Source organism: Herpetosiphonaceae bacterium, from assembly GCA_036374795.1.
Lineage (GTDB): Bacteria > Chloroflexota > Chloroflexia > Chloroflexales > Kallotenuaceae > LB3-1.
This window is the reverse complement of record DASUTC010000210.1, coordinates 1-57,671: the sequence shown is the minus strand read 5'-3', so window position 1 is coordinate 57,671 and position 57,671 is coordinate 1. Positions and strand designations below refer to the sequence as shown.

Here is a 57,671-nt window from a genome sequence, read left to right as displayed (position 1 = left end):
ATGTACTGGCGCTGCTTCTCGCTGGCGGGAGCGTCAGGCTCGCGGATCTGGACCGGCAGCGGCTGTGCGACGACATGCTCGCGCAGATCGCGGACCTGCGCCTCGACCGCCGCGCGCTGTGCCTCGTACATGCGCAGCCCCGTGGCGACCGCCTGGGCAATCTGCTCGTCGCTGGCCGTCGGCGGCAGCGTGATCGTCTCTTCGAGCGTGTAGTAATCGTCTCCGACTTTGACTGCCGCCCGCAGCGTGCGTGTCACGCTGGCCTGGACTGTTTCTTCGTGCTTAGGCATTGGGTTTCCTCCGTTTTAGATAACACACTCCGGCTCATGTTATGTGAAGCTATAGTATAGCACACGTGTTCGACAAGCGCAAGTCCAGCCGATTGGTATGCGTTAGCTCCATCTCACCTTCGCCTGATGAAGCCAGTATAACCACCCGTTGTGACAGGTACGGTCACAACGTTTGCGGAAATTACTCAATTTTGAGGCAAAGCTTGGGCGGTTGGGCGGAGGGAAGGAGGGACGCGCAGAGCGGCAGCGCGTCCCAGAGGCGGTGTTATCCGTTGGCCTCGCGCGTGAGATGCGTGCAATCGTTGACGCTGATCACGGCGGGACCGGCCTGGAACTCGACGATCGAGATCGCGCAGTTATCAGGCGCGTACTCGCGCCACGCGCCGCCGTGGCCGCGCTTCCAGATCGACAGGGCTGTGCTGATCACGCCGCCGTGGCTGACCACGGCAACGGTGCCGCCGGTGTGCGCGATGGCAATGCCGTAGAGCGTGCCCATGATGCGCTCGACGAACTCACGCAGCGACTCGCCGCCGGGGTAGCTCTCGTCGAGCGAGCGCGGCATGGCAGCAAAGAGCGTCGCCGCCGACTCGCCATCGAGGTCGCCAAGATGCATCTCTTGCAGCCCATCGCGCAGCCGGGGCGTCAGGCCCAGCTCCGCGCCGATCGCGTCGGCGGTGAGACATGCCCGCAGCAGCGAGCTGGTGTAGAGCGCCTCGATCGGATGGCCCTCGCGCTTGAGCCTGGCCGCAACCGCGTGTACCTGCCGCTGGCCGAGCGGGGTCAGCGGATCGTTGCTGCGGCCCTGCATGCGCCCGGCAACATTGGCTTCCGTCTCGCCATGACGGACCAGAATCAAGCGTGTGCTTGGAGACTCCATGGATCGTCCTTTATACTCACGCGGCGACACGCTACAGGCCGCCGCTCGGTTGACGCGTGTAGAGCGCCTTGACCTCGTCGGGCTCGGCTGGCCGCGACGCCTGCCCATCGCGAATGTAGGGCCGGTTCGAGAAATAATAGACCGGCTCGTGACCGCGCGGAATGCGGATCGCCAGCACCAGCGAGCCGTTCGCCTCGATAAAATCGGGCGCAACCACAATCGCCGGTTTGACCATCCGGCTGGCCGCGTAGATCGCCTTCCGCCAGCGGTCGCGGCCCTCGACATTGTCCGCGCCGTTGATGCCGGAGATCGTGCCGTCGTTGCGCACGCCGATCAGCAGCACGCCGCCGCCGCTGGTGCCGAACGCCGCAATATGCCGCGCCAGGTCGCGCTGAAGATCGGGGCTGTCCACGCTGCCATAATCCTTGAAGTCGACGGCCTGGCCCTCGCCGTCGTGAATCAGCGCGGCAATATCGATGCGCCGCTCGCCCAGCACGGTTGGCACGGGTGCCCACGCCTGGAGATCGCTATCGCAGGCCGGACATTGATACTTGACATCGTCGCCGCTGCCGATCTCGCGCGGCCAGCTCAGCGGATCGCCAGCCCACTGAGCCATCACATAGCCGCACGCAGTACAGATCAGCGCATCGCGCGGTAATCCGTCGGCTGTTTCGAGATTGGGAATCGGCTCTTTGAATGCCATGGCCTCCCTCGCGCGTTGAGCTTGCGCTACTCCTCCTGCGGCACGGACTGGCGTAGCCGCTCGTTATCCCGCGCCACCGCCGCCCGAAACGAATCGGGCACCGGCTGCGAGCGCTGCGTCTGATAGTTGTACCAGACCTGCACCGTGCGACCACGGGCGATCAGCTCGCCGTCCGACTGGCGCTGGATACTGTAGTCCATCACAAAGCTTTTGGTGCCGATCTCGCCGACGCGCACGCCGATCTCCAGCACATCGCCGAAAAACACGGGACGCAGATAGGATACTGTCGCTTCGGCCAGCACAAAATGCAGATCGTCGACGCCGCTGCCGCCGACAAGCTGAAGCCCGTAGCCGATGCGCGCCTGCTCGAAATAGGTCAGATAGACCGCGTTGTTGACATGTCCGAGCGCGTCGATGTCGCGAAACGAAACGTTGACCGACACGGTATAGGGATAGTTCACGGATAGCTCCACAGATAATGCTGGCGATCGACTCAGTAGGGATCGTAGCATATTTTCGGGCTGCCGGGCGGTACAATCATTGCAGCAGATCGGCCATCGAGCCGATCGCAGGGGAGGAGCCGATGCAGCTAGAGATCTACGGCGAGCCAGCCGACGTGTACAGCCGCCACGGCTGAGCGCCGCGCGTGCCTTCGTCGGAGGCAGCCGCAGCGCTCACAGCGTCGCTGAACCGGATCTACGGCGCGGCGGTTGAGGTCGCCTACTACGACCTCGGCGATCCTCAAGCCCAGGCGCGGATCGACGAGACGATTGCTCTGCCTGGCGCGGATCGGCTGCCGCTGCCTATCGTGCTGCTGGACGGCGCGATCGTCGCCGCCGGGTCGCTCGATCTGCTGCGGATCGTCGCCGCCGTCGCCCAGGCATTCCAGCGCCACACTCAGGGCTGATCGGGCAACTGGCGCTGCCGCCGATACTCGTCGGTGGTACAGATGCTCAACAGATCAGGCTCGCGATCCAGCCAGACAAAGCCATCCAGATGATCCAGCTCGTGTTGCAGCAGCCGGGCAAGCGGACCCACGGCATCGTAGCGCTGCTCCTGCCCGTGCTCGTCCAGCGCCGTGACGACAACCCGCGTCGGGCGGCAGACCGCGCCCCAGATCGAGCTGAAGGTGACACACGACTCGTAGGCGACCTCCTGCTCGCGGCTCCAGCGCTCGAAGCGCGGATTGATCAGCACAAAGCGATCACCCTCCCAGTCTACCACGATCACCCGCAGCGGAACGCCGATCACCGGCGCGGCGAGCGCATGGCCCCAGCCGTGCTGGCCGCGAAAATCGTACAGGGTATCCCACAGATCGGCGATGAGCGACTGAGTAGCTTCGCTCTGCACATCGTCGACGGGCTGCGCGGGCTGGCGCAGCAGTGGATTACCGAGCTGAAGCATGGATCGGACTGTCATACGTCCTCATCGCTTACTTTCAAGTTTCAAGTTTCAAGTTGCGTGTTCGTCGAACTTTGAACTTGGAACTTGGGACGAGCGTCCCCTCGAGCTAGCGGTGGGCCTCCGTTAGATCGACCACCACACGCGGCTCCTCGACTGGCTCGTCCATCTCCGGCGTCATCCAGACATACGTGCGGCCCGGCACCGTGGTCATGCCAATGGGGCGTCCATCATGGTTGATCGCGACCAGGCTCATGATCGCATGAGCGGGATCGTCGGTAGCAGAGGCCAGATCGTACATCGCCTGACGGCAGGCCTGCTCCAGGCCAAAGCCGAGCCGCTGGTACAGCACAACCGAGCGCGCCGTGCCGCAGCGCAGCGCCAGCTCACCCCAGCCGGTGCAGGCACACGCGCCGCTCCGGTTGTCGGCGTAGTTGCCCGCGCCAATCACCGGCGAGTCGCCCAGCCGACCGGGATACTTCCAGGCCCAGCCGCTGGTGCTGACCGCGCAGGCGATATTGCCCGCGCTATCCTGGGCGATAAAGTTGACCGTTCCCGCGGCGTGCTCCGGGTCGGCAGTAATACGCGCCAGACGCGCCAGGTTGCCCTCGATGCCGCCGGTCAGCCAATCGCGCTTATCTTCTGGCAGCGCGCCGCTGATTCCCTGACGATACACCTCGGCGGCCTCCTCGGTCAGCAGATTCTCGGCCTCGAAGCCCATCTCGGCGGCAAAGCGCGCCGCGCCCTCGCCGACCAGCAGCACATGCGGCAGCTCTTCCATCACCTTGCGCGCGACGGAGATCGGATGCCGGTAGCCTTTGAGCCCGCCGACCGCCCCGGCGTGCAGGGTGCGCCCGTCCATAATCGAGGCGTCAAGCTCAACCTCGCCCACGAGATTGGGATAGCCGCCGTAGCCGACCGTATGATCGTCGGGATTGGCCTCCACCAGCCGCGTCGCCGCCTCGACCGCATCGAGCGCGCTGCCGCCCCGGCGTAAGATCCCGATCGCTTCCTGAATGCCGACGATACCATTTGCACTTGTGACGACGATCATGCTCCACCTTTTTCTGAAATTCCGCAGATTATAGCAAGTTTCACCGTGATATGTTCGGCAGGCTCAAAAGAGCCGCTCCTGCTGGATCGTCGAGGTGCCGTCGGGATGAACGCCCAGCGCGATCGACAGGGCACGGACGCCGCTCTTGCCTGGGCGGAGGCGGCGCATGGCGGGCGGCAGCGGCGTGCGAGTGGTCGCGCCCAGGCCAAACATCGGCAGGCCCACGGCGCGGGCCGTGGTGAGCAGATCGTCGGCTTCTGCGGGCAGCGGCAGCAGCGCCACGAGCGCATCCGATAGCGCCGCGAGCGCCCGATAGGTGGCGTGGGCCAGCGCGGGATCGGGCTGCGCCGTGGGCGGGCAGATCGAAAGCAGCGTGCAGCTACGCGCCGTCACCTGCTTCCAGAGATCCTGCGGCAAGCGCTGCCGCGCCAGCATCAGGCCGTGGTGGACGCCAAGCAGCGCTGGCCTGGTCTGAGCGGCGGCTGCGGTCGCCAGTGCGGCGAAGCCTGCGTGTACGCGAAGCGTGGCCGAGATCTGCTCCCAGCCTGTCGCGACGCGCGGATCGATCTCGTCGGGCTGAACGATCAGCGCGAGCGGCTGCGCGAGCGGCCACGGTCCCTGGACGTAGACCACCAGCGGCGGCTCCGACAGGCGCTGGAGTCGCTCAGGGTAGCTCGGCGCGGCGAACGGCAGCGGCACGATGCCCAGACGCTGCAAGCCCTTCAGACCAGCCGCGACATGCGGGATCTGGCGCGGCCCGGCGACAAGCTGCGCCACCAGCGCGGGCGCGACGCCCAGCCTGCGCAGCGCGCTGGAGGACGCGCGCAGCACCGCGTCGGCAGAGCCGAAGGCGGCCAGCAGCTCGCGCAGCAGGGCGGCGGTCATTCCCGGCAGTTGGCAGAGCCAGAGCGCGGTCGGATCGGGCACATGTTCGGCATTCACAGTTGTTTTGGTTCCAAGTTTCGAGTTCCAAGTTTCGAGTTGCAAGTTCCAAGTTCCAAGTTTCGAGTTGCAAGTTCAACGTCCAGGGATCAGGGGTCGGGAACAACTTCAACGCTTTCCGTTGGTTCTTGGTTCTTCCTCGCTATTGTAGCAAACGCAGGCGCGCAGGGGCCTATGGTATAATGCGACAGATGTGAGGCTGGATCTCACAAGGAGCACGCATATGTTTGGTTCATTAGGCTTGCCAGAGCTATTGCTTATTCTCGTGATCGTTATAGCGGTCTTTGGTGCCGGGAAGCTGGCAGGCGTCGGCGGCGCGCTGGGCGGCAGCATCCGCGAGTTCCGCAAGGCCGTCCGCGACGACGAGACGAAGAAAGCTGCGGATCACAGCGACGAGCCGCGCGACACCACGCGGGTCTAACGACGACCAGGCAGAGCTACCGACCGAGGGCGCGCAGTGTCGCGCCCTCCAGAGTCATGAAGATACATTAGCAGAGAAGCCCGCAGCGTGTGCTGCGGGGTATGGGTTGTTGCATGGCAGAAATGATCGATCAGGCCACAATTTTTGTGAAGGCAGGGGATGGCGGAGACGGCCTGGCGACCTTTCGGCGCGAGAAATTTGTGCCACGCGGCGGGCCGAACGGCGGCGACGGCGGGCGCGGCGGCAGCGTCTATCTCGAAGTCGATCCGCAGCTCAACACGCTACTCAAGTTCCAGTACGAGCGAAAATTTGTCGCCGAGCGGGGGCATAATGGCGGCTCCGGTCGCAAGACCGGGCGCAGCGGCAAAGATCTGGTGATCACCGTACCGCCGGGCACGGTCGCGCGGACGACGATCGACGGCGAGCCGTACGAGATCGATCTGGTCGCGCCGGGGCAGCGGCTGCGGGCGGCGCGCGGCGGCAAAGGCGGCCTGGGCAATACCCACTTCGCCACATCCACCAATCAAGCGCCGCGCATTGCCGAGCTGGGACAGCCCGGCGAAGAGTACGAGATCGAGCTGGAGCTGAAGCTGATCGCCGACGTGGGGCTGGTGGGCTATCCCAACGCCGGAAAATCCACGCTGCTCTCGGCGATCAGCGCGGCGCGGCCAAAGATCGCGGCGTATCCTTTTACCACGCTGGTGCCGAACCTGGGCGTGGTCGAGATTGGCACGCAGACCTTTGTGGTAGCCGACATTCCGGGGCTGATCGAGGGCGCGCACGCCGGGATTGGCCTGGGCCACGATTTTCTACGGCATGTCGAGCGCACGCGGCTGCTGATCCACGTCGTCGACGCCGCTGGCACCGAAGGCCGCGATCCGCTCGACGACTTCGCGCAGATCAACGAGGAGCTGCGCCTCTACCAGCCGCAGCTTGCCGAGCGTCCGCAGGTGGTGGCGCTGAACAAGCTCGATCTGCCTGAAGGCCAGGAGCACTACGAGCGGCTGCGCAAGGCACTGCCGGTGGCGAAAGACACTCTTTTCGGCATCTCGGCGGCAACCGGCGAGGGCGTGCAACCGCTGCTGCGGCGAGTGGCCGAGTACCTGCGCGAGATGCCAAGCCCGCTGGCGCTGCTGCCGCGCTCGAACGAGATGCTGGAGTGGCCGGTGCCGGAAGTCGATCCCGACGAGTTTACGATTTCCCGTGAGCGCGGCGGCTATCGCGTGCGCGGGCAGAAGATCGAGCGGCTGGTTTCGATGCTCAACTTCGCGCAGCCCGAATCGATCGATCGGCTGCAACGGGTGCTTGAGGCCAGCGGCATCGCCGAGGCGCTGCGCGAAGCGGGCGTTCAAGAGGGCGATACCGTCTTGATTGAAAAAGCGGAGCTGGAATGGAGCGAGGAACTGGGAGCGTGAGCGAGCTCCAGCTACCGGGCATGCGCTCGACCGCCCTGCCGGTGCATGTGCGGCGGGCGCGACGGCAGCGGATCGAGGCGAGCGCCACGTTCGCGCTCGATCTTATGCTGATCGTCGCGGGCTTTATGCTGGCCTACTGGGTGCGCTACATTCTGCGGATCGACTTTGGCCGCGAGATCTTTTTCTTCAAGCCGCTGCCTGCCTTTACGCTGACCAGCCTGACGATGCTGGCGACGACGCTGTGCCTGCTCTGGCTGAAGGGCAGCTACCACCAGCCGCGCAACACTACCTGGCTGAGCCAGCTTGGTACCCTCGCCAGCAGCGTGCTGACCGCCGCCGGGCTGACGATCATCTTCCTCTTTCTGTACGATCCGTTCAGCTTCTTCTCGCGGCTGATCTTTATCTACGCCGCGCTGTTCATCTTTATGCTGCTGGCGCTCGGAAGATTGATGATCCAGACGGTGCGGCGCTGGCGCTGGCAGCACGGCCACGACCTGGAGCGCGTGCTGGTAGTCGGCGGCACCGGGCTGAGCCGCGAGGTGATGGCTAGTCTGGCCGATACCTCGGCGACAGGCTATGAGCTGGTGGGCTACGTGGCCGATCCGCCTGAGGAGGACGCGCCCAGGCCGCGCTTTACCGACAGAGTGGCAGCGCCGCATCTGGGGCCGCTCGAATCGCTGCCGATCAAGGTCGCGCAGCACAACATCGACCATATCATCGTCGCGCTGCCCTTCTGGCAGCACCGCTCGCTGCCGAACGTGGTGCAGATGTGTACCCAGCTTGGCATCGACTTCCAGGTCGTTCCCGATTTCTACGAGCTTTCCTTCGACCGCGTGACGATTCAGGAGCTACGTGGCACGCCGCTGATCGGGCTGCGCGAAAACCGGATCAAGGGCGCAAACTACCTGATCAAGCGGGTGATCGACGTGGCGCTGGTGCTGGCCGCGCTGCCGCTCTGGGGCTCGATCGCGCTGATCGTCGCGCTGCTGATCAAGCTGACCTCGCGCGGCCCTGTGGTGTACCGGCAGACGCGCATCGGGCGGCACGGCGTGCCCTTTGAGTTCCTCAAGTTCCGCACGATGGTGGTCAACGCCGACGAGCTGAAGGCCGAGCTGATGGATCAGAACGAGGGCGACGGGCCCCTCTTCAAGATGAAGAACGATCCGCGCGTCACGCCGATCGGTCGCATCCTGCGTAAGTACAGCCTGGACGAGATCCCGAATCTCTGGAACGTGCTGCGCGGCGAGATGAGCCTGGTCGGGCCGCGTCCGGCAATCCCCGAAGAGGTCTTCCAGTACGAGAGCTGGCATCGGCGCCGCCTGGAAGTCACGCCGGGCGTCACCGGGCTGTGGCAGGCGACCGGACGCTCCGACAGCAGCTTCGACGAGTATGTCAGGCTGGACATCTACTATGCCGAGCACTGGTCGGTGTGGCTGGACCTGCGGATTCTGCTGGCGACCATTCCCTCGGTGATCAAAGGGCGCGGCGCATATTGATGATGGGTATAGGGGGCGTATGCTATACGCCCCAGGGCACGGCACGCTGTGCCCCTACGATCCGATCCCGACGATGGTGGAACGTTCAGCGTAACTTCATGGCGCGGCGGCGCGTTTCTCTTGCTGATACACCCGACTACACGTAAAGGATTGGTATGCGTGTTCTGATAACAGGCGGAGCCGGTTTCATCGGCTCGCACCTCTGCGAGCGCTTCCTGGCCGAGGGCCACGAGGTGCTGGCAATGGATAATCTGCTGACGGGCAGCACCGACAACATCGCGCATCTGAACGGCAACGAGCGCTTCCGCTTCGTCAAGCACGATGTGTCCAACTATATCTACGTGGCGGGGCCGCTCGACGCGATCCTACACTTTGCCTCGCCCGCCAGCCCGATCGATTACCTTGATCTGCCGATCCAGACGCTCAAAGTCGGCGCGCTCGGCACGCACAACGCGCTGGGCCTGGCGATGGCGAAAGGCGCGCGCTTTCTGCTGGCCTCGACCTCCGAGGTCTATGGCGATCCGCTGGTCCACCCGCAGCCGGAGACGTACTGGGGCAACGTCAACCCCGTGGGGCCGCGCGGCGTGTACGACGAGGCCAAGCGCTTTGCCGAGGCGATCACGATGGCCTATCACCGCTACCACGGCCTTGAAACGCGCATCGTGCGGATCTTCAACACCTACGGGCCGCGCATGCGCCTCAACGATGGACGAGTCGTGCCCAACTTTATCCAGCAGGCGCTCCGCCAGGAGCCGCTGACGGTCTACGGCGACGGCCAGCAGACGCGCTCGTTCCAGTACGTCAGCGATCTGGTCGAGGGTATCTATCGCCTGCTGCAATCGGACGAGGCCGAGCCGGTCAACATTGGCAATCCGAACGAGTTCACAATCCGCGAGTTTGCCGAGCTGGTCAATCGACTCACGGACAATCCCGCCGGGATCGTCGTCAAGCCGGAGCTGCGCATTCAGGACGATCCGCAGACGCGACAGCCCGACATCGCCAAGGCGCGCCGCATCCTCGACTGGGAGCCGAAGGTCGAACTGGCCGAGGGCATTCGGCTGACCGTGCCGTACTTCCGCGACGAGCTGCACAAGCTGGGGCAGTTGCCCGCCGTTGCCGGCGAGGCGAAAGCGCATGGTTAGGCGCGAATGACGACGCTCAGCGGCTCACGAGTAGGGCATGGCTGGTCCAGATCGCTCCTGCTGACGATCCCGATCGCGCTGCTGGTCGTCGCGCTGGCGGTGCTGCCGCTGTGGATCGCGGCGGCGCTCGTCGGCGGGCTGCTCGTGGTGACGCTGACGATCGTCGAGCCTGCGTTTGGCCTGTACGCCGCGATCCTCTCGGTTCCGGTGCAGGAGGTAGTGCATCTTCCGGCGGGGCTGACAGTCACGCAGGCGGTGGTGCTGCTGGCCTTCAGCACGTGGATGCTGCGGGTGCTGGCGCATCCTGAGCGGCGGCTTGGCCTGCGGCTGCTCGCGCCGTGGCTGATCTTCCTGGGCGTGCAGCTCGCCTCGATCGCGTTCACGCCCTACTCGCGCCTCGATGGCGTGCTCCAGTTCGCGCGCTGGGTGGCGTCGTTCCTGGCATTCGTGCTGACGCTCGGCACCATCACCGACCGGCGACGGGCCTGGGGTCTGCTGATCGTGCTGCTGCTGGGGCCGACGATCGCGGCGCTGATCGGGCTGTACCAGTTCGTCACGGCCTCCGCGCCCGCCAGCTTTTTGATCCTGGGCGGTCGCTTCGCCCGCGCCTACGCCACCTTCGGCAAGCCCAACCCGTTCGCAGGCTACCTCAACATGGGCTGGCCGCTGGCGGTTGCGCTGGCGGGATTTTTTATCGGCAAGCGGCGATCCGAGTTCCACGTTCCAGGTTCCACGTTCCAGGTTTCGAGTTCTCGGTTCTCGGTTCTCGGCTCCTGGTTCCTGGTTCCGGTCTTTGCCGGTTTCGCGTTCCTGCTGCTGGCCGGTCTATTCGCGTCGTACTCGCGCGGCGGCTGGATCGGCGCGATAGTCGGCGTGGGCGTGCTGGCGCTGGTAGCCGGACGGCGCACGGCTGGCATGGCCGGGCTGGTGGTGATCGTCGGGCTGCTGGTAGGGCTGCTGGGCGCGTTCAGCGCGCTGCCGGTCGCGCTCACCGATCGGCTGCAAACGATCACGAACAACCTGCGGATCTTCGACGCGGGCCAGGTCAGCGTCACGCCCGAAAACTTCGCGATCGTCGAGCGCATGGCGCACTGGCAGGCAGGCTGGCGCATGTATCGAGCCTATCCGCTCTTCGGCGTCGGCGTGGGCAACTACAACGTCGCCTACCCTGACTTCTTCGTCGCGCCCTGGTCGATCTCGCAAGGCCACGCGCACAACTACTACATCCACACGCTGGCCGAGAGCGGGATCTTCGGGCTGCTGAGCTACCTGCTGCTGATCGGCGCGATGACGCGCGAGGCGCTGCGGGCGCGCTGGCGGCTGCCTGGCACCGCCTGGGGAGCCGCCGCGGTCGGCGTTTGTGGTATCATAGCCGCCGTTGCTGGTCATAACGTCTTTGAAAACCTGCATGTGCTCAACATGGGTATCCAACTGAGCGGCGTGTGGGCGCTCGCGATCATCGCGCAGCGGTGGGCGGACGATACAGAGCGCGCGACATAGCTCGTGCAGAAGCTAAGGAGCGCTGTTGGGGAGTTCGAGTTCAAAGTTTCAAAGTTTCAAGTTCCGAGTTTCCTGTTCTTTGTTCTTTGTTCTTTATTCTTTCGTTTGGTTGTTTGTTCTTCTGGTTGAGGGTAGATGAGCACATCGAAAGTGTACACAGGTGAAAACGAAGAGCCGGTCGTGCCGGAGGAGCCGACCGACGAGGTTGCCGAGCGTGGTTTTTCGCTCAAAGAGCGGATGCTCAATCCGCGCTCGCTGATCAGCATCGCGATTGCGGTCGCGATCATTATCTTCGTTTTCCGTGGATTCGATATTAACCTGGCGGAGACATGGCAGCAGATGCGCAAGGTCAATCCGGCGCTCTACCTGTTGGCCTTCGCGACGTTCTATCTGACGTTTCCGATCCGCGCGCTGCGCTGGCGCATCCTGCTACGCAACGCCAACTTTCCGGTCGACGAGGGCCGCCACTCGTGGGCCTCGCTGCCAGCGCTGACGGAGTATATCGGGCTGTCGTGGTTTGCCAACTGCGTGGTGCCCGCCAAGCTGGGCGACGCCTATCGCGGCTACCTGCTCAAGCACAACGGAGATGTCTCGTTCTCGCGCTCGTTCGGCACGATCTTCGCGGAGCGGCTGCTCGACATGATCGTGCTCTTCGCGCTGCTGGTCGCGTCGGGCTGGAGCGTCTTCGGCACGCGGCTGCCGTCGAGCGCGCGGTATGTCTTCATCTTCGGCCTGTTCCTGGTGATCGTGATCGTCACCGGGCTGGCGGCGATGCGCTTTCTCAGCCCGCTGATCCGGCGGATCATCCCGTCGCGATTGGAGCGCGTCTACGGCTCGTTCGAGGCGGGCACGCTCGGCTCGCTCAAAGCACGCAGCCTGCCGCTGCTCTTCTTTCTGACCTCGCTGGTGTGGATGGGCGAGTCGCTGCGGCTCTTTCTGGTGATCGAGGCGATGGGCGGGCTGCACCTCAATCTGCTGTCGGTGATCTTCGTGGCGCTGATGGGCTCGCTGCTGACGACCGTGCCCGCGACGCCGGGCGGCCTGGGATTGGTCGAAGGCGGGATCATCGGCGTGCTCAGCTCGCCGCTGTTTGGCGTGCCGATAGCGATTGCCAGCGCGGTCGCGGTGCTCGACCGGGTGATCAACTACTGGAGCATCGTGATCTTCGGCTTCGTGCTGTATCTCTTCTCGAAGCGGAAGTAGCGCGCCGCGATGCGGATCGCACTCGACTACAACGCGGCGCTGCGACAACCTGCGGGCATCGGACGCTACACACGCGATCTGGTGCGCGCGTTTTTGCGACTCCAGACGGGCGATGAGCTGGCGCTGTTCTATGCCGCCCGCGATCTGCCGCCCGATCACTGGGGCATGCGCGGGCTGCGCGAGCTACAGGCGGAGTTTCCCCAGGTGCGCGCCGCGCCTATTCCGCTGCCTGAGCGCTGGCTGACGATCGTCTGGCAGCGCGCGCGGCTGCCGATTGCGGTCGAGCGCTGGACCGGCCCGGTCGATCTGGTTCACGCGCCCGATTTTGTGCTGCCGCCCATCAGGCGCGCGCCGTCGCTGCTGACGGTCCACGACCTGACGTTTCGGGTGCATCCCGAAACGGCCTTTGCCAGTCTGCGGCGCTACCTTGAGCAGGCAGTGCCGCGCTCGCTCCAGCGCGCCGGTCACGTCCTCGCCGACTCCGAGAGCACCAGGCGCGATCTCCAACGCCTGATGCAGGTTCCGGCCTCGAAGATCACCGTGCTCTATCCCGGCGTCGCAGCGCACTTCAAGCGCGCGACCGACCCGGCGCGGCTGCAAGCGGTGCAGGATCGGTACGAGCTGCCGGAGCGCTTTCTCTTCTTCATCGGGACGCTGGAGCCGCGCAAGAATTTGGAGCACCTGATCGAGGCGTATCAGCAGGTGCTCCACGCCACCAGCACCGCGCCCGATGCGCTTCAGCTTGCGCTTGGCGGCAAGCCCGGCTGGCTCTCGGATACGATCGTGGCGCGGGCGGAGCACACACCCGGCGTGCGAATGCTCGGCCCAATCGACGACGCCGATCTGCCGGTGCTCTATACGCTGGCGACGGCGACGGTCTATCCGTCGCTGTACGAGGGCTTTGGCTTTCCCGTGCTGGAGTCGCTGGCGTGCGGCACGCCCGTGCTGACCTCCGACACATCGAGCCTGCCCGAAGTCGCGGGCGATCTGGGCGTGCTCGTGCAGCCTGCCAGCGTCGAGAGCATCGCGGCGGGCATTCGGCGGCTGCTCGACGATCCGGCGCTGACGGAGGCCGCCCGGCGGCGCGGACCCGATCAGGCGGCGCGATTCTCGTGGGATACGGCGGCGGCGCAGTTGCACGCGGTGTATCGCGCGATAGCACAGCGCCAGTAGCACCTCTCGGCACTACGGCTTGCTCCTCCCGCGATCTTTCCTCCTCGATTATTCCCGCCCCGATCGACTTGCCAGGCGTTCTATCATAAGAGCGGCGGCATGATCCTGAGGCGCCGATCGCATTCGGCAGCACGATCGGCAGGCGTCGACATGCGACGATCGAGCCGCGCAACCAGCGGGAGCAGCCATGCGTCGAACGATGTGCATGTGTGGACGGGAGCGCTGATCGTGTGGTGGCTGGCTGGCTGCCAGCAGGCTCCATCTGCGGCGGACTCCCTCAGGAGGATCTATGCAGACGATGACGGTGACAAGCGCGGCGTTTAGCGCCCATGCCGCGATCCCCAGCCAGTACACCTGCGATGGCACGAATATCTCGCCGCCCCTGGCGTGGTCAGGCGCGCCCAGCGGAACGCAGAGCTTCGCGCTGATCGCGGACGATCCTGACGCGCCGCGCGGCACCTGGGTGCATTGGGTGCTCTACAATCTACCGGCGTCCGTCACGCAACTGCCCGAAAACATCCCGGCGCTGCGCAGCCTCGACAATGGCGCGCGACACGGCACCAATGATTTTAGGAAGCTCGGCTACGGCGGTCCGTGCCCGCCCAGCGGCAGCCATCGCTACTTCTTCAAGCTCTACGCCCTCGACACGCAGCTTAGCCTCGAAGGCGGCGCGACCAAGCAGCAATTGCTGCAAGCGATGGAGGGCCATATCCTGGCACAGGGCGAGCTGATCGGAACCTACCAACGCCGGTAGCGGGCCAGGCACACCCCTGGCCGCCAGCGACAGCGTGCGAGCAGCAGGTGCTTTTGCCGCAGCCTGGGCGCGCCCCGACATCGGCAGGCAGCCGACAGGAGCTTATGCTGTATAATGCCTGAGCCGTTCATCTCCAGGCCGGTGACGAGCGCGGCCGACGCGCGCCAGCGCGGCAGACTGAGTGGCGCAACGCTTGCTGTACACGTATCGGCCTATAGATCATGGAGCGTCATGATTTGGATTTAGCGTGCGTACGCTCGCGCGTACGTCGATGGAGCAGATAGATGCCAGCGATCGATCAGTTCGGCAATCCCGTCGCGCAGGATACCTCCTACCGCATCGGGCGGTGGCTGTCACAGATATTCCATCCGATCACCAACGGGATCGCCTCTTTTTTGATTGTGGGCGCGTTCGCCGACGATTTTGCGGCAGGGCGGCTGCGCGGCCTGGGCTGGGCGCTGATCGCCATCACCCTGCTGATCTTGCCGCCGACGATCTACTTTTACTTCCGGCTGTTTCGCGGCCACTTCTCCGACGACGACATCTCGCAGCGCAATCAGCGCCACGGCCTCTACTATTTCTCGCTGGGCACCGTCGTGCTTGCCAGCCTGGCGCTGTACGCGCTCAGCGTCCCGACGATCTTTTTACGGATGATCGGCGCGTCGATCGGCACGATGGTGGTATGTATGCTGATCAACTTCGTCTGGAAGGTCAGCGTTCACTCGGCGTCGATCGCTACGCTGGCGACTCTCAGCACCAAGTTCTTGCCGTCGCCGATCTGGGTAACGCTCTGGCTGATCGCGCTGGCGCTTGGCTGGGCGCGTATTCGCACCGGCAATCATACGATCGGGCAGGTGATCGCGGGCTGGGCGATCGCGTCCATCTCGGTGCTGCTGGCGTTGCAGTAGCAGAGTTCCAAGTTCCAAGTTTCGAGTTCCAAGTTTCGAGTTTCCGGCTCCTGGTTCTTGGTGCGCCGGGCGCCCATGCCGGGCGCCCTCTGGGCATGGCACCCGCCTGGCACCCGGTTCTTAGTTCTTGGTTCCTGGTTCTCGCACTCTACCTCTCCGTCAGCCGCACCCGCACGGCCTCGATCACGGCATCATCGGGGCCAAGGCTGATCACCTGAAGCTGCGTGCCGGCGGGATTATTCGGCAGGACGGCGTCGAAGGCGCAGGGCAGGCCCGGCTGATACCACGCAAGCAATGCCTCGGTCGTCTCGACCACCTGATCGTTCTCGTCCAGCAGCCGGGCCAGAATCTTGGCGGGCGGGCCGGGCGCGGCTCCGCGCACGACAAGCTGGGGAGCATCGCCGCGCTCGTAGGGCCGTGGCCCCTCGATGATCAGCCGATCCACGCGCCCGTAGCGTCCCAGGATCGAGACGAGCTGGCTGGCCTCGGCGGCGGGTGCTTCGCCCTCCGACGGGGACCAGAGCGCCGCGACCGCCATCTGGCGCGGCGTAGGCGGCGGCTCAACCGCCAGCGTGCCGACAAAGCCCAGACCATCGCTGAGGACCTGCGTCGTCACCAGCACCGGCTCCCGCCCCACCGGCTGCCCGTCGGGCGTGCGCGCCTGGATGCGAACGATACCGGCTGTGGTATTGGCAACTCTGCCTGTCACCGTGATCGCGGTGGTGACAAACTCGCTCGCGACCGGCTGCGCGATCAGCACGACCGGCGCGCTGGCTGGGTCGGTCGTCGGCGTGACCGTTGGCAGCGGCGTCAGCGTCGACAGCGGCGTGTGTGTGATCGTCGGCGTGGACGTGGGCGTCAAGGTTGGCTGCGGGGTGCGGGTAGGCGTAGCGGATGCCTGCGGGCCGGAGACAAACGGCAGGCGCACCTGCGCGGCAGGCGTAGCGGTTGGCGTGGGAATCGGCTCGACCGGCACGCGCATCTGGCAGCCCGCCAGCGCGAGCACGAGCAATCCGAGAATACTAAGACGGCGCATGACGCTCCTTGGGGATGGCTTGGATCTGGCTTCGCGTGCAGTGTAGCAGCGATCGGCAGCCGGGCCAATCGCGGGCGACTGAGCCAGGCATGACGGGCGGGTTACACCCGCAGGCGGCGCTGCAAGCCGGTGTAGCGCTGCGCGACGCGGTTATTCTCGACCGCAATCTCGATCGCCTGCTGGTCGCCGACCAGCACCACGGTATGCTTCGCGCGGGTAATCGCAGTGTAGAGCAGGTTGCGCTGCAAGAGCACAAAGTGCTGCCTGAGCAGCGGCACGACCACCACAGGATACTCGCCGCCCTGCGATTTGTGAATGCTGAGCGCATAGGCTAGCTGCAACTCGTCGAGGTAGGCCCAGTCGTAGCTGACCTCACGAGCGCCGCGCGCCTCCTCGAAGCGCACGGTTAGCTTCTGATCATCACGATCGATCGAGACAATCTCGCCGACATCGCCGTTGTACACGTCGAGATCGTAGTTGTTGCGCACCTGCATCACCCGATCGCCCAGGCGAAAGATCGTCTCGCCCCAGGTGCGCTCGGTCTTGGTCGGGTGCGGCGGATTGAGCGCCTCTTGCAGCAGCTTGTTAAGCGACTGAACGCCCGCTGGACCGCGATGCATCGGCGAGAGCACCTGGATCGCGCGGCGCGGATCGCAGCCAAAGCGGCGCGGAATGCGGTTGCAGACCAGATCGACGACCAGCTCGGCGCAAGCGTCGGGCTGCGGACGCGGAAAGAAAAAGAAATCGTCAAGGCCGCGCAGTTGCGGCTGCTCGCCGTGGTTGATGCGATGGGCGTTGGTGATAATGCCCGATCCCTCCGCCTGCCGAAAGACGCGATCGAGCTGGACCGTCGTCACCGCCCAGCTTTCGATCAGATCGTGCAGGACGTTGCCCGGCCCGACCGATGGCAGTTGATCGACATCGCCGACGAAGAGCACATGCGCGCTGGGCGGCACGGCCTTCAGCAGGCTGTTGCAGAGCAGCACATCGAGCATCGAAGCCTCGTCGACCACCAGCATATCGCACGGCAGCGGATTATCGCGGTCGCGCTTGAACTGCTGGCCGCCCCCGCCGATCGGCGAGTACTCAAGCAGACGATGGATCGTCTTAGCCTCCGCGCCGGTGGCCTCGCTCAGCCGCTTGGCGGCGCGGCCCGTCGGCGATGCCAGCACGTAGCGCTTATTGAGCTTCTCCAGCAGCACGATGATCGCGCGCATGGTCGAGGTCTTGCCCGTGCCCGGCCCGCCCGTCAGCACCAGCAGCTTGGTCGAGAGCGCCGCTTTGACCGCCGCCTGCTGCTTCTCGGTCAGCCGAAAGCCGCTCTCCGCCGCAAGCTGATCCCAGAGCCGCGCCCAGTCCATGCGCCGGGATTGCTGCAACAGCGGCGACGGCGTCGACTGAATGATGCGGATCGAGTTGGCAACGCCCAGCTCGGCGCGATAGAACGGCAGCAGGTAGATCGCGGGCACGCCATCGACATCATCCACATGGACCTCGCCAGCCGCGTCGATATTTTGGAGCGTCGCCAGAACCGCCGCCTCGTCCACCTGGAGGATGCGCGCCGCACGCGGCAGCAGCTCGTCGCGCGGCAGGTAGCAATGCCCGTCGTTGGCGGCCTCGCTCAGCACATGCCGAATGCCCGCGCCGATGCGGAAGGCGTCGTCGTAGGGCACGCCCTGCGCCTGCGCGATCTCGTCGGCGGTCAGAAAGCCGATGCCGAAGACCTCGTCGGCCAGCCGGTACGGATGATCCTGGACGATCGTCAGCGCCTGCTCGGCGTAGTGGCGATAGATGCGGATCGCCAGCGAGGGCGTGATATTGTGGCTTTGCAGCAGCGTCATCAGCGCCTTGATGCCCTGCTGCTCGTGCCAGGCGCGCGTAATATCGTCGATCTTCTTGCGGCCCAGGCCCGACACCTCGCGCAGCCGCTCCGGCTGCTGCTCGATCACGCGCAGCGTGTCGACGCCGAAGGTATCGACGATCCGCTCGGCGGTCTTGGGTCCGATCCCTTTGATCAGGCCGGAGCCGAGGTACTTGCGAATGCCCTCGACATCGGCGGGCAGCATCGCCTGCCAGCCCACGACGTTGAACTGCTTGCCGTGCTCAGGATGGCTGGCCCACTCACCCTCAAGGCGCAGCGACTCGCCGACCTGTACGCCGAGCAGCTTGCCGACGACCGCGACAAGGTAGCGCTTCCCGACGGGCTGCACGCGCGCGACGGTGTAGCCGGTGTCGGCATTATGATACGTAATTCGCTCCAGAGAGCCTTCGAGGATTGCCATTGATCGCCGATTTCTTGCTGCGTAATCAGATCTACATTGTACCGGAAGAAGAACAAAGAACAAAGAACAATCAACCAAAGCGCAGAACAATCGCGTCAGGCCATGACCTCAGCCTGCGGGACACCGCTTCCTCGCGCTCTGTCGAGCCCTGGCTATGACAGCAGGCCGCTTTGATCATACTCTGTATAATGCCTGGGCTAGAGCACGACGTTCGTCTGCATCCTAATTGTGGAGCCAACCATGCAATCTGTTGATGTGGTCATCATTGGATCGGGTGTCATCGGCGCGAGCGTCGCCTACCATCTTGCCGCGCGCGGCTGTTCCAACATTCTGGTCATCGACTCTGGCTCGGAGCCGGGGACGGGAAGCACGGGCAGCGCGACGGGCGGCTTTCGCGCCCAGTTCAGCTCTGAGACGAACGTCCGGCTGTCGCTGCTCTCGCGCGAGAAGCTGCGCCGCTTTCCAGAAGAGTGCGGCGTCGATTCGGGCTATCGGCCCTATGGCTATCTGTTTGTTACGCACCAGCAGATGGTGCTCGACGCACTGCTGGCCGCGCAGAAGATTCAGCGAGCGGCTGGCCTGCATGAAGTTGAGGCTGTATCCCCAACAGAGATCCGGCAGATTAATCCCGCGATCGACACGGAGGACCTGCTGGGCGGCGTGTTCTGCCCTACCGATGGCTTTATCCGGCCCATGGCGCTGATGCACGGCTACATGGAGCGCGCAAAGGAGCTTGGCGTCAGGTTCGCCTGCGGCACGTCATGCACGAGCTTCCAGATGGACGCTAGCCGTATCACGGCGGTCTGCACGCCATCGGCAACGATTGCAGCGGGCTGTGTTGTTAATGCCGCTGGAGCCTGGGCCGCGTCGGTAGCCCGCTACGCAGGCATCGATCTGCCGGTCACTCCGCTGCGCCGCCAGGTTGCGCTCACCGCGCCCTGCGATCTGCTGCCGGAGCAGATGCCGATGACGGTCTTCGCCGATGACGGCTTTCATCTACGGGTCCGCGACGGACGTATCCTGCTTGCGTGGCCGGATCAGCCAGCGACCGCCGACCGCTTCGATACCACAGTTTCCAATCTGTGGGTCGAGCAGGTCACGCGCCGCGCGCATCGATCGGTGCCGTGTCTAGCCAGAACAATCATCGATCGTCAGCATTGCTGGGCAGGACTGTATGAGATGTCGCCCGACAAGCATGCGCTGCTAGGCCCGGCACCGGGCGTTGAGAACTTCTACCTCGTCAATGGCTCCTCCGGCCACGGCGTGATGCATGCGCCCGCGCTAGGGCAGCTTCTAGCTGAGATCATGCTCGATGGACAGGCCAGCACGCTCGACACGTATGCACTGCGACCGAGCCGCTTCGCGGAAGGACAGCCAAACAGCACCCTGGAGCTGCTCTAGACGCTGCGCAACGCCACAATCGTTATACTGCTCGTGCGACATCGCAAAGCCGCGTCCGGCGCTGGGTCTTCTGTCGTACCTGCGCCGAGTACGGCGGTCGTTTAGCGCCTGGCTGCTGGATCCAGCTCATCGCCCAGCTCGCACAGCGGATCGAACGCGAACGCATACTCCTCGACGGGCTGGCCGCCGATCAGGTGCTCCTGAATGATGCGCTCCAGCACCTCAGGAGAGCACTCGCGATACCACGTACCTTCGGGATAGACCACGGCGATCGGGCCGGAGACGCAGACCCGGAGGCAATTCGCCTTTGTCCGAAAGACGATCTGCTTGCCCTCGGTCAGGCCAAGCTGCTTGAGCCGCTTTTTCAAAAAATCCCACGACACCAGCGTCTCCGCATGGGGCGCACACTTCGGCTCGGTCTGGTCCGCGCAGAGGAAGATATGCCGCTGAATGTTGCCGATGCCCAGCTCGCCGACCGCCTGGCGCAGCGCTTGCTCATCTGCCATCACAGTCCTCGCTCGATTGGTTCGATTGTATGCTGTTGGATGATACCGCATCGCGCTCTTTACCGCACCTGATCGGTTGCGCTGGAAGGTATATGCTCAGTCATATCTGAAGCCATCGGGCAAGATCGCGCCACGCACATCGATCTCACTCAGGTGAGCGCCTGCGAAATTGGCGTCGAGCAGATTGGCGTTCCGGAGGCACGCGCCGCGCAGATTGGCATGGCTTAAGTTCGCGCCGCTGAGTATCGCCTCCGTCAGGTTCGCGCCACACAGATCGGCGTTGCTCAGGTCGGCGCTGCTCAAGTTCGCGTACGACAGGTCCGCCTCGCGCAGATCGGCCTCGGCGAGGCAGGCATAGGTCAGATCGACGAGCCGCACGTTGGCGTAGCGCAGCCTGGCGCGGGACAGATCCGCGCCGCGCAGATCGGAGTCGCGCAGATCCGCGCCTTCAAGCTGTGCCCCGCACAATTCCGAGCCGCGCAGCGCGGGAGGATTGAGATCGACAGCATTGAGGCGGGTCGTGCCGGGATCGGTTGCAAGCAGCGCCGCCTTCGCCAGCAGATGGGCAAGCAGCTCAGGCGCAAGCATAGCACGCGCTCCATGCGTCACACAGCACGAACAGGCCGCCGACGCGCGCGGCGCGCAGCCGTCCAATGCCTCGCATGATTATGAGTGCCTCGTCTTCAAACATGTTTCTATCTGTAGTATAACGCTCTTCGAGCGCGACACGGCAAACGCCGCAGATCATGCGGCGTTGTTCCCGGCCAAGCTGATCGATGGGGTACCAGCCCAGGTTTCAAAGGCATGCTGCGTCCACGGCGCGGCCCCCTCTTCGATTGCCTGCTGCATCTCCTGGGCACCCATGAGCGGCAGTGATGACCTTCGCGACGCATGATGCGAAGATCTGTTGGAGACAGCCAGGCGAGTGATGCCCTATTGTGTCAGGGCAAAGGTGCTCAACATGCGATCAGCATCCTCACCCAGCGGAGTAAGCTGGAAAACAAAGCCCTTATGCCTCACATAAAGAAACCAGCCAGGTGCCATGAGCGTCGGCGAAACCACCTTAACCCCCGATACATTGGCTCCTGTGAATGGCTCTGCGATCCAGCCGGCTTCACGATTGAGCAAGCCTGATGCGACAAGCCAGTCTGCTACAGGCTGCTGGGACTCATTGGCAAAGATGCGGATTGAAAACAGAGGTGGCGCTAGAGCAGCAAGCTCGTTTCGCCCGTCTTGGAAATAGGTTGCCGCCAATGGAACCGGGGTGAGCTGCGCGCGCTCTGCATCACTCACATGCTTAATTGTTATGTACGGCGGGTAGGCGATGCGAAAATGGTAGGTTCTATCGACGTAGGCCTGCCATGTGCGAGGATCGGGATGCTCCAACGGGGCTGGTGTGACGGGTCCGCTGGGAGCTGTACCCCCGCTGCTTGAAGCCTGTCCTGGCTGACCAGATGTAGCATTGGCTGGAGAAGATCGAGCGGCAGAGTCCTGCGGGGTGCGCTGCACCGCAGGATTTGAGATGGATACAGTTTGGCTGGTAGCATGAGGAGTATCATCTCGATGCTCGGCTAAGGACTGACTGTTGTCGCCGTCGTAGGTTCCGCACTGCACGAGCAAGAAAGACAGGATGATCGAGGATATGAGCGGGAGCTTAGATTGTCTCAACATCGTTTCCTCCCTGTATAACCCACGGCAGCACGACCATTGAGTTGGACAGGTACAGGATGCCACTAGCCGCATAGGGATCATAGCTACTACGGTACAGCAGTTGTCAAGATCAGCGCGCCATTCGATTTCGAGAGTGGCGTGACCGCGATCAGCCACATCACCAGGCAATCCTAACAGATCAATGGATTGATCGATCGCTGATAGAGCGCATTATCCTTCGCCGACATACGACAGGTAATACCAGTAGAAAGAGGGCCTGATGCAACGCTATCAAGCCCTCTGGATGGCCGTCTACATTGCTCCTGCCTAGCAGCCAGCCGTATTACACAGCAGTACGATGTTGTTGTCGTTGAAGCGCGCGCCGTAGAATGTATTTGTTCCTGGCGTCCCGCCGCTTACGACGGAGTTCACATAGTTGACTGAGCCGCCAGTGTAGGGCGTGAAGGCCCGAATCCACGGACCGCCGCTGCTGCCAAAGGTCATATTGCAGCCCATCCCAAGAACATCGGTCCCACCAGAGAAGCTTTCGGCGGCGCAGATATAGGTGTACAGGCCGCTATCGAGGTTGCTCGGATAGCCGATAGCGTGATGATGTTGGGTGGAGCCGAAGTTCCACGACCGACCCAGCCAGCCCGTGTAGGAGGTTACAGGGATACCGGAGCTATTGGTCCCAAGATTGATCACCGCGACATCATAGCGTCTGTCTGTGCCGGAGGCATTCATCCAGTTGGTCAACACAGTGGCGCTGGCCCAGGGAAATGAGCCGAAAGGAGCAGCCCCAGCGCGGTCTGCGGGAACAAAGGTCCAGTTGTTATACCAGATATTATTGGAGGTATCGAAGACACAGTGGGCGGCGGTGACAATGATGTTATTGCCGCTAATGACAGAGGCGCTGCACGAGCTACTGCCGCCCGGAGTCGTGAAGTAGAGTTTGCCCACTGCCGCGTACGGGAAGGAGGTGTGCATTTCGGAGAAGTAATTGCCCAGGTAGCTCGTGAAGACACCCGCAGTACCCATTGGCTCGACCATTGTCGTCGCATCGGAGTTAGCTGTGAGGGCGGCCCACTCTTCGGGGTATTGTGCTTGAGCAGCCTGGACAGCCTTGGGATCTGCCGCGCCGCTGCTAGCCGCACTGGGCGCTCCCGTCGGCGCTGCATCCGCATTCGGCGGTGCGACGTCCTCTGAGGGGAGCGGCAAAGGCTTAGCCGCTGTTCGCGCCTCGCGGGTCCACATGCCCAGCGATGCTTGCTGCTGCGCCTTGGAGGCCATGATGGTCGTTGTTGTCGAACGCCCACCCCTATCTTCGGAGTACCGTGCTTGAGCGTTGAAGGCCGTAGTTAAGGAAACGATCGTGAGACACACGATAATGGACAGAGGGGTGATCTTTCGATACGTGGTGGACATGATGAAGATCCTTCCACTAGGCACTCAATTCCAGGCTGAACGTGACAGAAAGTACGTGGTACCGATCCATTAGTGATCCACAAATCAGTACCAAGCACAGTACTCATCCACTCACTGCGCCACCTCCTTATTTCTGAACATATTGAGTCAGGAGTCTTCGTACATGAAGACACCGGGGCTGCGGTGGAGCCTTCTGGTCACGTGGCTATTTCAGCACCACGGTTGGCCGATATGGGAGTGAAACAGCGATCCAACGTTACGTCCGGCAGCAAGGGCGAAAGCGGGAATGTCAGCGCCTTAAGAGGTGTGATAGCAACAGACACTAATCGGTTGGCGTGCCGATTAAGATGTCGCAACCAAATATTGATCGCTACCAAATACCGTAGAGGGTGAAATGATTGGGGGGTATTTAAGAATGGTGTTGTGTGTAAAAAATAGGTTATTAGTTTAGAAGAGTTAAACCGAGTGTACTATAACTAGCCAGGACCAGTAATTAGGCCATAAGTACTATGCGTGGTTTTATCCAGTACTACCGCCGAGTATGACTTTAGACCTATATTTAAAAAATAGCAAACGTTCAATATCTTTGGTGTAGCGGACCGAGCCAGCACAGCCGCCAGGAAGCGAGGACGATGATCGTCTAGTGGCTACCCGGCTGCATACCCGTTAGATTCGCAGCCGCATAGCCACAAACAATGTATACACGCCGCGCAGGGCTTCCTATTTTTACTGCCTACGCTCGATGCACCGACTCATGTCCACTCTGTGGCCCACTCCTCGATCGCCTGGTTGACGGCGGCGGGTCGTTCGAGGTTGGCCGCGTGGGCCGCGCCGTCGATGATCACAAGCTGCGCGCCGGGGATCGCCTGCTGCATCTCCTGGGCAACCGCGAGCGGCGTCACCTGATCCTCGCGCCCGACGACGATCAGCGTGGGCACCGCGATCGAGCCGAGCAGCGGCGTCGAGTCGGGCCGCGCCGCCATCGACTCCAGCGCGCCGACGATACCCTCGACGGACGTGGTCGCCATCATCTCGCGCACGAACTGTGCCAGCTCCGGCTGCTGCTCGCGGGTCTGCTCGGTCAGCATCTTGGGCAGCATCGCGTCGGCAATCGCGCTGGTGCCCTCACTGCGGGCCTGCTCCGCCATCTTGTAGCGGCCAGCCCGGCCTTCCTCGGTATCGGCTGCGGCCTTGGTATCGAGCAGAATGATCCCCTTGACCCGATCGGGATGCCGACGCAGCAGCGCGAAGAGCACGTAGCCGCCCATCGACATGCCCCCGACGATCGCCTGACCGATGCCGAGATGATCGAGCAGCGCCACCAGGTCATCGGCGTAGACGTCGATCGAGTAGCCGCCGGGGAGCGCATCGCTGCGACCCATGCCGCGCAGATCGGGCGTGATCACCCGAAAGCGGCGGCTGAGCGCCGCGCGCTGCGGCTGGTAGAGATCGCTTGAGAGCGGAAAGCCGTGGATCAGCAGCAGCGGCTCGCCCTGGCCTTCGTCATGGTAAAAGATCGAGATTCCGTCGAGATCAGCCGTTGGCATATGTCCTCCATGTATGAGCTTCTACGGCACAGCAGCAGGTTACGGGCCATGCGGCAGCGGATGAGAGAAAAAAGAACCGGGGAACGAAGGAACAAAAGAACAACGAACCGGGTGCGCTCTGGGCAAACCAAGAGCCAGGGAACTTGGAACTTGAAACTCGAAACTCGACACTTGAAACTTGAAACTTCGTGAAGCATGATCGCCAAATCGGCGGTTTACTCTTGCCAGCGCGCGCAATTCGGCCTATCATGGTAGATGGACAAGCGTTGTGCATTTACTGTGCATGGCGCATCGATCAGCGAGGAGCAGAGCAATGGCTGATACAAAACGTGTAGTTATTACGGGAGCGACCGGCCTGATTGGGAAGCGGCTATGCGAGCAGCTCAAGGCGAAAGGCTATCAGATCGTGGTCTTCTCGCGCGATCCGCAGCAGGCGCGGCGCTCACTGCCGGGCGCTGCGGAGTATATCACGTGGACGCCCGCCGAGGAAGGGCCGTGGACCGGCGCGATCGACGGCGCGTACGGCGTGATCCACCTGGCGGGAGCGCCGATCATCGGCAAGCGCTGGAGCGCCGCTTACAAGGCCGAGATCCGCAACAGCCGGGTGATCGGCACGCGCGGGCTGGTCAACGCGATGCGCGCAGCGCAGCACAGGCCGCAGGTCTTCGTCAGCGGCTCGGCGGTCGGCTACTACGGCGCTCGCGACGACACGAAGCTGGACGAGAGCGCGGCTCCCGGCGACGATTTCCTGGCTCGGACGTGCATCGAGTGGGAGCGCGAGGCAGCCAAAGCCGAGGAGCTGGGTATTCGCACGGCGATCGTCCGCACCGGCATCGTGCTCGATCCACGGGAGGGCGCGCTTCCGCAAATGCTGCTGCCCTTCCGCTTCTACGCGGGCGGCCCGATCTTGCCCGGCACGCAGTGGTTTCCCTGGATTCACGTTGACGACGAGATCGGCTTGATTATGCTGGCACTTGAGGATCAGCGCGTGCGCGGCCCGCTCAACGCCGCCGCGCCGGAGTCGCAGACCAACCGCGATTTTAGCGCGACGCTCGGCAGAGTGATGCGCTCGCCTTCATGGTTTCCGGTGCCCGGCTTTGCGCTGCGGATCGTGCTGGGCGAGGTGTCCGGAATGCTGGCCGAGGGCCAGCGGGTGATCCCCAAAAAGGCGCTTGATCTCGGCTATCAGTTCAAGTATCCGAACTCGGAGCAGGCGCTCCGCCAACTGCTGCGGAAGGGCGCGTAACGCCGCAGCGATCCAACCAAGGTCCAAAGGCGGCTTGCCCGATCGGACAGCCCGCCGGAAGCGCACAGGGTGTAAGCTCGTGTCAAGGAGGACATGATGCAGGCGTTTATCTGTACAACCTGCGGCACGCAGTTCGCGCCCACGGAGCAGCCGCCCGGCCACTGCCCGATCTGTGAGGACGAGCGGCAGTACATCGGCTACCAGGGCCAGCAGTGGACCACGCTTGAGGCGCTGCGGGCCGAGCGCCATACGCTGATCAAGGAGCACGAGCCGGGACTGACCGGCATCGGCATCGAGCCGAGCTTGGGGATCGGGCAGCGGGCGCTGCTGGTAGAAGCGCTGGGCGGCAACATACTCTGGGACTGTATCCCGCTGCTCGACGACGCGGCGGTTGAGGCGGTGCGTGCGCGCGGCGGTCTATCGGCAATTGCGATCTCGCATCCGCACTACTACTCAGGGATGCTCGAGTGGAGCCAGGCGTTCGGCGACGTGCCGATCTACCTCCACGCCGCCGATCGACAGTGGGTGATGCGGCCCGATGCGGCGATTGTCTTTTGGGAGGGCGAGACTCACCCGCTTGGCGAAGATCTGACGCTGATCCGCTGCGGCGGTCACTTTCCCGGCGGCACAGTCCTGCACTGGACGGCGGGAGCGGACGGACGCGGCGCGCTGCTCACAGGCGACATCATCCATGTGGTCGCGGATCGGCGACACGTTAGTTTTATGTATAGCTACCCCAACCTGATCCCGCTGCCAGCGAGCGCGGTGCAGCATATCGTGCGGGCGGTGGACCACTTCGCCTTCGAGCGGATCTACGGCGCGTGGTTCCCGACAATTGTCGCAAGCGATGCCAAAGCCGCCGTCGAGCGGTCGGCGGCACGCTATCTGCGGGCGCTGGAGGGAGAGTTCCCGGCGTGAAAGGACGACGATGCTTGAGGTTGCATTGATGCTCGAAGGCCAGAACGGCCTGAACTGGCCGCGCTGGCAGCGGATCGCGCGGGCGGCGGAAGATCTTGGCTTTGCGGGCCTGTACCGCTCCGATCATTTCACCAACTCCAACCCGCCCGACATCGACTCGCTGGAGCTGTGGGTGTCGCTGACGTGGCTGGCAAGCCATACGCAGCGGATCGAGTTCGGGCCGCTGGTCGCGCCAGTCTCGTTCCGCCACCCGGTGATCATGGCGCGCATGGCGAGCGCGGTGGACGATCTATCGGGCGGGCGGCTGACGCTCGGCATGGGCACGGGCTGGCAGGAGCGTGAGCATCGCAACTTCGGCTTCGAGCTGCTGGAGCTGCCGCAGCGTTTCGCGCGCTTCGAGGAGGCGCTGGATGTTACCACGCGGCTGCTCCACGGCGACGAGCCGGTTTCGTTCGCGGGCAATTTCTACCGGCTGCACGAGGCAATTCTGCTGCCGCGTCCGCAGCGGCCCGGCGGCCCTCCGATTCTGATCGGCGGCAACGGTCCCAGACGCACGCTGCCGCTGGTGGCGCGCTACGCCCGCGAGTGGAACGCCCTGTTCATCTCTCCGGCCAGGTTCGCCGAGCTAAACGCCAGGCTGGACGCGCTGCTGCACGAGCAAAGCCGACAGCCCAGCGAGGTGCGCCGCTCGCTGATGACCAACGTCGTGTTTGGCCGCGACGACGCCGAAGTGCAGCGCAAGCTCAACGGTCGCGACGCCGCCGAGCTGCGCGGGCGCGGGGTGCTGGTGGGCACGGGCGCGGAGGTGGTGGAGCAGCTTGGACGGCTGGCCGAGGCAGGCGTGCAGCGCGTGATGCTCCAGTGGCTCGATCTGGATGATCTGGATGGGATCGAGACGCTGGCGCGGGCAGTGGTGGGGCAGGTGTAGGGGGAATAAGCGCGAGGGAACAAGCGAACAAGGAAACAAGCGAACAAAGCCATTGGGCGTTTTGTTCTGTTGTTGTTTGTTCCTTCGTTTGGTTCTCGGTGCCGCCGGGCGCCCATGCCCAAAGGGCACCCGCATGGCACCCGGTTTTTGGTTTAAACAAAGAACCTCTTGCGATGATCTTCGCATGCCCCGTGCGAAGCCGTACACAAGAGGTTCCTTGCCACTGCGTGATCGCGACATGGGGATGACGCAGGTCTGCTGAGCGGGGGTGTCGGGAGCCGGGCGATCCGGCTCCCGTCTGTCGTGTATGCCTACCGCAGACCGATATTGACGTAGTAGGTCTGGCCGTCGTCCAGGGTGACGCCGATGCGGTGGTAGTAGCCGACCGCCGCACCCTTGGTGCTCCAGTTGTAGATGTACTGCTGAGCCGTCGCATCGTACTTGTACGTGCTTCCGCCTGTCGCCGGATCGCTGTACACGCTCTCATCCACCTGAGCCGTCGTTGGGCTGCCCTTGGCCGGAGTCAACCACTGCGGCAAGGTATTAGACTGAACGATTGAGCCGTCGGCCTTCTTGAGCTGTAACTTGACCGGTACGGTGCTGCCACCCTTGAAGATGCTGGTGCTGGTGCCGATCTGGTGGGCGGTATCATTGATCGGCTGCTGGAAGCCGCCCCACTTGTAGATCACCTTGTAGGTGCCCGATTCGGTCTTCAGGTTGCCAGCCTTATCGGTCGCCGTCGCCGTGTAGTTGAACGTGCCGACGCCGTTGGCAGTACCGCCGCTGACGCTGATCGCGCATGGGCTGTCGAGGCCAGAGCCGCTATCGGTTGCGGTGCAGGAGAGCGCCGCCGCCTCGCCGAGCGTGTAGATTGCCTTCAGCCCGTTGATCGTGATCGTCGGCGCAACCGAGTCGATGTTGATGCCAGTGACCGCAACATCCTGCGCGTTGTCGGCCTTGTCAATCGCCTTGCCAGTGATCGACTGGTTCGCAGCGTTGGCCGTCAGCATTTGATCGGCGGGGCAGGTCGCAACACCTGAGAGCGCATCGGCGCACGTGAATTTCACCGTCACAGAACTGTTGTACCAACCGTTGGCGTTCGGGGCGGTCGTGGCCGCGCCGCTGATCGTCGGCGCTGTCTTGTCGAGCCTGACCGTCACGGCATCGGTGCCTTTGTTACCCGCCAGGTCGTAGGCCTCGCCGTTGATCGTCTGGCCTGCTGTCTCCGTGCTGACCGACTGATCGGGCGTTACTGTGCTGGGGTCCACGCCAGAGCCGCCATCATCATCCGTCGCATCGAAGTGAACCGTCACGTCCGCCTTGTTCCAACCGGCGGCATTTGCTGTTGGGTTGAGCGTGTGCGACATTGTCGGCGCAATGTTGTCGAACTTGAGCGACACGCCGCTCTCTAGCTCGCTGTTGCCTGCGTTGTCCACGGCGTAGAATTTGACCGTCGCGAGGCCGCTGCGCGCTGCGAGCGGAACATTCACATTCGCGGTTGAGCCGGTCGCGCTCTGCACAGGGCCGCCGTTGACGCTGTAGCGGATCTCCTTCACGCCTGAGAGGCCAGACTGATCGGCAGCCGTGAGGACGACCGTTGCGGTCTGTCCCTTGCACCAGCCATTCTTGCTGTCGCACTGGTTATTTGCGGATGTCTGCGGTGCCTGGCTATCGATCTTGATGCCGCTGACCGTTGCGCTGGCGCTGTTGTCGGCCTTATCAGTCGCGGTGCCGCTGGCGCGCTGGCTCACACCATCGTCGGTGAGCAGCACATCGCTTGCGCACTCCTGCACGCCTGAGAGGGTATCGGCGCAGGTGAAGCGGACGCGGACGGCGCTGTTGAACCAGCCTGCTGCGTTGGCGCTGCGCGCCGTGCCATTGTCGTTGACTGTAGCACCGCTGATCGTCGGCGCGGTGCGGTCGATCTTGATGCCGCCGACTGTCGCGCTGGTGCTGTTGCCCGCCTTGTCTGCGATGCTGACAGGTCCGGCGCTCAGGCTGCTGCCCTGGCCGGTGATCACGCTATCGGCTGGCTGTGTCGCCGGGTCGATGCCTGCGAGGCCATCCTGTGCGGTCCACGCGATCGTCACATCGCCCTTGTACCAGCCCGCAGCGTTGGCGTTAGTCGTCGGAGCACCGCTCAGCGTCGGAACCGTCGTGTCGATGTTGATATCCTCAACCTTGGCGCTGCTGCTGTTACCGGCATTGTCGAGCGCATTGCCGACAACGGACTGGCTCGCGCCCTCGTTGCTCAGCGTCACGGCGTCCGTGCAGCCCGCCACGCCTGACGCCAGGCCGGACTCGCCATCGGCGCAGGTGAAGCTGACCGTCACGGGGACATTATTCCAGCCGAAGCCGTTAGCCGCAGGTGAGCGGATGCCCTGGATCGCTGGCGGCAGGTTATCGATCTTGAGCGTGATGCTGTGACCTGGCGCAGCCTTGTCCTCAACGTTTCCAGCCTGGTCCACGCTCCAGAAGGTGATGGTGCTGACGCCGGGAGTGTTATGGTTGAACGAGCCGCTGTACACGTGGGCAGCGCCGCCGTTGACGCTGTAATAGGTCTTGTCAACACCCGACATGGTATCAATGCCGTTCAGAGTGACATTGAAGCCAGCCGCGTACCAGCCGCTATCGAGCGGCGCGGGAACGCTGGCGAGGGTGCTCGGCGCGGTGCGGTCGATCTTGATCCCCTTGACTGTCGTGCTGGCGCTGTTGCCCGCCTTGTCGCTGACCGAGGTGCTGGAGGAAAGGTCGTCGCCTTCGCCGACGATCGTGCTGGCGTCAGGAGCAGCCGATGCGAGTCCAGAGAGCGAGTCCGCCGCCGTCCAGTGAACAGTCACATCGCCGTTGTACCAACCGTTGGCGTTCGGCGCGGTCGTCGCAGCGCCGCTCAGCGTCGGCGCGGTCTTGTCCACGTTGATGCCGGAGACGACAGCCGCTTCGCTGACGTTGCCTGCGGCGTCACTGGCCGCGCCCGTGGCGCTCTGGTTCGCGCCCTCGCCCAACGTCTGAGAAGCGGAGCAGCTATACAGGCCGGAGAGCGCGTCGGCGCAGGTGAAGGTAACAGTGACATTGTCGTTGTACCAGCCAAGGGAGTTGGCGCTACGATCGGCGGCAGCCGTCGCCGTCGGCCTGGTCTTATCGATGCTCACCGTTGCCGGATCGGTCGCGGTATTGCCAGCATGGTCGGTCGCGGTGCCCGTCACGGCCTGACTCTGGCCTTCGGTGGTCACGGTCTGGGGCGCGGTGCAGCTTGCGACGCCGGAGCCGCCGCTATCAGCACAGGTAAAGGTGACGGTCACATTGCTGTTGTTCCAGCCCAGGATATTTGCCGCTGGCGACTGGGTATGGTTGATCGTCGGCGGCGTCCGGTCGATCTTGACCTGGACCGACTTCGCAGCCTCGACGTTACCGGCCTGATCTTCGCTCCAGAACTGGAGGCTATGGATGCCCTCGGCGCTGATCGCGACGCTGGTGCCTGTCTGCTGCGCGCCGCCGTTGAGCTTGAAGTAGGTGGCTTTGACGCCCGACGAGTTATCGGCGGCGTTGAGGCTCACCGTGACGTTGGTATTGTTCCAACTCGTCGGCGCTGTCGCGGATGTGTTGGGCGCGGTGCGGTCGATCTTCACCGCCGGGCTGGTGGCGCTTGTCGTGTTGCCCGCCCTGTCGCTGACCGTCTCCCTAGCGATCAGGTCCGTGCCCTCGCCGCCGATCGTGCTATTGGCTGGCTCCGCTACGATGCCCGAAAGCGTGTCGGCGGCGGTCCAGTCGATCGTCACGTCGTTCTTGTACCACCCGGCTGCATTCGGCGCGGTCGTCGGAGCACCGCTCAAGGTCGGATCCGTCGTGTCGATGTTGATGCCACTCACGCCAGTGTTATTCGTGTTGTCAGCATTGTCAATAGCGGTGCCAGGAACCGACTGATTTGCACCTTCGCTGGACAGCGTTACGGAGCCGCCGCCGGTACAACTCTTGATTCCAGAGAGCGCATCGGCGCAGGTGAATTCAATCGTCACGCTGCTGTTGTTCCAGCCGAAGCTATTAGGGTCCGGGGTGCGACTGGCATTGATCGAGGGCGCTGTCTTGTCGAGCTTGACTGTCACCGAGGCGCTGCCGGTGTTGCCCAGCCGGTCGGTCGCAATCGCGCTCTTGGGGACACCTGGGGTATTCTGCTGCTGGCTGTCGGTAGCGGGAATAGGTCCGCTGGCAACACCGGAGCCTGCATCGCTGGCCGTCCAGGCGATCGAAACATTGCTGTTATTCCAGCCTGCGGCGTTCGCGGCGGGAGTCAGCGCCGCCGTCACGACCGGGCCAGTGTTATCAAGAATGTACGAGGCTGGGTACGCACCCACGCTCTCGCCTGCATTCGCCGTACATTTGCCTTGGCCGTTAAAGCTCCGATAGGCGGTCGTTGTTACCGTCCGCACGCCGTCGCCGGAGCCAGCAGTGAACGAGAAGGTCCAAGACGACTTCACCGTGTTCGAGCTTTGGGTGGCGGTATGAGCGCCCACTACTTCGACACACTTGGTCGTACTATCGGTCACGACTGTCAGAGTCAGCGCGCCGCCATTCTTCGCGTATAAAGTACCACTCACGTTGATGGTGCTGGTGCCGCCGGTGAACGAGGCCGAGCTAACCGACGCGGCACTCACGCTCGTGGTCGGCGTGAGCGGTGCAAATAAACCAAGCACCATGCCCAGGACTGTGAATAGCCTAAGCGTGTTGAACCTTTTGATCATCATGGGTTGACTGTTCATAGTCGTATCCGTCCTTCAATAGAACTACCGAGTCAACAATCCGTCGAGCATGGTGGAGATGGAGATAACACTTTTCGCTGATAGGAAGGATACCGTCTCGTTGCTTAATCAACATCGGACTAATCGCCAGCAGGGGGTAGGAGGATACGACCATCTTTCGCACAAGCGATCCATCTAATCCGCCCATAGCGGGGGGCACAAACGTGCCATATGTCGCAGCGGCAGCCATTCAGCGTCGTTGACACGCGCCAGATCGCGTGCTATACTCGCGCCTCACATGCACAGACAAACGTACAATCTACACAGCACGCCCCGTCGTCGCCGTACGAAGCCGGATACCACGTCTGGTTAGGTGCGCTTGCGTTGGATTGATGGATGTAAGCAGCTCTGCCAGACGGCGGGGCTGCTTTTTTATGCTCAACGATGAGCCAAGGCAGTGCTGCGCGGACTGGCTCTAACGAGGAGCATGAGATGGCAAAGTCGGGTATTAACAAGGTGGTGCTGGCCTATTCGGGCGGTCTGGACACATCGGTGATCGTGCCGTGGCTGCGCGAGAACTATGGCTGCGAGGTAATCTGCTACTGCTCGGACCTGGGCCAGGAAGAAGAGCTGGGCGGTCTTGAGGCCAAGGGCCTTCAGAGCGGCGCGTCGAAGGTGATCATCGAGGATCTGCGCGAGGAGTTTATCCGCGACTATATTCTGCCGACGGTGCAGGCGGGCGCGGTCTATGAGCGCAAGTACCTGCTGGGCACGTCGATGGCCCGCCCGCTGATCGCCAAGCGGCAGGTCGAGATCGCCGAGCAAGAGGGCGCGGACGCCGTGGCGCATGGCTGCACTGGCAAGGGCAACGATCAGGTGCGCTTCGAGCTGACCTACATGGCGCTCAATCCCCGGCTCAAGGTGATCGCTCCCTGGCGCGAGTGGGACATTCGCTCCCGCGAAGATGCGATCCGCTACGCCAACGCCCACAACATCCCCATCGCGCAGACCGAGAAGAAGATCTACAGCCGCGACCGCAACATCTGGCATATCTCGCACGAGGGCGGCATCCTCGAAGATCCGTGGAGCGAGCCAGAAGAAAGCATGTACACGCTGACAGTCGCGCCTGAGGCAGCGCCGAACGAGCCGGAGTATCTGGTGCTGGGCTTCGAGCGCGGCGTGCCCGTCGCAGTCGACGGCGAGCGCCTGGGCCTGGTCGAGCTGCTCTGTGTGCTCAACACGCTGGGCGGCAAGCACGGCATCGGGCGCGTCGATCTGGTCGAGAACCGGCTGGTGGGCATGAAATCGCACGGCGTCTACGAGACGCCCGGCGGCACGATCCTCCAGACGGCGCATCGCGAGCTTGAGCTGCTGACGCTCGACCGCGAGACGCTGCACTACAAAGATCGCGTCGCGCTGGAGTACGCCGATCTGGTCTATAACGGTCGCTGGTTCACGCCGCTCAAGCAGCACATGGATCGCTTCGTGCTGTCGACGCAGGAGAACGTCACGGGCGATGTGCGCCTGAAGCTCTTCAAAGGCCAGGCGCACGTCGTCGGGCGGCGCTCGCCCGTCTCGCTCTACCGCGAAGACTTCGCGACGTTCGGGAAGGAAGATGTGTACGATCAGCGCGACGCCGAGGGCTTTATTCACCTCTACGGGCTGCCGCTCAAGGTCGAGGCGCTGGTCAGCTCGGAGGGCGGGGCCAATCGCTACCGCCAGCCCGATTTCAGCACGTTCAAGCGGGATTAACCGAGAACCGAGAACCAAGAACCGGGTGCCATGCCCAGAGGGCGCCCGGCATGGGCGCCCGGCATGATCGCCCGGCGCACCAAGAACTAAGAGCTGGAAACCGAAACCTGGAATGTGGAACGTGGAACGTGGAAGCAAAGGTCATGATGACGAATCTTTACATCATTCGACACGGCGAGGCGGTCTGCAACGTCGGCAATATCGTCGGCGGGCGCAACGGCTGCCAGGGGCTCACGCCGCGCGGCCACGAGCAGGCGGCGCGGCTGCAAGCTCGGCTGGCGCGTGGCGAGATCCGCGCCGATGTGCTCTACGCCAGCCCGCTGCGGCGTGCCCGTGAGACGGCGCAGGCGGCGGCGGCTGGCCTCGACGTGCCGATCCGCTGGGACGAGGAGTTCGAGGAAATTCGGCCAGGTGAGGCCGACGGCATGACCTACGACGAGGCGCGCGAGCGCTTCAACACGGCGGGGCGCGACATCGTGTACCAGCCGTACTCGCCTGGCGGCGAGAGCTTCGCCATGTTTGTTGCCCGCGTCGGCAGGGCGCTCAGCCGCATCCTGCGCCAGCACGAAGGACAGAACATCGTCGTCGTGGCGCACGGCGGGATCATTGAGGCATCGTTCTACTACTTCCTCGGCTCCAGCGCGGCGCTCGTGCTGCGCTCCGGCTTCTGGATTCATCATACCTCGATCACCCAGTGGCGGCAGGGCGACCCCGCGAGCGACCAGCGCTGGTATTTGTTGCGTTACAACGATGTCGCGCATCTCGATTCGGAGATGCTGGCCTCGACGGAGCCATTATGAGCGACAAACGACAGACGATCCACGCCGCCATCAGCGACGATCCGATCACCTGCGTGCCGGGCTTTCGAGCCGCTGGAGTCGCGGCGGGCATCAAGAAGCACGGCGGCCTGGATCTGGCGCTGATCAGCGCCGACCAGCCGTGCGCGGCGGCGGCGGTCTTTACCACGAACCAGCTTCAGGCCGCGCCGGTCATGTTCGATCGCGCGCTGCTCCAGCGCAAGTCCGCCGGGATTCGCGCCGTGGTGATCAATAGCGGCTGCGCCAACGCGATCACCGGCGAGCAGGGCCAGCGCAACACGCAGACGATGGCGCAGGCCGTGATCGAGGCGCTCGATCTGCCCTGCGACAGCGTGCTGGTGATGTCCACCGGGGTCATCGGCGAGCAGTTGCCGATGAAGAAGCTGCTGCCGGGCGTGGCTGCCGCCGCCAGAGAGATTGGGGCGGATGCCGAGGCCGGACACGCCGCCGCGCGCGCGATCATGACCACCGACACGCGGCCCAAAGCGGTCGCGCTGCGCACCACGCTCGACGGCGTGCCGATCGTGATCGGCGGCATGTGCAAAGGCGCTGGTATGATCCATCCCAACATGGCGACGCTGCTGGCGCTGGTCTGCACCGACGCGGCGGTCGATCCCGTGGCGCTGGATGCCGCGCTGCGCTACGCCGTGGAGCGCTCGTTCAACTGCATGTCGATCGACGGCGATACCAGCACCAACGATACGCTGCTGGTGCTGGCGAACGGCCTGGCCGATCATCCGCCGATCACATCCACCGACTCGCCCGCTTTTCGCGCGTTCCGCGAGGCGCTGACGATCGTCTGCACCGAACTTGCTAAGCTGGTTGCACGCGACGGCGAGGGCGCGACCAAGTTCGTCACTATCGATGTGCAGGGCGCGCGCAGCTTCGACGAGGCGCGGCAGATCGGGCGGACCATCGCTACATCAAGCCTGGTCAAGACGGCGATCTACGGCATCGACGCCAACTGGGGCCGCGTGCTGGCGGCGGTCGGGCGCAGCGGCGTGACGGTCGATCCCGGCAGGCTGGCGCTCTCCTTCGGCAGCGTTCGGCTGGTCGAGGCGGGCGCTCCGCTGGCCTACAGCGAGGCCGACGCACACGCCGCGCTGAGCGGCTCCGAGGTGCAGATCACGGTCGAGCTTGGCCTCGGCGACGAGACGGCGACGGTCTGGACCTGCGATTTTTCGCACGAGTACGTGTCGATCAATGCGGAGTATCGAACGTAATAAAGAACAAAGAACAACGGAACAAAGAACAACGAAACTGAATCTCCTGTTCTTTGTTCTCTGTTTGCTCGAAGAGGTAGCGATGAAATTATGGGGCGGACGCTTCGAGGGCCAGACGAGCGAGCTGATGGAGCAGTTCAATGCCTCGATCGGCTTTGACTGGCGCTTGTACGAGGCCGACATCGAGGCCTCGGTAGCCTACGCCGAGGCGCTGGCCGACGTGGGGCTGATCACCACCGACGAGCGCGATCAGTTGCAGCGCGGGCTGGGACAGGTGCTGGAAGAGTTCGGCACCGGACAGTTCGAGCTACGACTCTCCGACGAAGATATTCACACCGCCGTCGAGCGCCGCCTGCACGAGCTGGTCGGGCCGGTCGCGGGCAAGCTGCACACCGGGCGCTCGCGCAACGATCAGGTAGCGACCGACCTGCGGATCTATGCGCGCATGGCGATCAAGCGGCTCGACGAGGCGCTCTGCGAGGTCCAGCGCGCGCTGGTGACGCAGGCCGAGGCGCATCAGGCGACGCTGATGCCGGGCTATACCCATCTTCAGCGCGCGCAGCCGGTATCGGTGGGGCACTGGCTGCTCTCGCACTTCTGGCCGCTCCAGCGCGACCGCGAGCGGCTTCAGGATTGCCGCAGGCGGCTCAACCTCCTACCGCTGGGCGCGGCGGCGCTGGCGGGCAACACCTTTGGCATCGATCGGGCGCTGCTGGCGCGGGTGCTCGGCTTCGACGACGTGACGCGCAACAGCATGGATGCCGTCGGAGATCGTGATTTCGTGGCCGAGCTGCTCTTCGCCGGGGCGCTGCTGGGCACGCATCTGTCGCGGCTGGCCGAGGATCTGATCATCTACAGCTCGGCGGAGTTTGGCTTTGTGACGCTCGACGACGCCTATGCAACCGGCTCGTCGCTGATGCCGCAGAAGAAAAATCCCGACTCGCTGGAGCTGACGCGCGCCAAGGCCGGGCGGCTGATCGGCAACCTCGTCAGCGTGCTGGCCGTGCTCAAGGGCCTGCCATCGACCTACAACAAAGACCTTCAGGAAGACAAAGAAGGGCTGTTCGACACGATCGATACGCTGCTGATGACGCTGCCGGTCGTCGGCGGCGTGATCGGCACGCTGCGCTTCAACACCGAGCGGATGCGCGCCGCGCTGGACGATACGATGCTGGCGACCGACCTCGCCGACGAGCTGGTGCGGCTGGGCGTGCCCTTCCGCGAGGCACACGGTCTGGTCGGACAGCTGGTTCGCGCCGCCGAAACGCAGGGCATCGCGCTGCGTGATCTGCCGCTCGAAACCGTGCGGGCGGCGCATACCGAGCTGGCGGATGTCTGGCTGCACGTCTTCGATATGCAGCGCTCGATCGAACAGCATCATAGTAGCGGCGGCACCGCTGCTCAGTCGCTCGCGGAGCAACTGACGGCGGCCCGCGTCTGCACGCAATAAATTATGGCAACGATTGCACTACACATGCCGCCTGCGCGCACCGAGGGCGAGCCAGTGGTTCGCCGCGCCTACGTCGGCGATGTCGAGCCGATGGCCGGATTGATCAACAGCTACGCCGCGCAAGGCTTGATGCTGCCCAAATCGCTGGCGCAGCTCTACAACAACCTGCGCGATTTCATCGTCGTCGACGTCGACGGCGCGATCGTCGGCTGCGCTGGCCTCAAAATCACCTGGCGCGACCTGGCCGAGATCGTGTCGCTGGCGGTCGCGCCCGCGTGGCAGGGCCGGGGCCTGGGCCGTCGGCTGTGCGCGCCGCTGATTTCGGACGCGCGGGCGCTGGGCATTCCGACCGTCTTCGCGCTGACGTATCAGGTCGAGTTCTTCGCGCGGCTCGGCTTCGAGGTGGTGGAGAAGACGATCCTATCGCAGAAAGTCTGGCAGGATTGCCAGTTCTGCTCGAAGCAGGATTGCTGCGACGAGATCGCGATGATCCTGCGGCTGGGCCGATAGCGCCGCGAGGCCGGGGCGGGCATCCACCAAGTACCGTCCTTTCGTCTGCGGAGGAGCTATCTGGAATAGTGGAGGAAACTGATGCGCGTTGGAATTTACGGCGCGACGGGCTATACCGGCTTTGAGCTGATCCGCTGGCTGCGGCGGCATCCCCAGGCCGAGATCGTCTTTGCCACGTCGCGCAGCTACGCGGGCAAGCGGCTCAGCGACACCTTCCCGACTACCGACACCTTGCCGCTGATCGATGCCGCCGAGGCCGATCCGGCGGCCTGCGATATTGTGTTTTTATGTCTGCCGCACGGCCCCACGACGATCGCCACGGCGCAAGAGGTGCTGGCGGCGGGCGCGCGCGTGATCGATCTGAGCAACGATTTTCGGCTGCGCGATCCGCAGGTCTATACCGCATGGTTCAAGCATCCACACACCGCGCCGGAGTTGCTGGCCGAGGCGGTCTATGGCCTGCCGGAGCTGTACCGCGATCAGATCAGGCAGGCACGGCTGGTCGCCAATCCGGGCTGCTACCCGACGAGCGTGCTGCTGGCGCTGCTGCCGCTGGCCGAGGCCGGGCTGCTGGATGGTCAGGTGATCGTCGATGCCAAGTCGGGCGTGAGCGGCGCGGGCCGCTCGCTGTCGCTCAAGACGCACTTTGCCGAGACGAACGAGAACTTCGCGCCGTACAACATCGGCCATACGCACCGGCACATCGCCGAGATGGAGCAGGAGCTTGCGGCGGCGGGAGCGCCTGTCCACGTGATTTTCTCGCCACATCTGCTGCCGGTCAATCGCGGCATTCTCTCGACGATCTACGTGCGGCTGGCCCCGGACATCGCGCCCGATGCCGTGCGCGCGCTGTACGCCGTGCGCTACGCCGACGAGCCGTTTGTGCGCGTGCTGCCGGAGGGCCAGCTACCGACGCTGAGCCACAGCGTCCATACCAATCTCTGCGTGCTCGGCCTGCACCAGGCCGACGATCGCGGCAACTGGATCATTACGTCAAGTGAGGATAATCTGGTCAAAGGCGCTTCGGGGCAGGCGCTGCAAAACATGAATCTTATGCTGGGCCTGCCGGAGACGGCGGGGCTGCTCTAAAACGACGATGTATGTACTCAAAATTGGCGGCAACGAGATCGATCAGCCGGAGTTCTTGAGCGGCCTCTGTGCAGCCGTGCGGACGCTGACGGGGCCGGGCGCGATCGTACATGGCGGCGGGAAGGAAACCGGCGTGGCGCTGGCACGGCACGGCCTCGACTTCGAGTTTGTCGACGGCATGCGCGCCACCAGCGATGCGGCGATGGCGGTGGTAGAGCAGGTGCTCAGCGGCGCGATCAACAAGCGGCTGGTCGCACAGCTCAACGCGGCGGGCGTTCCGGCGATCGGCATCAGCGGCGTAGATCTGCATCTGCTGCAAACCCGCCCGCTGCGTCCCGGTGGCCGCGATCTTGGCCGCGTGGGCGAGATCGTCGCGGTGCGGGCCGAGGTGCTGCACGCGCTGATCGGGCAGGGCTGGCTGCCGGTGATCTCGCCAATCTCGGTCGATCAGCAGGACCAGCGCCCGACTAACGTCAACGCCGATCACGCGGCGCTGGCCGTGGCAGCCGCGCTGCGCGCCGACGAGCTGATCTTTGTCTCGAACGTGCCCGGCGTGCTGATCGACGGCGCGGTGCTGCCGCAGCTTACCTCGGCGCAGGTTGAGGCGCGTATCGCCGACGGCACGATCGGCGGCGGCATGGTGCCCAAGGTGCGCTCGGCGGTCGATGCGCTGAGCGGCGTGCCAGCGGTGCGTATCACCAACCTGGCCGGATTGCAGGCCGGAACCGGAACGCAGATTGTACGGTAGGAACATACGATGACAACACAACAATTAGTCGCCGACGCCGAGCGGGTTTTTGTCAACGTGTACAGCCGCCCGTCGTTCGTGCTCGATCACGGCAAAGGCGTCGAGGTCTGGGACACCGATGGCCGCCGCTATCTCGACTTCGTGGCGGGCGTGGCGGTCAACGCGCTGGGCCACGCCGACCCGACGACGGTCGCGGCGCTGCAAGAGCAGGCGTCGAAGCTGATTCACACCTCGAATCTCTACTGGACCCAGCCGGGGATCGAGCTGGCGCGGCTGCTGACCGACTCGTGCTTCGCCGACAAGGTCTTTTTCTGCAACTCCGGCGCGGAGGCCGTCGAGGGCGCGCTCAAGTTTGCCCGCAAGACCGCCCGCGAGCGGCACGGCGCTGGCAAGACTTCGATCGTCGCGTTCGAGCACGGCTTTCATGGTCGCACCACGGGAGCGCTCGCGGCGACGCACAAAGCCGCCTACCGCGAGCCGTTCGAGCCGCTGCTGCCCGGCGTGAGATTCGCGCCGTTCAACGATCTCGACGCGGCGGCAGGCGCGGTCGACAAGTCCGTGTGCGCGGTGATCGTCGAGCCGATCCAGGGCGAGGGCGGCATCACGCCCGCGACCGATGCATTTTTGCGCGGGCTGCGCCAGCTCTGCGACCGCCACGGCGCGCTGCTGATCTTCGACGAGATCCAGTGCGGCGGCGGTCGCACCGGCACCGTGTGGGCACACGAGCCGAGCGGCATCACGCCCGACATCATGGTCATCGCCAAGCCCCTGGGCGGCGGCCTCCCCATCGGCGCGATCCTGACGACCGACGCGGTCGCGGCGCATCTCAACCCCGGCGATCACGGCTCGACCTTCGCGGGCAGCCCGCTGGTCTGCGCGGTCGCCTCCGCGGTCTTCCGCCGCCTCAGCGATCCAGAGCTGCTGGCGCATGTGCGCGAGATGGGAGAGCATCTGCGGTCGCGGCTGCTTGAGCTGCAATCGCTCGATTCGCGGATCGTAGATGTGCGCGGGCGCGGGCTGATGCAGGGCTTGCAGATCGAGGGTAGCGCCGCCGATGTCAAAAACGCGGCCCAGGAGGACGGCCTGCTGCTCGTGCCTGCCGGAGCCGATGTGCTGCGCTTCGTGCCGCCGCTGATCGTCGAGCGCGAGCAGATCGACGAGGCGATCGGGATCTTGCGACATGCGCTTGAGGTGTTAAACTGATAAACAACAAGAGCTAGAGGCAGCCAGGGATCGCGGAATCCCTGGCTCATGGTATATGAGGTGAGATGGACGCTTTACTTGTGCTCGAAGATGGCCGCGTCTTCTGGGGCCGCTCGTTCGGCGCGGACGGCGAGACGACCGGCGAGGTAGTCTTTGCGACCGGCATGACCGGCTATCAGGAGGTGCTGACCGATCCCTCCTACGCGGGGCAGATCGTCACCATGACGGCGGCGCATATCGGCAATACCGGCGTGAACGAGATCGATCCCGAAGCCGAAAAGCCGTATGTCGCGGGCTTTCTGGTGCGCGCCTACTCCGACGATTACTCGTCGTGGCGTGCCCGCACCGGGCTATCGCACTACCTCCGCGAAAACAACATCATCGCGCTGGCCGACATCGATACCCGCGCACTGACGCGGCATATTCGCGCAAAAGGCGCGCTGCGAGCCGCGATCTCGACCGAGACGGACGATGTCGATCATCTGCTGAGCCTGGCGCGTGCGACGCCCAGCATGGAGGGCCTGGATCTCGCCAGCGGCGTGGGCACCCACGAGATCTATACCTGGACCGAGGGCAGCGGCGAGTGGGCCAGTGAGACGACGCCGATCCAGCCCCGCTTCCACGTCGTGGCCTACGACTTCGGGCTGAAGCGCAACATCCTGCGCAAGCTCGTCGACCACGGCGCGCACGTTACGGTGGTTCCGGCGACGATGAGCGCCGCCGAGGTACTCAAGCTCAATCCCGACGGCGTTTTCCTCTCCAACGGCCCCGGCGATCCGGCCACGCTCGGCTATGCCGTGGAGAATATTCATGCGCTGCTTGGCCGCAAGCCGATGTTCGGGATCTGCCTGGGCCACCAGCTCATGGGCCTGGCTGTCGGCGGCAAGACCTTCAAGCTGCCCTACGGCCACCACGGCTGCAACCATCCGGTCAAAGACCTGGCGACCGGCCACGTGCAGATCACGTCGCAAAACCACGGCTTCTCGGTCGATGCCGAATCGCTGCCGGAGGACGTGCAGGTGACGCACCGCAACCTGAACGACGGCACCGTCGAGGGGCTGCGCCACACGCGCTATCCGGCGTTCTCGGTGCAGTATCACCCGGAGGCCGCGCCCGGCCCCCACGACGCCGACCCGCTTTTCACCGAGTTCATCCGATCGATGGAGCGTGAGCAGGAGCGCTAATCGCTTGACGCTCCGTTTCGTGTAAGGTTTGACGATGCAGCCTCAACTTCCACCATCCTGGCAGCCCTTGCTGGCCGACGAGTTCGACAAGCCCTATTTCCACCGCCTGCGCGGCTTCCTCGACGACGAGCGACGCGAGCACGCGGTCTATCCGCCGGAGCCGGAAGTCTTCTCCGCCTTCGAGCTAACGCCGTATGATGCCGTGAACGTGCTGCTGCTGGGCCAGGACCCGTATCACGACGACAACCAGGCGCACGGGCTGTGCTTTTCGGTACGGCCCGGCATCAAGCCGCCGCCGTCGCTCAAAAATATCTTCAAGGAGCTGCGCGACGACCTAGGCTGCCGCGTGCCCAATAACGGCTACCTCGTGCCGTGGGCCAGGCAGGGCATCCTGCTGCTCAACGCGGTGCTGACCGTGCGGGCGCACGAGCCGAACTCGCACAAAAACAAAGGCTGGGAGCAGTTCACCGACACCGTGATCCGCACTGTCAACGACAAAGACGACGGCGTGATCTTTGTGCTGTGGGGCAGCTACGCGCAGAAGAAGCGCGATCTGATCGACACCGCGCGTCACACGATCGTCGAGGGCGTGCATCCGTCGCCGCTCTCGGCCAAGCGCGGCTTTTTCGGCAGCAGGCCATTCTCGAAGATCAACGCGGCGCTGCGTGAGCATGGCAAGCCGGAGATCGACTGGCAGCTTCCGGATCTCTGATCATCGCACCGGCTTGCCATGCGCGCTGAACGGGCCGACGCGCCATCGGACCGTTCGTGGTTTACATCACCGCGATCAGGCGTGTTGGGCCGCCTGAGCCGCCGTAGACTTTTGGAGCGCCGACAAAGAGCATCGCACCGGCGGGCGACACCTCCGTGAGATTTGCCACGTTTTCGAGGCCCCAGCGCCCGCTCGGCAGCCACGAGTAATGCACCGCAAAATCCTTTGACGCCCCGTGGTCGAGACTCAACGTATCGACGCCGATGCCGATCACCCTGCGCTCGTTCATCAGCAGATCGGTTGCGGCCTTGCTCCAGCCCGGAAAATGCAGCGTGCCGCCAGCATCGGCGTTGAGGAATGCCGCGCTATCGCCGATCCGCGTGGCCCATCCGCTGTTCATGATCACGATCGCCCCGGCAGGCAGCCGACCGTGACGCCGCTCCCAGACCAGAATATCGTCGGGCATCACCATGGCATCGGGGTCGCGGGCGACACGCGCGCGAATATCGATCACCGCCAGCGGGCCGATCAGCCGCTCGGCGGGGATGGCATGCACCGACAGGCCATCTTTCGCGAAATGCAGCGGCGCGTCCATATGCGTGCCGGTGTGCTCGGCCAGCGTGAGCCGATTCACATAATATCCGTCTCGATCATGGGTGCGGATTACGTCGATCCGCATCGGATCGTAGCCGGGGAAAACGGGCATCTGGGTTCCCATAATATGTGTGAGATCGACGGCGCGGCTCACGCGCACGGATCGGGCTGGCTCGGCCTGGGTGATCTGCGGAAGTGTCGCCCCAAGGGCGGCGGCGGCAACACCTTTGAACACATCTCGACGGCTAACGGCGGCATTCAACGCGGCGAGTGTTTCCGGTAGACACATAGCTGCCCTCCTGATCCTAGCACGACATTGCACGACGGGTCGATCTCGCTGGATTCAGGTATTGTCACACCGCTGTCAAACGATCGTGGCAGGCGCGGAATATGATCTAGCCAGCCGCCGCGAAATGGTGTATGATCAGCATCACAGTAGATGATCCATTCTAGAAGTGAGTGTATGGACCCGCAAGGAATTCTACCGATCACCTTCTTCCTGTTTCTGCTCAACCTGACCCTGCTGATCGCCTGGGTGGTGCTGACCGCGCTGGGCCTGCAACGGCTGCGGCGATTGCCGCTCTCCGAGGCGCAGTATCTGCTCTGGACGCTCGTCGTGCTGCTGATCCCGGTCTTTGGCAGCGTCGTGGTGCTGCTGCGCACCTCGGCGCACCACACCAACACGACCAGATTCTCCTGAGCGCAGGCATCTACCAAACGTAGGGGCTGGAGCAAGCGCTGAGACGAAAACTCCCCGCCTGCCGAAGCAAGCGGGGAGCCGTGGATCGCCGGGTGCCTACGCGCCAACCGGCAGGCTCGCCTCTGGCTGCCGCAGCGCGATTCGCAGCGGCGTGGGCGTCACTGCGCCGGGCACCACATGCCAGAAGCGGTCGCGGATCTCGTGCCAGCGCGCTAGCAGCTCGTACGCGCGCAGCGAGCCGGTCTTGGCGGCGTGTAGCTCGATCAGCGTGCGCGCCTCGGCAAGCTGCCAGTCTTCCAGCAGCCGCTCCGCGCGTACCAGCTCCGGGTTGAGCCGCCCCAGAAAATCATCGTCGAGGTCGAGCACATAGGCTCGTCCGCCGGTCATGCCCGCCGCGAAATTGCGCCCGCTCGGTCCCAGCACCACAACCAGCCCGCCGGTCATGTACTCGCAGGCATGATCGCCCACACCCTCGACCACCGCCACCGCGCCGCTGTTGCGCACTGCGAAGCGCTCGCCCGCCTGCCCAGCCGCCCAGAGCATCCCGCTGGTCGCGCCGTAGAGCACGGTATTGCCGATGATCGTGCTGTCGGCGGCGCTGTAGCGCGCGTACTCCGGCGGTCGCACGACGATCTCACCGCCGCCCAGGCCCTTGCCGACGTAATCGTTGGCATCGCCGATCAGCTCAAGGCGCATGCCCTGCACCGCGAACGCGCCGAAGCTCTGGCCCGCGCTGCCCATAAACGTCAGTTCGATTGTGTCGGGTGCCAGAGCGATGCCGCGCTGCGCGATCGTGCCAGCCAGCGTCGCGCCCACCGTGCGATCGATGTTGGCGATCGGATAAGCGTGTTGGATCGGCTGTCCGTCGAGCAGCGCCGGGGTAGCGTCTTCCAGCAGCCGCTCGTTCAGCTCCGCGACCTGCGTCGGGATCTGCGTGCCATTCCAGCGCGTGAGCGTGTCGGGGCCGTAGGGGCTGACCAGCATCGCCGAGAGATCGAGCTGATCGGCGCGCTGGTGGCCGGTGGTGATCTGATGCAGCAGATCGCAGCGCCCGATGATCGCGTCGAGCGAAGACGTGCCCAGGTCGGCCAGCAGCTCGCGCACCTCCTCGGCCAGATGGCCGAAGAAATGCATCACGTGCTCCGGCGTGCCCGGAAACTTGGCCCGCAGCTCCGGCTTCTGCGTGGCGATGCCGACCGGACAGGTGTTGCTGTGGCAGGCCCGCGCCATCAGGCAGCCCTCAGCCACCAGCGCCGCCGTGCCAAAGGCGAACTCATCCGCGCCCAGCAGCGCGGCGATCACCACATCGCGGCCCGTCTGGAGTCCGCCATCGACCCGCACCCGCACGCGGTCGCGCAGCCCGTTGAGCAGCAGCGTCTGCTGCGTCTCGGCCAGGCCAAGCTCCCACGAGACGCCCGCGTTCTTGATCGAGCTGAGCGGCGACGCGCCCGTACCGCCCGAATGCCCGCTGATCAGCACCACGTCCGCGCCCGCCTTGACCACGCCCGCTGCGATCGTGCCGACGCCGACCTCGCTCACCAGCTTGACCGATACGGCGGCCTGCGGGTTGATCTGCTTGAGATCGTAGATTAGCTGCGCCAGGTCCTCGATCGAGTAGATGTCGTGGTGCGGCGGCGGCGAGATCAGCGTCACGCCCGGCATGGTGTGGCGAATCTGCGCGATGTACTCCGTCACCTTGTGGCCTGGCAACTGGCCGCCCTCGCCCGGCTTGGAGCCCTGCGCCATCTTGATCTGAAGCTCGCGGGCGTTCATCAGATAGGCGGGCGTGACCCCGAAGCGGCCCGACGCGATCTGCTTGATCGCGCTGTTGCGCTCGTCGCCGAAGCGCTCAGGATCTTCGCCGCCCTCGCCGCTGTTCGCCATACCGCCAAGGCGCTGCATCGCAATCGCCAGCGTCTCGTGCGCCTCGCGGCTGGTCGAGCCGATCGACATCGCCGCCGTCGAGAAGCGGCGCAGAATCGCGGCGGCAGGCTCGACCGTATCGAGCGCGACCGGGCTCTGCGGGTGCCAGCGCAGGAGATCGCGCGGCGCGGCGGGCAGCCGGCCATGCACCAGCGCCGCGTAGCTGCGGTACGCCTCCTGCGACGAAGCCGACGTGGGCTTGAGCCCGACCGCCTGATGCAGCGCGTGGACCACGGCGGGGCTGTAGGCGTGGTACTCGCCATCCTTCTTGAACTTGTACACGCCCGGCACGCCCAGCGCGACCGTCTGCGCATCCGCAAAGGCGCGCGCGTGCCAGGCCGCGACATCCGCCGCCACCTCGGCCCAGCCGATGCCGCCGATGCGCGACGAGGTGCCGGTGAAACAGGCGTCGATCAGCTCCTCGCCCAGGCCGATCGCCTCGAAAAGCTGCGCGCCGTGGTAGCTGTCGAGCGTGGCGATGCCCATCTTCGAGAGGATCTTGCGCAGGCCCTCGTCGAGCGCGTCGACGTAGTTGGCCTCGGCCTGATCGGGATCGAGCGGCGCGCGCTGATCCTCGGCGGCAATCTCACGGACGGAGGCCAGCGCCAGATAGGGATGGATCGCCTCAGCGCCGTAGCCGATCAGACAGGCCATATGGTGGACCTCGCGTGGCTCGCCGCTGTCGAGCAGCAGGCTGGCGCGGGCACGCAGGCCACAGCGCAGCAGATGTTGATGCACCGCGCCCACGGCGATCAGCGCCGGGATCGGCGCGTGCTCGCGATCGACGGCGCGGTCGCTGAGGATCAGCAGCGTACAGCCCGCGCGCGTCGCCGCCTCCGCCGCCTGCTGCAACTCGGCCACGGCAGCGCGCAGCCCGTCCGTGCCCGCCGCGACAGGCCAGACCGCCGGAAGGGTCCGCGAGCAAAACGCTGGATCGGAGCGGTGCCGGAGCACATCCCACTCGGCGGCGCGCAGAATCGGACGCTCGATCCGCAGCAGATGCGCGTGCTCAGGCGTTTCGTCCAGCAGGTTGCCGATCCGGCCCAGCATCATGCCCAGCGACATCACCAGTTTCTCGCGCAGCGGATCGATCGGCGGGTTTGTCACCTGGGCAAAGCGCTGGCGCAGGTAGCCGTAGAGCGGACGCCCGACCTGCGAGAGCGGCGCGATCGGCGTGTCGTCGCCCATCGACCCGACCGGCTCGTGACCGTCGCGGGCCATCGGCTTGAGCACCACCTGAAGCATCTCGGCGTCGTAGCCGAACGCCGCTTGAAGCTGCGTGATGTTGTCGATCTCGTCGCTCCCACGCGCGCCATCGACCGACAGCGTTTGCAGATGCTCGGCCACCCACTGCCGATACGGCGCGCGCTGTGCCAGCTCGCGCTTGATCTGCTCGTCGAGCAGCAGCTCGCCACGGCTAAGATCGACCGCGATCATCTGGCCGGGGCCGAGCCGCCCTTTGTGGACGATCCGCTCGGCGTCGATCGTCACCGCGCCGAACTCCGAGCCCGCGACCACCGTGCCATCATCGGTGACGATAAAGCGCGCGGGACGGAGTCCGTTCCGATCCAGCTTGAGGCCGACGGTCGCGCCGTCGGCAAAACACAGCGCCGCCGGGCCATCCCAGGGCGCGATCAGGCAGCTATGGTACTCGTAAAACGCGCGCAGCTCGTCATCCAGCGTGTCGTCGTGCTCCCAGGCAGGCGGGGCCAGCATCGTCAGCGCGTGGCGCACATCGCGTCCGTTGCGCACCAGCATCTCCAGCGTATTGTCGAGCATCGCGGAGTCGCTGCCGCGCTCGTCGATCACGGGCCGCAGATGCGCGATGTCCGCGCCCCACACGGGCGAGTAGAAATCGGGCTCGCGCGATTTGATCGCCGCGATGTTGCCGCTCAGCGTGTTGATCTCGCCGTTGTGGCAGACCATGCGGAAGGGCTGCGCGCGCTCCCACGAGGGAAAGGTATTGGTCGAGAAGCGCTGGTGAAAGACCGCAAACGCCGAGCTAAAGAGCGAGTCCTGCACGTCGGGGTAGAACGTGCCAAGCTGCGACGCCTGCATCAAGCCTTTGTAGACGATCGTGCGCGATGACATCGAGGCCATATAGAAGCCGTGCATCGCTTTGACGTGGGCCTCCATGCCGATGGCGCGGCGCACACAGTAGAGCGCGGCCTCCCAGTCGTCGCGGTCGATCGATGCGGGGCGCTGGAGCAACGCCTGCATGATCACCGGCTTGAGCAGCATCGCCTGAAAGCCAAGGGCGCTATCGTTGGTCGGCACGGCGCGCCAGGCCAGCAGCGGAATCCCGGCGGCCTCAAGATGGCGCTCGATCAGCGCGCGGCCCTCGCTCGTATTATTGATCGGCACAAAGCACATCGCGACCGCCAGATCGCCGGGCGCGGGCGCGGCAAGACGCGCCGAGCGCAGATATTGAGCGAAGAAGTCATGCGGGATCTGGGTCAGCAAGCCGGCGCCATCGCCACTACGACCATCGGCGTCGGTTGCGCCGCGATGCTCCAGGTTACTGAGCGCCTCAAGCGCCATCGTGACGATCTCGTGGCTCGGCTGGGCGCTCAGGCGGGTGACAAAGCCGATGCCGCAGGCATCATGTTCCCATCGCGGGTCGTACAATGGGGCAAAGCCGGGCTGATTCATAGGTCCCTCTCATCGCTGCATGTTCAAGCGGCACATCAGGGTGCCGGTCGGTCGATGCACACCCCAGGTGCGCGTACACTGTCTCTGGCCTCAGCAGGTCGAGGCGCGTACGACGATCGAAGTCGTTGAGCAGCACATCATTGGGACACAGAGCCACAGCCATCGGCGACGAGGCAGCTCCGGGGGACACAAAACGCCCACCGTTGCCTCGTCAATGAGGCGTGGTGGGCGCGTAGTCAACGCCACAGAATGAGCAGTTAATGTCGCTTTACTATACAAGATGTTACGCGGGCTGTCAAACGCCAGTTGGGCGTTTCGTACAACTGGCGGCGGCGCGGCGTGCTCGTTCGACGCCTGTGTTTGTGCGAAATAACCAAGCGGTCGTCGCTTCGATCGCGGCGCATCTGCTGGCACAGGAGTTGCCGCGTCTGAGAGCTAATCGTTAGCAGCGCGGGAGAGCTTGGGGGACGACCCCAAACTCCGGCCTGACGGCACGCCAGGAGGGAAGGCTATGCAAGCACGAGAACAACTGGTCAACTGGCTGAAGGATGCGTACTCGATGGAAAAAGCGCTCGTGCCGGTGCTGGAAAATCACGCCAAGGATGCCAAGAACCATCCGCAGATCGAGGCCAGAATCCGCCAGCACGTCGACGAGACGAATCGGCACGCCGATCTGGTGCGAGGCTGTATCGAGCGTCTGGGCGGCGATGTCTCGACGATCAAGACCGGCCTTGCCAGCATGTTCGGGACGCTGAAGGAGGTGCCGATGGCAGTTTCCAGCGATGAGATCGTCAAAAACGCGCTCGCCGACTACTCGACCGAGCACTTCGAGATCGCATCGTACAAGGCGCTGATCGCCACGGCGCAGCATGTGGGCGATATGGAGACGGCGCGCATCTGCCAGGAGATTCTGCGCGACGAGGAGGAGATGCAGCGCTGGCTGGACCAGCAACTGCCGATGGTCGTGCAGATCTTCCTTGGGCAGCAGACACGCGAGGCAGGCGCTTAATCGGTCGGTGCGCGGAGGCGCGGCGTGTGGTCGCGCCTCCACCTTTCTATTATCGAGCGCTGGCGGGAGTTGGCGTCGGCGCTGCCGTGTGGCCGTGATCGGCGTCTTCCGGTGGGATGACAAGGCCGGTGGGCATTGCCGTAGGCTCAGGGAAGCGCCTGACGGGTAGCGTTGCGCGCTGGTGTTCTAGCCATCGATGGAACGCGGCAACGCGCATATCCGGCACCGTGTTTTCATCAGGCCGCAGCTCGCGCCGCAAGACTTTGAAGAGAAACCAGCCCGCCGTCGACTTCACGGGCGGTCCCACCTCGCCTAGCGGCTGCGTCCGCAGCGCCTCCGCCTGCTCTGGAAACAATTGATCGATCACAATCCACTGCGGCTCGTAGTCTTCATTCGCCTCGACAGCGTAGGGCTTGCCGACAGTTGCGAAATCGGCTCCCTGATTGATCTGGGCATAGGCCACATCTGCCTGGACTTTGCGCCTGGCATACGCGGCCTCCAGGAACTCATCGGTTGCCGTGATCGGTCTGGGAATCGTCAAGACCATGACCTGCGCATAGGCTTGCAGCTGCGGAGGCGGCTCCTGGATCGGAACAAGATCGAAGCCGATCCGCTCCCGTAATAACTGGACCCGCTGATGATGCACGGTATGCTTGATGTAGTCTTCGCGCGAGATCTGCGGCGAGATGCCGTACGACTCCGTGAGCATCCGCGCCAGCTCATCATAGGCGGCGCTCAACGTGCGCACGACCGTCTCTCGCGCCGCAGCGGGCGTCATGGCAGCGCTCCCCACTTCGCTCAGCGGCAAGGTCGGAGTCAGGGGGATCGCTGGCTCTTCTTGGGGCGGCGACAGCAGCTTGGCGGCCAGCGTTCGGTAGACATCATCGTCGCCGACCGTAACGCCGTCACGAGCAGCGCCTTGCAGGATCAGATCGTCCTCGATCATCTGGTTGAGCACAATATAGCGCAGCGGCCCGCCGCGAAGCTGCGCATAGCGCGTCAGCGTGTCGTCAAGACCTTTTACATACTGTTGACGCGCCTGTTCCGCGAACGACCGCGCCTTTTCGTCCTGGGACGTTTGCATGATCTGATCGTACGCCTTAATCTTGTCCTGGGTCTTGAGAATAAATTGAGCCAGGTTCAGCTCCAGGACGATCAGGTAGTCGCGCCGGGTAATCGTGCGCTCACCGACCTGCCCTACGGTACGGCTGGGCAGGTAGCGTTCTTCCCAGAACCAGCGGCCTCCCAACATCAACAAGCCAACCGCCACGATCACGCAGGTATGGAGCAAAACCCGCTGCCAGAGTGCATATCGTTGCTTGTGCGGCATTGGAGAAATTGCGTGGTCCCGTGCGCCTTGCCCGATCATCGTCGTCCTCCACATGATGTATCCCAAACTGTGCCCGCGCGCCGACAGACTAGGCGCAGAACAGCGAACAACGGGCTGGGTTGTCCCGCCAACACGCGCAGTGATTCTGCACCACGAAAACCGTACATGAGCAGGATAAGCCCGGAGCGTGAAGGAACCGGGCTTATTGGCCTCGTTCTGCCCTCTGTCGAGGGATTGAACCAGACGGATCAGTGCGGGAGAATCCTAGTTCCAGACATTGTATGGAGCGAACTTCGCGCAGTGGACATGGTTGCTATGGCCCGCATTGCCTGGCCCAAGCACCTCCTGAGCGCCGTAGTTGCGGCAGAACTGCATGAAGGCGTTGTGATGAGGATCGCTATAGCTGACGGGCGTACCGGCGATCTCAGGCACGTCAAAGGCGTCTCCATTGTAATGGTGTGAGTAGGTGCTGTGGCTTCCGCCAGCAATCGCCGAGACGGAGTAGCGATGGTAGTGCTCCCAGATCATCGCCTCCATCGCCGCGATCATCGTGTGATTGGCATACGTCGCAGTAGCGCCCTTATGCCCCCACCAGCTTCGCCACATCACTGCCCTGTCGCGCAGTGAAACCATGTTGCAGTAGGCCGTACTACAGGGATTACCGCCGTCGGTGTTCCCTGAGACGTGGTGTTGATACAGGCCGATGGTGCCGGGATGCCAGCCGACCATCGTTCTGGCATGGGCTGGCGACGGCCCCCAGGCTGATGCCTGCGAGCTGAAGATGACGGCACTCCAAACCATCGCGGAAAGGATGGCGGTACGGATCAGACGGTACATCATAGAGGATTTTCCTTCAGGATCGTAAACGGGAACGTAACCGCGCGGACCATAGATCATCGCTGTGATCAGCCGACGACCTTTCGCCTGGCCGATCGAATCACAAGGCTGGTAGCTCAGCTCACCTCCTTTAACATGTGCTTGCTCGTGGCTGACCTGCGCGTAGTGGCCGAGGATGGAACACCGAGGATATGGCCTTCCTGAGACTCTCAACCGTACTGAGGTGCCACCTGGGGAATTATCGGTTAATAACAGTAAACACCAACGGTCTTAACAGAGCGCTTAACGCGCCTTAATATTTCCTGAAAAAAACCTTGAAACAGCGGAGGCAAGACTCGTGCGCCAGCAGGCCGGGGGTTGGGATGGCTCCCAACGATTTCCCCTTTTCATGCGGAATCGGATCAAGGCTTTCTCAAACAGTTCTTTGATGCTGCAATAGGCAGAGCACTGCCGCCGCTGGCGACAAAAATAGCCGCTGGCGATGTGTCTGCCAGCGGCTTCGGTGTGTCCTGTTCCTAACCTTCACGAAGCGAGGGATTACGCCCCTGTATCCAACGCCGGCGGAGCCTGCTGTTGGAGCAGGCTCCACCCCCGATCCGGCTACCCGGCACGGAGCGCCGCGACCACCGCATCGCCAACCTGGCTGGTCGTGTAGGCGGGCGCTCCCGCAGGCGCGATGTCGGCGGTCACGTGGCCCTGCACGAGCACCTGCTGCACGGCAGCCTCGACCGCCTGCGCCTCGTTGTGCAGGCCAAGCGAGTAACGCAGCAGCATCGCGACGCTGAGGATCGTCGCCAGTGGATTCGCGATGCCCCGCCCGGCGATGTCGGGCGCGGAACCGTGGATCGGCTCGTACAGCCCGATCCGCGTCCGCCCTGCCGGATACGCGATCATGTCCGTGCGCTCGGCGTTCCCGGCCTGTCGGTCCCGCTGTTCTGCGCCGCCCAGCGACGCGCTCGGCAGCAGGCCCATCGATCCGGCCAGCATCGAGGCTTCGTCCGAAAGAATATCGCCGAACATGTTTTCAGTGACGATCACATCGAAGTCGGCGGGACGGCGCAGCAGATGCATCGCCGCCGCATCGACCAGCATATGCTCAAGCTGAAGGTCGGGGTACTCCTCGGCGACGACGCGCGTGGTCACGGTGCGCCACAGCCGCGACGTTTCCAGCACGTTGGCCTTATCGACGCTGGTGAGCTTGCCGCGCCGCTCGCGGGCCATCGCGCAGGCCACGCGCACGATCCGCTCGATCTCGCCCGTGGTGTAGACGCAGACATCCTTGGCGCGCTCCGCGCCGTCGCCCACGGCCTCGCGGCTCTTCGGCCCGAAGTAGATCCCGCCGGTCAGCTCGCGCACGACGATCAGATCGACGCCCGCCAGCAGCTCCATGCGCAGTGGCGAGGCCGCGCTGATCGAGGGATAGACCGTCACCGGACGCAAGTTGGCGAAGAGATCGAGCGCTTTGCGAATGCCGAGCAGGCCGCGCTCAGGCCGATCGGCGGCATGGGGATCGTCCCATTTGGGACCGCCGACCGCGCCCAGCAGCACGGCGTCGGCGGAGCGGCAAAGCTGCACCGTCTCAGCGGGCAGCGACGAGCCGGTCGCGTCGAGCGCGCAGCCGCCAATCAGCGCCTCTCGCAGCTCGAAGCGATGCTCCCAGCGCTCCGCGACAGCGGCGAGGACTTTCGCGCCCTCGGCCACCACCTCCGGCCCGATCCCATCGCCGGGCAGCAGCGTCATCGTTGCGTGCATAGCACTCCCTGTTCGCTCCGTGCCGGATGCGCATGTCACGACACGATCCTGGTAAAAAAGAGATCTTTATCGACGGGCTGAAACCCGACGGACTGGTACAGCCGGTTGGAGGCCACGTTGTTGCCTTCGGAGTAGACCAGCGCGCTCTGCGCGCCGCGCTCCTGCAAGCGCCGCAGCCCTTCCAGCATGACCGCCTTGCCCAGCCCCTGGCCGCGATAGGCCGGACGAGTCCCGACCGGCTCGAACTCGCCAAGGCCGTTGATCCGATCGAGCCAGCAGATGCAGTAGGCTCCAAAGTCGCCGCCGGGTGTCTCGACCACCAGATCCAGCTCCGGGATGTAGCCCGGCGCTTGACGCAGCCGCCGGTAGGCTTCGAGCGTGACCTTCGAGGGATGCCAGACCTCGCGGTGCGTCTCGACGCGCTGGTTCCACTCTTCTTCCCCGCCGACGTGCCGCACGCGAAAGCCCGGCGGTAGCGTCGGCTCAGGGATCGGCCCGTCGAGCGAGCGGCAGTAGTGGAACATGAAGTCCTCATCGCGCTGGTAGCCGCGCTGCTCGAAGAACGCTTGCAGCCAGCGATCGTTCTCAAAGCCTCTGATCCAGACCTGCCGCCTGCCCGCGTCGGGACCCTCGGTGAGCGTGCTGCTGCCGTGCTGCTCGGACCATTCCAGCATCGACTCCTCAAGCGTGCCGCTGCCGCGCAGCCGGGGATGAATATCCCAGAAGACGACGCCGGGCGGATCGTTCCAGACAAAGCCCAGCAACTCGCCGTCGACGCTCTCCCAGAGCCGGATGCTGCGCCGGGGATCGAAGATGACATTTTGGAACATGCCCCAGAGAATGTCGCCGACATGGAAGGAGCCGTACTCCGGCGCGACGCTGGCGGCATTGGTCGCGAACGCCAGCAGCGCGTGGAGATCCTCGTCGTCGCGGTAGGGCCGTGCTGTGATCTGCATACTGGTCCTTGTGCTCAACGCCTACGCCGTGGCGACGCGGGCCGGATGCTGCGCCTCATACTCCGCGATCGTCTCGGCCTGGCTGAGCAAAAAGCCAAGCTGATCGACGCCGTTCAGCAGGCAGTATTTGGCAAAGGCATCGATCGGAAACTCGATCGCGGTGCCGCCCGGCAGCCGCACCTGCTGCGCGGCCAGATCGACCGTCAGCGCTGTCGCGGGCTGCGCTGTACACATGCCGACAAGCTGCTCGTACGCGGCTGGCTCGACCATGATCGGCAGCAGCCCGACCTTGAGCGCGTTGTTGCGGAAAATATCGGCGAAGTAGGTCGAGATCACCGCCTTGAATCCGTAGCCCTGCAAGGCCCACGGCGCGTGCTCCCGCGACGAGCCGCAGCCGAAGTTGTGCCCGGCGATCAAGATCTGAGCGCCCTGCGTCTCCGGTCGGTTCAGCGCGAAGCCAGGGCGCGGCGCGCCCTGCTCATCGTAGCGCCAGTCGGCGAAGAGATGATCGCCCATGCCGCTTTTGTCGATCGCCGTCAGGAAGCGCGCCGGGATGATCTGGTCGGTGTCAATATTTTCGATCGGCAGCACGACGCATGTGCCGCTGAAGGTTGTGATTGGCTGCATATTCTCTCTAGGAGAACAAAGAACAGAGAACAAAGAACAAAAGAGAACCATGTATCGAAGGTAAAGGCTATGCTTCGGTGCTCCATTGTTCTTTGTTTTGTTGTTCCGTTGTTCTATACAAGTTCCCGCACATCCGTAATCCTGCCGTTGATCGCCGTGGCCGCCGCCGTGAGCGGGCTAGCCAGAAACGTGCGACCGCCCTTGCCCTGCCGTCCCTCGAAGTTGCGGTTGCTGGTCGAGACGGCGTACTGGCCGGGCGCGAGCTTGTCGGCGTTCATCGCGATACACATCGAGCATCCGGCCTCGCGCCACTCCGCGCCGGCCTCGACGAAAATATCGCGCAGGCCCTCGGCCTCGGCCTGGCGCTTGACTTGCTGCGAGCCGGGCACGACCAGCATGCGGACGTTGGGCGCGACCTTACGACCGCGCAGGACGCTAGCGGCCATGCGCAGATCGGTGATGCGCGAGTTGGTGCAGCTTCCCAAGAAGACCACATCGACGGGCTGGCCGAGCAGCCGCTGGCCTGGTTGCAGGCCCATGTACGTCAGCGCCTTGTCGAGCGCGGCCCGCTGGCTCGCATCGGGGAGCGCGCTGGGATCGGGCACGGCGGCACCGATCGGCATGCCCATGCCGGGATTCGTGCCGTAGGTGATCATCGGCGACAGGCGGCTGGCATCGAGCGTGATCGTCGCGTCGTAGGTCGCGCCCTCATCGGTGGGCAGCGTGCGCCACTGCGTGACCGCGCGCTCCCAGTCGGCACCTTTGGGCGCGTGGGGTCGGCCCGCGATATACTCGATCGTCGTGTCGTCGGGAGCGATCATCCCCGCGCGCGCGCCGCCCTCGATGCTCATATTGCAGATCGTCATGCGCTCTTCCATCGACAGCGCGCGGATCGCCTCGCCGGTATACTCGAAGACATAGCCGGTGCCGCCGCCCACGCCGATCTGCGCGATGATCGCCAGAATGATGTCTTTGGCGGTCACGCCCGGATGGAGCCGGCCATCCACGCGCACCTCCATCGTGCGCGGCCTGCTCTGGAGCAGGCATTGCGTGGCAAGCACATGCGCCACCTCGCTGGTGCCGATGCCAAAGGCCAGCGCGCCGAACGCGCCGTGCGTGCTGGTATGCGAGTCGCCGCAGACGATCGTCATGCCGGGCTGCGTCAAGCCCTGCTCCGGCCCGATCACATGCACAATGCCCTGGTTCTCGGAGCCGAGCTTGAACAGCGGAATGCCAAAGTCCCGGCAGTTGCGCTCAAGCTGCGCCAGCTGCGCGCCCGCCTGCGGATCGGTGATCGGGATCAGACCGTCCGCACCGCGCGGCGTCGTGGGCGTCGAGTGATCCATCGTCGCCACGGTCTGCTGGGGTCGGCGCACCGTCAGGCCGCGCTCACGAAGCTGAGTAAACGCCTGGGGCGACGTGACCTCGTGGACCAGGTGCAGATCGATGTACAGCACCGCTGGTGTCTCCGCTGTTTGCGGCCTGACGATATGCGATTCCCAGATTTTTTCAAACAGCGTCCGTGGTCGTGTCGTCATATCTGTTCCTTATGAAAGTGGTGTCGTGATGAAGGGATTATGGGACAGGGAACAAGGGAGCAAAGGCGTTGAACCTTTTGTTCCTTTGTTCTTTTGGTAGTTTGTTCTTG

49 protein-coding genes and 1 pseudogene (1 of these 50 running past the window's edge) are annotated in these 57,671 nt (G+C 64.1%); 27 read left to right on the top strand and 23 right to left on the bottom strand.

Annotation, left to right across the window (positions count from 1 at the left end; all coding sequences use genetic code 11):
* From VFZ66_15925 to VFZ66_15910, 4 genes are all read right to left on the bottom strand, one after another.
* On the bottom strand, positions 1 to 290 hold the 5' end (the start) of the coding sequence (locus VFZ66_15925; protein ID HEX6290678.1) for a hypothetical protein. Its footprint begins 481 nt before the window's first position; 290 of the gene's 771 nt are visible here — the first part of the coding sequence; its start codon is at positions 288 to 290; its stop codon lies beyond the left edge, outside the window.
* Between the two features lie 265 nt (positions 291 to 555).
* Positions 556 to 1,167 (bottom strand): histidine phosphatase family protein, encoded by a 612-nt coding sequence (locus VFZ66_15920; GenBank protein HEX6290677.1) that lies wholly within the window; start codon positions 1,165 to 1,167, stop codon positions 556 to 558.
* Between the two features lie 31 nt (positions 1,168 to 1,198).
* Positions 1,199 to 1,870 (bottom strand): ATP-binding protein, encoded by a 672-nt coding sequence (locus tag VFZ66_15915; protein ID HEX6290676.1) that lies wholly within the window; start codon positions 1,868 to 1,870, stop codon positions 1,199 to 1,201.
* Between the two features lie 26 nt (positions 1,871 to 1,896).
* The gene (locus tag VFZ66_15910) at positions 1,897 to 2,331 is read right to left on the bottom strand and encodes a thioesterase family protein (protein ID HEX6290675.1); all 435 of its coding nucleotides are present in this window, start codon (positions 2,329 to 2,331) and stop codon (positions 1,897 to 1,899) included.
* 185 nt (positions 2,332 to 2,516) lie between these two features.
* Between VFZ66_15910 and VFZ66_15905 the strand changes: the two genes are divergently transcribed.
* Positions 2,517 to 2,777 (top strand): DUF1462 family protein, encoded by a 261-nt coding sequence (locus VFZ66_15905; protein ID HEX6290674.1) that lies wholly within the window; start codon positions 2,517 to 2,519, stop codon positions 2,775 to 2,777.
* Here the strand turns inward: VFZ66_15905 and VFZ66_15900 are convergent.
* The 3 genes from VFZ66_15900 to VFZ66_15890 form a co-directional block, all read right to left on the bottom strand.
* Entirely contained in the window at positions 2,768 to 3,289 is a 522-nt protein-coding gene (locus VFZ66_15900) for a peptide deformylase (protein HEX6290673.1), read from the bottom strand. The two genes, VFZ66_15905 and VFZ66_15900, sit on opposite strands and share 10 nt — an antisense overlap.
* 91 nt (positions 3,290 to 3,380) lie before the next feature.
* On the bottom strand, positions 3,381 to 4,325 hold the full coding sequence (locus tag VFZ66_15895) for a N(4)-(beta-N-acetylglucosaminyl)-L-asparaginase (protein HEX6290672.1): 945 nt from the start codon (positions 4,323 to 4,325) through the stop codon (positions 3,381 to 3,383).
* Positions 4,326 to 4,388: 63 nt separating this feature from the next.
* The gene (locus VFZ66_15890; GenBank protein HEX6290671.1) at positions 4,389 to 5,267 is read right to left on the bottom strand and encodes a hypothetical protein; all 879 of its coding nucleotides are present in this window, start codon (positions 5,265 to 5,267) and stop codon (positions 4,389 to 4,391) included.
* Between the two features lie 223 nt (positions 5,268 to 5,490).
* Here VFZ66_15890 and tatA point away from each other — a divergent pair, with 223 nt between their 5' ends.
* The 9 genes from tatA (at position 5,491) to VFZ66_15845 (ending at position 15,279) form a co-directional block, all read left to right on the top strand.
* The gene (gene tatA, locus VFZ66_15885) at positions 5,491 to 5,688 is read left to right on the top strand and encodes a twin-arginine translocase TatA/TatE family subunit (GenBank protein ID HEX6290670.1); all 198 of its coding nucleotides are present in this window, start codon (positions 5,491 to 5,493) and stop codon (positions 5,686 to 5,688) included.
* Positions 5,689 to 5,801: 113 nt separating this feature from the next.
* Positions 5,802 to 7,103: a GTPase ObgE gene (gene obgE, locus VFZ66_15880; protein HEX6290669.1), complete on the top strand. Its 1,302-nt coding sequence runs from the start codon at positions 5,802 to 5,804 to the stop codon at positions 7,101 to 7,103.
* The gene (locus VFZ66_15875; protein ID HEX6290668.1) at positions 7,100 to 8,599 is read left to right on the top strand and encodes a sugar transferase; all 1,500 of its coding nucleotides are present in this window, start codon (positions 7,100 to 7,102) and stop codon (positions 8,597 to 8,599) included. The genes obgE and VFZ66_15875 overlap by 4 nt, the downstream gene beginning before the upstream one ends.
* A gap of 155 nt (positions 8,600 to 8,754) precedes the next feature.
* Complete coding sequence (locus VFZ66_15870; protein HEX6290667.1) at positions 8,755 to 9,741, top strand: UDP-glucuronic acid decarboxylase family protein; 987 nt, start codon at positions 8,755 to 8,757, stop codon at positions 9,739 to 9,741.
* Between the two features lie 6 nt (positions 9,742 to 9,747).
* Entirely contained in the window at positions 9,748 to 11,241 is a 1,494-nt protein-coding gene (locus VFZ66_15865) for an O-antigen ligase family protein (protein HEX6290666.1), read from the top strand.
* A 135-nt stretch (positions 11,242 to 11,376) separates the two neighbouring features.
* Entirely contained in the window at positions 11,377 to 12,444 is a 1,068-nt protein-coding gene (locus VFZ66_15860) for a lysylphosphatidylglycerol synthase transmembrane domain-containing protein (protein ID HEX6290665.1), read from the top strand.
* 9 nt (positions 12,445 to 12,453) lie between these two features.
* The gene (locus tag VFZ66_15855; protein ID HEX6290664.1) at positions 12,454 to 13,617 is read left to right on the top strand and encodes a glycosyltransferase family 1 protein; all 1,164 of its coding nucleotides are present in this window, start codon (positions 12,454 to 12,456) and stop codon (positions 13,615 to 13,617) included.
* A 289-nt stretch (positions 13,618 to 13,906) separates the two neighbouring features.
* Positions 13,907 to 14,371, top strand: coding sequence for a YbhB/YbcL family Raf kinase inhibitor-like protein (locus VFZ66_15850; protein HEX6290663.1), 465 nt, complete (start codon positions 13,907 to 13,909; stop codon positions 14,369 to 14,371).
* A 284-nt stretch (positions 14,372 to 14,655) separates the two neighbouring features.
* Complete coding sequence (locus VFZ66_15845) at positions 14,656 to 15,279, top strand: phosphatase PAP2 family protein (protein ID HEX6290662.1); 624 nt, start codon at positions 14,656 to 14,658, stop codon at positions 15,277 to 15,279.
* A gap of 148 nt (positions 15,280 to 15,427) precedes the next feature.
* On the opposite strand, the gene VFZ66_15840 is transcribed toward VFZ66_15845, so the two are convergent.
* Entirely contained in the window at positions 15,428 to 16,315 is an 888-nt protein-coding gene (locus VFZ66_15840) for a hypothetical protein (protein HEX6290661.1), read from the bottom strand.
* Between the two features lie 101 nt (positions 16,316 to 16,416).
* Positions 16,417 to 18,597 carry an ATP-dependent RecD-like DNA helicase gene (locus tag VFZ66_15835; protein HEX6290660.1) on the bottom strand — a complete coding sequence of 727 codons (2,181 nt, stop codon included), beginning with the start codon at positions 18,595 to 18,597 and terminating at the stop codon, positions 16,417 to 16,419.
* Positions 18,598 to 18,837: 240 nt separating this feature from the next.
* On the opposite strand from VFZ66_15835, the gene VFZ66_15830 reads away from it, so the two are divergent.
* On the top strand, positions 18,838 to 19,998 hold the full coding sequence (locus VFZ66_15830; GenBank protein HEX6290659.1) for an FAD-dependent oxidoreductase: 1,161 nt from the start codon (positions 18,838 to 18,840) through the stop codon (positions 19,996 to 19,998).
* A gap of 101 nt (positions 19,999 to 20,099) precedes the next feature.
* Here VFZ66_15830 and VFZ66_15825 read toward each other — a convergent pair whose 3' ends face one another.
* The 4 genes from VFZ66_15825 to VFZ66_15810 all read right to left on the bottom strand — a co-directional run bounded on the left by VFZ66_15825 (position 20,100) and on the right by VFZ66_15810 (position 23,579).
* A complete protein-coding gene (locus VFZ66_15825; GenBank protein ID HEX6290658.1) occupies positions 20,100 to 20,504 on the bottom strand; it encodes a hypothetical protein in 405 nt (134 codons plus the stop codon).
* A gap of 96 nt (positions 20,505 to 20,600) precedes the next feature.
* On the bottom strand, positions 20,601 to 21,092 hold the full coding sequence (locus tag VFZ66_15820; GenBank protein ID HEX6290657.1) for a pentapeptide repeat-containing protein: 492 nt from the start codon (positions 21,090 to 21,092) through the stop codon (positions 20,601 to 20,603).
* A 345-nt stretch (positions 21,093 to 21,437) separates the two neighbouring features.
* Complete coding sequence (locus tag VFZ66_15815; protein ID HEX6290656.1) at positions 21,438 to 21,890, bottom strand: hypothetical protein; 453 nt, start codon at positions 21,888 to 21,890, stop codon at positions 21,438 to 21,440.
* A 591-nt stretch (positions 21,891 to 22,481) separates the two neighbouring features.
* Positions 22,482 to 23,579, bottom strand: coding sequence for a hypothetical protein (locus VFZ66_15810; protein HEX6290655.1), 1,098 nt, complete (start codon positions 23,577 to 23,579; stop codon positions 22,482 to 22,484).
* Between the two features lie 182 nt (positions 23,580 to 23,761).
* Here VFZ66_15810 and VFZ66_15805 point away from each other — a divergent pair.
* A pseudogene (locus tag VFZ66_15805) lies at positions 23,762 to 23,905 on the top strand (transposase).
* A gap of 426 nt (positions 23,906 to 24,331) precedes the next feature.
* On the opposite strand, the gene VFZ66_15800 reads toward VFZ66_15805, so the two are convergent.
* Positions 24,332 to 25,126, bottom strand: coding sequence for an alpha/beta fold hydrolase (locus VFZ66_15800; GenBank protein HEX6290654.1), 795 nt, complete (start codon positions 25,124 to 25,126; stop codon positions 24,332 to 24,334).
* 313 nt (positions 25,127 to 25,439) lie between these two features.
* On the opposite strand from VFZ66_15800, the gene VFZ66_15795 reads away from it, so the two are divergent.
* From VFZ66_15795 to VFZ66_15785, 3 genes are all read left to right on the top strand, one after another.
* Positions 25,440 to 26,372, top strand: coding sequence for a TIGR01777 family oxidoreductase (locus VFZ66_15795; GenBank protein ID HEX6290653.1), 933 nt, complete (start codon positions 25,440 to 25,442; stop codon positions 26,370 to 26,372).
* A 93-nt stretch (positions 26,373 to 26,465) separates the two neighbouring features.
* Positions 26,466 to 27,290: a hypothetical protein gene (locus tag VFZ66_15790; protein ID HEX6290652.1), complete on the top strand. Its 825-nt coding sequence runs from the start codon at positions 26,466 to 26,468 to the stop codon at positions 27,288 to 27,290.
* A gap of 10 nt (positions 27,291 to 27,300) precedes the next feature.
* A complete protein-coding gene (locus VFZ66_15785) occupies positions 27,301 to 28,218 on the top strand; it encodes a TIGR03560 family F420-dependent LLM class oxidoreductase (protein HEX6290651.1) in 918 nt (305 codons plus the stop codon).
* Between the two features lie 311 nt (positions 28,219 to 28,529).
* Here VFZ66_15785 and VFZ66_15780 read toward each other — a convergent pair whose 3' ends face one another.
* Positions 28,530 to 32,975: a PxKF domain-containing protein gene (locus VFZ66_15780; GenBank protein ID HEX6290650.1), complete on the bottom strand. Its 4,446-nt coding sequence runs from the start codon at positions 32,973 to 32,975 to the stop codon at positions 28,530 to 28,532.
* 471 nt (positions 32,976 to 33,446) lie between these two features.
* Between VFZ66_15780 and VFZ66_15775 the strand changes: the two genes are divergently transcribed.
* The 10 genes from VFZ66_15775 (at position 33,447) to VFZ66_15730 (ending at position 43,643) form a co-directional block, all read left to right on the top strand.
* The gene (locus VFZ66_15775) at positions 33,447 to 34,706 is read left to right on the top strand and encodes an argininosuccinate synthase (GenBank protein ID HEX6290649.1); all 1,260 of its coding nucleotides are present in this window, start codon (positions 33,447 to 33,449) and stop codon (positions 34,704 to 34,706) included.
* Positions 34,707 to 34,849: 143 nt separating this feature from the next.
* Complete coding sequence (locus VFZ66_15770; GenBank protein ID HEX6290648.1) at positions 34,850 to 35,506, top strand: histidine phosphatase family protein; 657 nt, start codon at positions 34,850 to 34,852, stop codon at positions 35,504 to 35,506.
* Entirely contained in the window at positions 35,503 to 36,747 is a 1,245-nt protein-coding gene (gene argJ, locus VFZ66_15765) for a bifunctional glutamate N-acetyltransferase/amino-acid acetyltransferase ArgJ (GenBank protein HEX6290647.1), read from the top strand. The genes VFZ66_15770 and argJ overlap by 4 nt, the downstream gene beginning before the upstream one ends.
* Positions 36,748 to 36,829: 82 nt before the next feature.
* Positions 36,830 to 38,197: an argininosuccinate lyase gene (gene argH / locus VFZ66_15760; GenBank protein HEX6290646.1), complete on the top strand. Its 1,368-nt coding sequence runs from the start codon at positions 36,830 to 36,832 to the stop codon at positions 38,195 to 38,197.
* A gap of 3 nt (positions 38,198 to 38,200) precedes the next feature.
* A complete protein-coding gene (locus VFZ66_15755) occupies positions 38,201 to 38,707 on the top strand; it encodes an N-acetyltransferase (protein ID HEX6290645.1) in 507 nt (168 codons plus the stop codon).
* Positions 38,708 to 38,788: 81 nt separating this feature from the next.
* The gene (gene argC, locus VFZ66_15750) at positions 38,789 to 39,796 is read left to right on the top strand and encodes an N-acetyl-gamma-glutamyl-phosphate reductase (GenBank protein HEX6290644.1); all 1,008 of its coding nucleotides are present in this window, start codon (positions 38,789 to 38,791) and stop codon (positions 39,794 to 39,796) included.
* Between the two features lie 7 nt (positions 39,797 to 39,803).
* A complete protein-coding gene (gene argB, locus VFZ66_15745) occupies positions 39,804 to 40,544 on the top strand; it encodes an acetylglutamate kinase (protein ID HEX6290643.1) in 741 nt (246 codons plus the stop codon).
* 9 nt (positions 40,545 to 40,553) lie between these two features.
* The gene (locus VFZ66_15740) at positions 40,554 to 41,747 is read left to right on the top strand and encodes an acetylornithine transaminase (GenBank protein HEX6290642.1); all 1,194 of its coding nucleotides are present in this window, start codon (positions 40,554 to 40,556) and stop codon (positions 41,745 to 41,747) included.
* Positions 41,748 to 41,812: 65 nt separating this feature from the next.
* Positions 41,813 to 42,931 (top strand): glutamine-hydrolyzing carbamoyl-phosphate synthase small subunit, encoded by a 1,119-nt coding sequence (carA, locus tag VFZ66_15735; protein ID HEX6290641.1) that lies wholly within the window; start codon positions 41,813 to 41,815, stop codon positions 42,929 to 42,931.
* A gap of 34 nt (positions 42,932 to 42,965) precedes the next feature.
* Entirely contained in the window at positions 42,966 to 43,643 is a 678-nt protein-coding gene (locus VFZ66_15730) for a uracil-DNA glycosylase (GenBank protein ID HEX6290640.1), read from the top strand.
* A 61-nt stretch (positions 43,644 to 43,704) separates the two neighbouring features.
* Here VFZ66_15730 and VFZ66_15725 read toward each other — a convergent pair whose 3' ends face one another.
* Positions 43,705 to 44,526, bottom strand: a complete 822-nt coding sequence (locus VFZ66_15725; GenBank protein HEX6290639.1) for a cyclase family protein — start codon at positions 44,524 to 44,526, stop codon at positions 43,705 to 43,707.
* Between the two features lie 174 nt (positions 44,527 to 44,700).
* Here VFZ66_15725 and VFZ66_15720 point away from each other — a divergent pair, with 174 nt between their 5' ends.
* On the top strand, positions 44,701 to 44,937 hold the full coding sequence (locus VFZ66_15720; GenBank protein HEX6290638.1) for a hypothetical protein: 237 nt from the start codon (positions 44,701 to 44,703) through the stop codon (positions 44,935 to 44,937).
* Positions 44,938 to 45,033: 96 nt separating this feature from the next.
* Here the strand turns inward: VFZ66_15720 and gltB are convergent, their stop codons facing one another.
* Positions 45,034 to 49,512 (bottom strand): glutamate synthase large subunit, encoded by a 4,479-nt coding sequence (gene gltB / locus VFZ66_15715; protein HEX6290637.1) that lies wholly within the window; start codon positions 49,510 to 49,512, stop codon positions 45,034 to 45,036.
* Positions 49,513 to 50,023: 511 nt separating this feature from the next.
* On the opposite strand from gltB, the gene VFZ66_15710 reads away from it, so the two are divergent.
* A complete protein-coding gene (locus VFZ66_15710; protein HEX6290636.1) occupies positions 50,024 to 50,521 on the top strand; it encodes a ferritin-like domain-containing protein in 498 nt (165 codons plus the stop codon).
* 49 nt (positions 50,522 to 50,570) lie between these two features.
* Here the strand turns inward: VFZ66_15710 and VFZ66_15705 are convergent, their stop codons facing one another.
* From VFZ66_15705 to leuC, 6 genes are all read right to left on the bottom strand, one after another.
* Positions 50,571 to 51,773: a peptidylprolyl isomerase gene (locus VFZ66_15705; protein HEX6290635.1), complete on the bottom strand. Its 1,203-nt coding sequence runs from the start codon at positions 51,771 to 51,773 to the stop codon at positions 50,571 to 50,573.
* 342 nt (positions 51,774 to 52,115) lie between these two features.
* Positions 52,116 to 52,691 carry a hypothetical protein gene (locus tag VFZ66_15700; protein ID HEX6290634.1) on the bottom strand — a complete coding sequence of 192 codons (576 nt, stop codon included), beginning with the start codon at positions 52,689 to 52,691 and terminating at the stop codon, positions 52,116 to 52,118.
* Between the two features lie 597 nt (positions 52,692 to 53,288).
* Complete coding sequence (gene leuB, locus VFZ66_15695; GenBank protein HEX6290633.1) at positions 53,289 to 54,440, bottom strand: 3-isopropylmalate dehydrogenase; 1,152 nt, start codon at positions 54,438 to 54,440, stop codon at positions 53,289 to 53,291.
* Between the two features lie 35 nt (positions 54,441 to 54,475).
* Complete coding sequence (locus VFZ66_15690; protein HEX6290632.1) at positions 54,476 to 55,396, bottom strand: N-acetyltransferase; 921 nt, start codon at positions 55,394 to 55,396, stop codon at positions 54,476 to 54,478.
* 21 nt (positions 55,397 to 55,417) lie between these two features.
* On the bottom strand, positions 55,418 to 56,023 hold the full coding sequence (leuD, locus tag VFZ66_15685) for a 3-isopropylmalate dehydratase small subunit (GenBank protein ID HEX6290631.1): 606 nt from the start codon (positions 56,021 to 56,023) through the stop codon (positions 55,418 to 55,420).
* A gap of 113 nt (positions 56,024 to 56,136) precedes the next feature.
* A complete protein-coding gene (leuC, locus tag VFZ66_15680; protein ID HEX6290630.1) occupies positions 56,137 to 57,561 on the bottom strand; it encodes a 3-isopropylmalate dehydratase large subunit in 1,425 nt (474 codons plus the stop codon).
* Between the last annotated feature and the right edge of the window lie 110 nt (positions 57,562 to 57,671).

Coding starts and splice junctions, on each gene's coding strand:
- VFZ66_15920 (HEX6290677.1), bottom strand. CDS start 1,167: ATGGAGTCTCCAAGCACACGCTTGATTCTGGTCCGTCATGGCGAGACG.
- VFZ66_15915 (HEX6290676.1), bottom strand. CDS start 1,870: ATGGCATTCAAAGAGCCGATTCCCAATCTCGAAACAGCCGACGGATTA.
- VFZ66_15900 (HEX6290673.1), bottom strand. CDS start 3,289: ATGACAGTCCGATCCATGCTTCAGCTCGGTAATCCACTGCTGCGCCAG.
- VFZ66_15895 (HEX6290672.1), bottom strand. CDS start 4,325: ATGATCGTCGTCACAAGTGCAAATGGTATCGTCGGCATTCAGGAAGCG.
- tatA (HEX6290670.1), top strand. CDS start 5,491: ATGTTTGGTTCATTAGGCTTGCCAGAGCTATTGCTTATTCTCGTGATC.
- obgE (HEX6290669.1), top strand. CDS start 5,802: ATGGCAGAAATGATCGATCAGGCCACAATTTTTGTGAAGGCAGGGGAT.
- VFZ66_15870 (HEX6290667.1), top strand. CDS start 8,755: ATGCGTGTTCTGATAACAGGCGGAGCCGGTTTCATCGGCTCGCACCTC.
- VFZ66_15865 (HEX6290666.1), top strand. CDS start 9,748: ATGACGACGCTCAGCGGCTCACGAGTAGGGCATGGCTGGTCCAGATCG.
- VFZ66_15860 (HEX6290665.1), top strand. CDS start 11,377: ATGAGCACATCGAAAGTGTACACAGGTGAAAACGAAGAGCCGGTCGTG.
- VFZ66_15855 (HEX6290664.1), top strand. CDS start 12,454: ATGCGGATCGCACTCGACTACAACGCGGCGCTGCGACAACCTGCGGGC.
- VFZ66_15850 (HEX6290663.1), top strand. CDS start 13,907: ATGCAGACGATGACGGTGACAAGCGCGGCGTTTAGCGCCCATGCCGCG.
- VFZ66_15845 (HEX6290662.1), top strand. CDS start 14,656: ATGCCAGCGATCGATCAGTTCGGCAATCCCGTCGCGCAGGATACCTCC.
- VFZ66_15840 (HEX6290661.1), bottom strand. CDS start 16,315: ATGCGCCGTCTTAGTATTCTCGGATTGCTCGTGCTCGCGCTGGCGGGC.
- VFZ66_15835 (HEX6290660.1), bottom strand. CDS start 18,597: ATGGCAATCCTCGAAGGCTCTCTGGAGCGAATTACGTATCATAATGCC.
- VFZ66_15830 (HEX6290659.1), top strand. CDS start 18,838: ATGCAATCTGTTGATGTGGTCATCATTGGATCGGGTGTCATCGGCGCG.
- VFZ66_15825 (HEX6290658.1), bottom strand. CDS start 20,504: ATGGCAGATGAGCAAGCGCTGCGCCAGGCGGTCGGCGAGCTGGGCATC.
- VFZ66_15820 (HEX6290657.1), bottom strand. CDS start 21,092: ATGCTTGCGCCTGAGCTGCTTGCCCATCTGCTGGCGAAGGCGGCGCTG.
- VFZ66_15810 (HEX6290655.1), bottom strand. CDS start 23,579: ATGTCCACCACGTATCGAAAGATCACCCCTCTGTCCATTATCGTGTGT.
- VFZ66_15800 (HEX6290654.1), bottom strand. CDS start 25,126: ATGCCAACGGCTGATCTCGACGGAATCTCGATCTTTTACCATGACGAA.
- VFZ66_15795 (HEX6290653.1), top strand. CDS start 25,440: ATGGCTGATACAAAACGTGTAGTTATTACGGGAGCGACCGGCCTGATT.
- VFZ66_15790 (HEX6290652.1), top strand. CDS start 26,466: ATGATGCAGGCGTTTATCTGTACAACCTGCGGCACGCAGTTCGCGCCC.
- VFZ66_15785 (HEX6290651.1), top strand. CDS start 27,301: ATGCTTGAGGTTGCATTGATGCTCGAAGGCCAGAACGGCCTGAACTGG.
- VFZ66_15780 (HEX6290650.1), bottom strand. CDS start 32,975: ATGAACAGTCAACCCATGATGATCAAAAGGTTCAACACGCTTAGGCTA.
- VFZ66_15775 (HEX6290649.1), top strand. CDS start 33,447: ATGGCAAAGTCGGGTATTAACAAGGTGGTGCTGGCCTATTCGGGCGGT.
- VFZ66_15770 (HEX6290648.1), top strand. CDS start 34,850: ATGATGACGAATCTTTACATCATTCGACACGGCGAGGCGGTCTGCAAC.
- argJ (HEX6290647.1), top strand. CDS start 35,503: ATGAGCGACAAACGACAGACGATCCACGCCGCCATCAGCGACGATCCG.
- argH (HEX6290646.1), top strand. CDS start 36,830: ATGAAATTATGGGGCGGACGCTTCGAGGGCCAGACGAGCGAGCTGATG.
- VFZ66_15755 (HEX6290645.1), top strand. CDS start 38,201: ATGGCAACGATTGCACTACACATGCCGCCTGCGCGCACCGAGGGCGAG.
- argC (HEX6290644.1), top strand. CDS start 38,789: ATGCGCGTTGGAATTTACGGCGCGACGGGCTATACCGGCTTTGAGCTG.
- argB (HEX6290643.1), top strand. CDS start 39,804: ATGTATGTACTCAAAATTGGCGGCAACGAGATCGATCAGCCGGAGTTC.
- VFZ66_15740 (HEX6290642.1), top strand. CDS start 40,554: ATGACAACACAACAATTAGTCGCCGACGCCGAGCGGGTTTTTGTCAAC.
- carA (HEX6290641.1), top strand. CDS start 41,813: ATGGACGCTTTACTTGTGCTCGAAGATGGCCGCGTCTTCTGGGGCCGC.
- VFZ66_15730 (HEX6290640.1), top strand. CDS start 42,966: ATGCAGCCTCAACTTCCACCATCCTGGCAGCCCTTGCTGGCCGACGAG.
- VFZ66_15725 (HEX6290639.1), bottom strand. CDS start 44,526: ATGTGTCTACCGGAAACACTCGCCGCGTTGAATGCCGCCGTTAGCCGT.
- VFZ66_15720 (HEX6290638.1), top strand. CDS start 44,701: ATGGACCCGCAAGGAATTCTACCGATCACCTTCTTCCTGTTTCTGCTC.
- gltB (HEX6290637.1), bottom strand. CDS start 49,512: ATGAATCAGCCCGGCTTTGCCCCATTGTACGACCCGCGATGGGAACAT.
- VFZ66_15710 (HEX6290636.1), top strand. CDS start 50,024: ATGCAAGCACGAGAACAACTGGTCAACTGGCTGAAGGATGCGTACTCG.
- VFZ66_15705 (HEX6290635.1), bottom strand. CDS start 51,773: ATGTTGGGAGGCCGCTGGTTCTGGGAAGAACGCTACCTGCCCAGCCGT.
- VFZ66_15700 (HEX6290634.1), bottom strand. CDS start 52,691: ATGATGTACCGTCTGATCCGTACCGCCATCCTTTCCGCGATGGTTTGG.
- leuB (HEX6290633.1), bottom strand. CDS start 54,440: ATGCACGCAACGATGACGCTGCTGCCCGGCGATGGGATCGGGCCGGAG.
- VFZ66_15690 (HEX6290632.1), bottom strand. CDS start 55,396: ATGCAGATCACAGCACGGCCCTACCGCGACGACGAGGATCTCCACGCG.
- leuD (HEX6290631.1), bottom strand. CDS start 56,023: ATGCAGCCAATCACAACCTTCAGCGGCACATGCGTCGTGCTGCCGATC.
- leuC (HEX6290630.1), bottom strand. CDS start 57,561: ATGACGACACGACCACGGACGCTGTTTGAAAAAATCTGGGAATCGCAT.